This window comes from Streptomyces sp. NPDC028928, from assembly GCF_055564915.1.
The window spans coordinates 11711-69381 of record NZ_JBVHVI010000004.1 but is presented as its reverse complement, the minus strand read 5'-3'; the positions used below and the strand labels follow the sequence as shown (position 1 = coordinate 69381).

The following is a 57671-nucleotide window of genomic DNA, read 5'->3' as shown; positions in this document are numbered from 1 at the left end:
TTCGGTGCCATGACGCCGGCCAGGCGCTGCGGGGTGAGGGAGCCGAGCACGCCGTCGTCCAGGACGCCCGCGGCGTGCACCACCGCGGTCAGCGGGCGGTCGGCCGGTACGGCGGCCAGCAGCGCGGCCAGCGCGTCGCGGTCGGCCGCGTCGCAGGCGGCCACCGTCACGTCGGCGCCCTGCGCGCGCAGCTCGGCGGCGAGTTCGGCCGCGCCCTCGGCGGCCGGGCCGCGGCGGCTGGTCAGCAGGAGGCTGCGCACGCCGTGCGCGGTGACGAGGTGTCGGGCGACGAGCGCGCCCAGATCGCCGGTACCGCCGGTGATCAGGACCGTCCCGTCCGGGTCGAGCACGCCGCCGGGCTCACCGCCCGGCGCGGGTGCGCGGTCCAGCCGGGGCACGAGCAACCGGTCTCCGCGCAGGGCGAGTTGTGGTTCCTCCGCGGCCAGGGCGGCGGGCAGGGCGGCCCAGGCCGCGTCACTGCCGTCCAGGTCGGCCACGACGACCCGGCCCGGGTACTCCGCCTGCGCGGCGCGGGCCAGCCCCCACACGGCCGACTGAACGGGCTCGCCCAGGCCCTCTCCCGGGGTGCAGGCGACGGCTCCCGTGGTGACCAGTACCAGCCGCCCGTGCGCGGACCGCTCACTGTCGTCCAGCCAGGACCGCAGCGCGTCGAGCGCCTGCGCGGCGGCGGCCGCGACGGACTCCGGGGAGCCGTCGTCGCGAGCGGTGATCGGTACGAGGGTGAAGTCGGCGCTCGCGTCGGGGCGACCGTCGGCGGAACCGGTGGGCGGCGGGGCGTCGGCGAGCCGGGCGAGGGCGGTCGGGTCGGCGGCCGCATCGGCCCGGACAGGGCGGTCGTCGGTGAGCCAGGTCGCCGTGTCGGACCGGATCTCGGTGGAGCCGGTGAGCGCGGTGGGCGGCTGGGTGGTGCCGAGCCAGGTGAGGGTCGGTGGTGCGGCGGGTGCGGGGGCGGGGGCCGGGGTCCAGGTGATGCGGTACAGGTCCGGTGTCTCGTGGGTGGGCTCGGTGCCGATGTGGCGGGCGGATACGCGTCGTGCCGTCAGGCGGGCGACACCGGCCACCGGCTCGCCCCGGCCGTCGGCGATCCGCATGGTGACGGTGTCCTCGCCGGCCGGTGCGATCCGCACCCGCAGGCGCGTGGCCCCGGCGGCGTGCAGCCGGACTCCCGCCCAGGAGAACGGCACCGCCGCGCCCGAGCCGGAGCCCAGTCCGTCCATCGCGGCCAGGTGCTGGGCGGCGTCCCACAGGGCGGGGTGCAGCGCGAAGGCTCCGGTGTCGGCGCCGTCCGGGAGGGCGACGTCGGCGTAGAGCACGTCGCCGTCGCGCCAGGCGGACCGCACCCCCCGGAACAGCGGGCCGTAGCGCACGCCCTGCGCGGCGAAGTCCTCGTACAGGCCGTCGACCTGGACGGGGACGGCGCCCTCGGGGGGCCAGACGCGCAGGTCGGGTTCCGGCGTGGGATCGCCGTCGGCCAGCGCGCCGCTCGCGTGCAGGGTCCACCGGCCCGCGTCCGTGCCGTCGTACGGGCGGGCGTACAGGCGCAGGGGCCGGCCCCCGGAGTCGTCCGGCTCGTCGAGCAGCAGCTGGAGTTCGAGGTCGTCGCCGGGGCCGGGCAGCAGCGGGGCGTGCAGGGTCAGTTCCCGCACCACCGGGCTGCCCACGGCCTCCGCGGCCTGTACGGCCAGTTCCAGGGGGAGGGTGCCGGGTGCGACCGTGGCGCCGAACACCTCGTGCTCGGGGAGCCATGGCACGGCGGCCGTGGAGAGCCGGCCCGTGGCCAGGAAGCGGTCGCTGTCCCCCAGCCGGAGCACCGGGCCGAGCACGGGGTGCCCGGCGCCGGGGCCGATGCCGGGTCCGGCGGCGGGCCCGGCGGCGCGGGCGAGACCGCGGCGCGGCCAGTAGCGGCTGCGCTGGAAGGCGTACGTGGGCAGCTGTACCGTCCGCGCACCGCGTCCGGCGAGGACGGCGGCCCAGTCCACCGGGGCGCCGTGGGCGTGCAGGGTGCCGACGGCGTGCAGCAGCGCGGCCTCCTGCGGCCGGTCCCTGCGCTGCGCCGCCACGACGGTGCCCCGGCCGTCGAGGCTGTCGGCGGCCATCGGGCTGAGCGCGCCGAGGCCCAGCTCGACGTAGAGGCTCGCCCCGGCCTCGTCCAGGGAGCGTACGGCGTCGTGGAAGAGCACGGTGTCGCGGACGTGACGGACCCAGTGGGCGGGCGAGCACAGTTCCTCGGCGGTCGCGGGGCGTCCGGTGAGGGAGGAGACGACGGGGATGCGCGGCGGGCTGTAGGTCAGCCGCCGCGCGACCCGCTCGAACTCGGCGAGCATCGGGTCCATGAGCGGGGAGTGGAAGGCGTGGCTGACCCGGAGCCAGGAGACGCGCCGGCCCCGCTCCTTCAGTACGGCGACCGCTTCGGCCACCGCGTCGCGCTCTCCGGAGAGCACGGTCGCCCGGGGCCCGTTGACCGCCGCGATCGCGAGGCGGCCGCCGGCGTCGCCGAGCAGGTCGGTCAGCTCCGCCGGGCCGGCTTCCACGGCGGCCATGGCGCCGCCCTCCGGCAGGGCCTGCATGAGCCGGCCGCGGGCCGCGACCAGCGCGGCGGCGTCGGCGAGGGAGAGCACCCCCGCCACGTGCGCGGCGGCGATCTCGCCGATGGAGTGCCCGGCGAGGAGGTCCGGGCGGATGCCCCAGGACTCCAGCAGCCGGAAGAGCGCCACCTCGAACGCGAACAGCGCCGGCTGCGCGTACTCCGTACGGTCGATCAGCTCGGCGTCGGCGGGGTCCGCCCCGGCGAACACGACCTCGCGCAGCGGCCGCGGCAGGTGCGGGTCGAGCGCGGCGCACGCCGCGTCGAAGGCGTCGGCGTAGCCGGGGTGGGCGGTGTACAGCTCCCGTCCCATGCCGACGGCCTGGCTGCCCTGGCCCGCGAAGAGGAACGCGGTCCTGTGGTCGTCGCGGGCCTGTGCGCGGACGACACCGGCGGCGTCCTGTCCGGCGGCGACGGCGGTGAGCGCGGCGGACGCCTGCTCGGGGTCCTCCACCAGGACGACGGCCCGGTGCCGCAGGGCCGCGCGGGTCGTGGCGAGGGACCAGGCGACGTCCAGCGGACGCGGCGCGGGTGTGGCGGACGCCAGGTGCCCGGCCAGGTTCCGTGCCTGGCCGCGCAGCGCTTCGGGGCTCTTGGCGGACAGCGTCCACACCACCGGGCGGCCGTCCGGCTCGGCGGGGGTGACCGGCCCGTCCTGCGGGGACGGGGTCTCCGGCTCGTACGGAGCGTCCGGCTGGGAGACGGCAGGGGGTTCCTCGATGATGACGTGCGCGTTGGTGCCGCTGATGCCGAAGGAGGACACCCCGGCCCGGCGCGGACGCCCGTCGCGGCGCCAGTCGCGGGGCGCCACCAGCAGCTCCACCGCCCCGGCCGACCAGTCGACGTGCGGGGTCGGCTCGGTCACGTGCAGGGTCCGCGGCAGCCGTTCGTGGCGCATCGCCTCGACCAGCTTGATGATCCCGGCGACGCCGGAGGCGGCCTGGGTGTGGCCGATGTTCGACTTCAGCGAGCCCAGCAGCAGCGGGGCACCGGCGGGGCGCTGCTGCCCGTAGGTGGCGATCAGCGCCTGGGCCTCGACGGGGTCGCCGAGCTTGGTGCCGGTGCCGTGCGCCTCCACCGCGTCCACGTCGGCGGGGGTCAGGCCGGCGTCGGCGAGCGCGCTGCGTACGACCCGTTCCTGGGCGGGGCCGTTGGGCGCGGTCAGGCCGTTGCTGGCGCCGTCGGAGTTGACTGCGGAGCCGCGGACCACGGCCAGCACCCGGTGCCCGTGGCGCAGCGCGTCGGAGAGCCGCTCCACGAGCAGGACGCCGACGCCCTCGCTCCAGCTGGTGCCGTCCGCGTCGGCGGAGAAGGAACGGCACCTGCCGCCCGGGGACAGCACCTTCTGCCGGTTGAACTCGGTGAACAGCAGCGGGCTGGTCATCAGCGTGACGCCGCCCACCAGCGCGAGCGAGCACTCGCCCCGGCGCAGCGCCTGCGCGGCCCAGTGCAGCGCCACCAGGGAGGAGGAGCAGGCGGTGTCGACGGTGACGGCGGGGCCGCCGAAGCCGAACGCGTACGCGAGGCGCCCGGCGAGGACGCTGGCGGCGTTGCCGGTTCCGACGTAGCCCTCCAGGTCGTCCTTGCCGGTGGCCAGCACCCGCGGGTAGTCCTGCCCGTTGGTGCCGACGAAGACGCCGACCTGGCCGGCGGTCACCCCCGTGGGGTCGATGCCGCCGCGTTCGAACGCCTCCCAGGTGGTCTCCAGCAGCAGCCGCTGCTGGGGGTCCATCGCCAGGGCCTCGCGCGGCGAGATCCCGAAGAAGTCCGCGTCGAAGTCGGCGACGGTGTCGAGGAAGCCGCCCTGGCGGGCGTACGTCGTGCCGGGCCGGTCGGGGTCGGGGTGGTGGAGTTCGGCGAGGTTCCAGCCGCGGTCGTCGGGGAAGTCGCCGATGACGTCGGCCCCGCTGTCGAGCACCTGCCAGAGCTGTTCCGGGGAGTGCACGCCGCCCGGGAAGCGGCAGCTCATGGCGACGATCGCGATGGCCTCGGCGTCCGGGTCGGGCCGGTCGCCGGGGTGCGCGGGCGCGCCCTCGGCGGACGTCGCGGAGGTACCGCCGGCCGGCTGTCCCTCGGCACGGGCGAGGACGTGTTCGGCGACCGCCCGCGGGGTGGGGTGGTCGTAGACGAGGGTCGCCGGGAGCCGCAGCCCCGTCGCCGTCCGCAGCCGGTTGCGCAGTTGTACGGCGGTGAGCGAGTCGAGCCCGAGTTCCTGGAAGTTCTGGTCGTACCCGACCGCCTGCGCGTCGTCGTGGCCGAGGACCGCGGCGACCTCCGTACGGACGGCGTCCAGCACGAACGCGCGGCGGGCGGCCGGGTCCATCTCGCCCAGCGCGCCGGCGTCCGCCGGGGCGAGTGGGGCGGCGGGGACGGGGTGTTCGGGCCGCGGCAGGACGAGGACGGCCTGGCCGGCGTGCCGGTCCGCGGCGAGCCGTTCCAGCGCCTCGGAGGCGCGGTCGACGTCCCACACGGGTACGGACGGCGGGTGCAGCGTCCCGTCGGCGAACAGCGCGGCCAGCTCGGTCAGGGCCGCACGGATCCGGTCCGGTCCGGCGTCGGCCAGGTCGGCCGTCAGGTAGGAGACGCCGGGGTGGTCGGCGGCGACCCGGCCGGCGTCGCGGATCTCCGTGCGGCCGGTCTCCACGAACCGCCCGCCGCGCGGCAGCAGCCGCAGCGTGGCGTCGGTGAACTCCCCCGTCAGGCAGTTCACCACGACATCGGCGCCGTGCCCCGCGGTGGCGGCGAGGAGCGGTGCCACGAAGTCGGGGGTGGCCGAGGAGGCGAGCTGGTCCTCGGGCAGCCCGAGCGCGCGCAGCGCCTCCCCGTGGTCGGGGGTGTCGGTGGCGAGCACCCGGGCCCCGTGGTGCAGGGCCAGTTGGACGGCCGCGCGTCCCGTGCCGCCGCTCGCGGCGTGGACCAGCACCGACTCGCCGGGGCGGAGTCCGGCGAGGGAGAACAGGGCGTGGTGGGCGGTCAGGAAGGCCAGCGGGGTCGCCGCGGCCTGGGCGAAGGACCAGCCGTCGGGGACGCGGACGGTGTAGCGGTGGTCGGTGACCGCGAACGGGCCGGCGGCACCCCGCGGGAACAGGCCCATCACCGCGTCGCCCACGGCGAGGTCCGTGACGCCGGCTCCCGTTTCGAGGACGACACCGGCGGCCTCCACGCCGGGTGCCGTGCCGCCCTCGCCGTGCGTGGCGAGGCCGAGGCCGACGAGCACGTCCCCGAAGTGCAGTCCGGTGGCGCGGACACCGACGCGGATCTCGTGCGGCGCGAGCCGGTCCCGTACGTCGGAGGCGGGTACCGGCGCGAGGCTGGTGAGGTCGCCGGGTTCCGTCACCTCCAGCCGCCAGGGCTCCTCGGGTGCGGACGCGGCGGTGGTCCGTGGCGCCGGGGCGGAGTCGGCCGGCAGCCAGAACCGGGTGCGCTGGAAGGCGTAGGTGGGGAGGTCGACGCGGTGCGCGGCGCCGAAGTACCGGTCGGCGTCCAGGTGGGCTCCGCCCGCCACCGCCTTCGCGACCGCGTCGGCGAACCGGCGCAGGGGGGCGTCGCCGCGGTGGAGGGTGCCCACGACGGCGGCGGTGTCCTCCACGGTCTCGTCCAGGGCCTCGGTGAGGACGGACTGCGGAGCGCACTCGATGAACAGGTCGTGGCCGTCCGCGAGCAGGGCGCGCGTGGCCTGCTCGAACTCCACCGGCTGCCGCAGGCTGCGGTACCAGAAGTCGCCGTCCTGGCCGGCCGGTTCCACGAGTCCGCCGGTGGCGGCGGAGTACACGGGCAGCCGTCCGGCGCGCGGCACCACCGGGGCGAGCGCGGCGGCCAGCTCCTCGCGGACCTCCTCGACCTGCGGTGAGTGGGCGGCGTGGGCCACCGGGAGGCGTCGCGCCGGGACGCCCTCGGCCTCGCACCGCGCACGCAGCGCGTCGAGGTCCGCGTCGGGCCCGGCCACGACGACGGACCGGGGCCCGTCGACGGCCGCGAGGGTCAGGGAGCCGGGCCCGGCCGCCAGCCAGGCGCGTACGTCGTCGGGTGCCGCGGAGACGGACAGCAGACCGCCCCCGCTCAGGGAGCCGAGCGCCCGGGCCCGCAGCGCCACCAGGCGGGCGGCGTCCTGGAGCGACAGGGAGCCGCTGACGGTGGCCGCGGCGATCTCGCCGTGCGAGTGCCCCAGTACGGCGGATATCCGCACGCCGCAGGACTCCCAGAGGGCGGCCAGGGAGACCATGACGGCCCACAGCGCGGGCTGGGCGACCTCGGTGCCGTGCGGAGCGGGCGCCCCGGGGGCACCGCGCAGGACGTCGGTCAGCGACCAGTCGGTGTACGGGCGCAGGGCTTCGGCGCACTCCTCGATCCGGCGGGCGAACACCGGTGAGGCGTCCAGCAGTTCACCGGCCGTGCCGGCCCACTGGTCTCCGGTGCCGGGCAGGACGCCGGGGAAGACGAGGACGGCCCGGCCGGTGCCGGCCGGGGGCCGGACGTCGCCGCCGGCAGTCCCGGCCGCCAGCGCGTCGACGGCCGCCAGGAGTTCCTCGCGGTCGGCTCCCACGACGGCGGCGCGGTACGGGAACGCCGTGCGGGTGCGGGCGAGGGACCAGCCGATGTCGGCGGGCCGCAGCTCCGGGTGGGCGCGTACGTGCGCGGCGAGCCGCTCGGCCTGGGCGGTCAGCGCCTCGGGGCTCTTCGCGGACAGCGTCCACAGCGGCGGCAGTTCGCGGGACACGCGGCCGGTCTGCGCGGACGACGCCTCACGGTGGGCCTGCTCGGGGGACGGCTCGCGGTCGGGTCGCTCGGGCTCGGCGGCGGCCGGGGCCTGCTCGAGCAGCACGTGCGCGTTGGTGCCGCTGATCCCGAACGCGGAGACGCCCGCCCGGCGGGGCTCGCCGGTGTCGGGCCAGGGCCGCGCCTCCGTGAGCAGCGCCAGGGGTCCGCCCTGCCAGTCCACGTGCGGGGACGGCTCGTCGGCGTGCAGGGTCCGCGGCAGGACGCCGTGGCGCATCGCCATCACCGTCTTGATCACCCCGGCGACCCCCGCCGCCGCCTGGGTGTGCCCGATGTTGGACTTCAGCGAGCCGAGCCACAGCGGCCGGCCGGCCGCCCGCTCCTTGCCGTACACCGACTGCAGCGCCCGGGCCTCGATGGGGTCGCCGAGCACGGTCCCGGTGCCGTGCGCCTCGACGGCGTCGATCTGGTCCGGCCGCAGCCGGGCGTTCTCCAGGGCCTGCCCGATGACACGTTCCTGCGCGGGCCCGTTGGGCGCGGTGAGCGCGCCGCTGGCGCCGTCCTGGTTGACCGCGCTGCCCCGGACGACGGCCAGGACCGGGTGGTTGTTGGCGCGGGCCACGGAGAGCCGTTCGAGCAGGAGCAGACCGGCGCCCTCGGCCCAGCCGGTGCCGTCCGCGCCCGCCCCGAACGCCTTGCACCGGCCGTCGGGGGCCAGTCCGCGCTGCCGGCTGAACCCGACGAAGGTGGCCGGGGTGGCCATGAGCGACACCCCGCCGGCCAGCGCGAGTTCGCAGTCGCCCTGACGCAGCGCCTGGACGGCGAGGTGGAGGGCGACGAGCGAGGAGGAGCAGGCGGTGTCGACGGTGACGGCCGGGCCCTCCAGGCCGAACGTGTAGGCCACGCGACCGGAGGCGACGCTGCCGGCGCTGCCGGTGCCCAGGTAGCCCTCGATGTCCCCGGCGGGGTGGCGCAACCGGCTGCCGTAGTCGTTGTACATCACTCCGGCGAACACGCCGGTGCTGCTGCCGCGGACCTGTTCGGCGGGCAGGCCGGCCCGCTCGAACGCCTCCCAGGCCAGCTCCAGGAGCAGCCGCTGCTGGGGGTCCGTCGCGAGGGCTTCCTTGGGGCTGATCCCGAAGAATCCGGGGTCGAAGTCGGCACAGCCGTCCACGAATCCGCCGTGGCGGGTGTACGACGTTCCCGCGCGGTCCGGGTCCGGGTCGTACAGGGCGTCCAGGTCCCAGCCCCGGTCGGTGGGGAAGCCGGTGATGGCGTCGGTGCCGGCGGACACCAGGCGCCACAGCTCCTCGGGCGAGCCGACGCCGCCGGGCAGCCGGCAGCTCATCGCCACGATGGCGATGGGCTCCTGTGCGGCCTGTTCGACCTCGTCGAGCCGCCGGCGGGTCGCCTGCAGGTCGGTGGTAACCCACCGGAGGTACTCGACGAGCTTCTCGTCCTCGGCCATCGATCCTCACTCGTGTGTCATGGTCGGTCGCGGTTGTCGGAGGGGTGGGTCAGGACCTTCTGAGGTCAGGGCCTTCTGAGGTCAGGGCCTTCTGAGGTCAGGGCCTTCTGAGGTTCTTGTCGATGAAGGCCAGGAGTTCGTCGGCGGTGGTGGCCTCGGCCAGACCGCCGTCCTCCCCCGCCGGGGCCGGGGAGCCCTTCGGTACCGCCTCGACCGGGTCCGGTCCGGCGGACCGGGGGCCGGTGACGTCCGCCAGGGAGGCCGACAGGTGACCGGCCAGGCGGGCGGGCGTGGGGTGGTCGAAGACCAGCGTGGCGGGCAGGTGCAGGCCGGTCAGTTCACCGAGGCGGTTCCGGAGTTCCACCGCCGTGAGGGAGTCGAAGCCCAGGTCGAGCAGCCGGTCGTGGGCGTCCACGCCCGCGGGGGACGGCCTGCCGAGGACCCTGGCCACTTCACGGCGTACCAGGGTGAGCAGCACGTCCTCGCGCTGCTCGGGGCCGGTGTCCCGCAACCGCTCACGCCACGGCGCGGTCTCCGGAGCCCGCCCGGCCGGGGACGGGGGCCGGCTCTCGGCGGCCGGCGCCTGGCCTTCGGCGGCCGGTGACGGGTCGGGGACCAGTGCGCGCAGGACCGGGGCGAGCGTCGCCTCCCGGGCCCGCTCGCGCAGGACGGCGGTGTCCAGGCGGACCGGGACGAGGACCGCCGCGTCCCGCCCGAGGGCGGTGTCGAACAGGGCGAGGGCCTCCGCGGGTTCGAAGGCGGTGACGCCCGTCCTGGCCAGCCGGGCCCGGTCGGCGGTGCCGAGTCCGCCCGCCATGCCCTCCTCGCCTCCCCACCAGCCCCAGGCCAGCGCCGTGCCGGGCAGGCCCTGGGTGCGGCGGAGCGTGGCGAGGGCGTCGAGGAAGGCGTTGGCGGCCGCGTAGTTGCCCTGTCCGGCGGCGCCCAGGACACCCGCGACGGACGAGAAGAGCACGAACGCGCTCAGCTCCCGGTCCGCGGTCAGCTCGTGCAGGTGCCAGGCCGCGTCGGCCTTCGCCCGCAGAACCCGGTCGACCCGCTCGGGCGTCAGCGACTCCAGCACCCCGTCGTCCAGCACCGCGGCGCAGTGCACCACGCCGGTGAGGGGCCGGTCGGCCGGCACGGAGTCGAGGAGCCGGGCGAGGGCGCCCCGGTCGGACACATCACAGGCGGCGACCCGCACCTGGGCCCCCGACTCGGCCAACTCGCCGACCAGCCGCGACACCCCCGGCGCCGCCTGCCCGCGCCGCCCGACGAGCAGCAGATGCCGTACACCGTGCGCGGAGACGAGATGACGAGCGACCAGGGCACCCAGCCCCCCGGTACCGCCGGTGACCAGGACGGTGCCGGAGGGGTCGAACACCGGGGCGGGCACGACGGAACCGCCCGCCGCGGGGACGGACCTGGGCGAAGCGGGGGCAGGGCCGGCCGGCGCGGGGACGGACCCGGCCGACGCGGGGACAGCCTCAGCCGATGCCGAGTCGGGACCGGTCGACGCGGGAACGGACCCGGCCGACGCCGAAGCAGGATCGGCCGACACAGGCACAGACCCGGCCGACCCCGCGGCAGGCCCAGCCGACGCAGGCGCCGACCCAACCGACGCGGGAACGGACCCAGCCGACGCGGAGGCAGCCTCAGCCGATGCCGAGTCGGGACCGGTCGACGCGGGAACGGACCCGGCCGACGCCGAAGCAGGATCGGCCGACGCAGACACAGACCCGGCCGACCCCGCGGCAGGCCCAGCCGACGCAGGCGCCGACCCAGCCGACGCGGAGGCAGGCTCATCCGACCCCGAGGCAGACCCGGCCGACGCAGGCACAGACCCGGCCGGCCCCGATGCAGGAGCGGCCGGTGCAGCGGGGGGAGCGGTTGGTGCGGGGGTGGGTTCGGTTGGTGTCGGGGTGAGGCGGGGGGTGGTGAGGGTGCCTGTGCGCAGGGTGGGTTCGGTTGGTGTCGGGGTGAGGCGGGGGGTGGTGAGGGTGCCTGTGCGCAGGGCTATCTGGTGTTCGCCGGTTCGGACGGCCCCGGGGAGTACGGCGACCGAGACGGGGTGCCGGTCCGTGTCCGCGAGGACGATGCGGCCGGGGTGTTCGCTCTGTGCCGAGCGGACGAGTCCCCACACCGCCGCGGCCGCCGGGTCGGGTGCCGTGTCGCCGGGCGCGACGGTGACCGCGCCGCGGGTCAGCAGTACCAGGCGGGTGGCGGCGAGGCGTGGCTCGGCCGACCAGCGGCGCAGCAGGCCGACGGTCGCGTTCAGCGCGGTGCGGGTGCGTGTGGTGACGGCGTTGTCCGGGGCGCCGGCAACCATCGGCGCGAGGAGCAGGTCCGGGGCGGCCGTGCCGCGGTCGAGCGCCGCGAGCAGGGTGTCGAGGTCGGCGTACCGTACGGCGCCCGGTACGGCGTCGAGGCCGTCCGTCGGGTCGGTGCCCAGCAGGGCCGTGCTCGTGCCCGCCGGGGGCGGGCCGAGGGGCACGGGCGGCCACCGCAGTTCGTAGAGGGACGGCTCCGGTGCGGGCGGTGCGGCCGGGCGCAGCAGCAGGGAGCCGATGGTGCCGACAGGCTCTCCGGCGGCGTCCGCGAGGTGGAGCGTGAGGGTGTCGCCGCGTGCCGTGAGCCGTACCCGCAACCGGTCCGCGCCGTCGGTGTGCAGCGCCACGTCGCTCCAGGCGAACGGCAGGCGCGGGACGGGGGCGGCGGTGCCGCGCGGCGCGAGCAGGGCCGCGGCGTGCAGGGCCGCGTCCAGCAGGGCGGGGTGGAGGCCGAACAGCGCGGCGTCCTGGGCGGCCTCCTCCGGCAGCGCCACCTCGGCGAGGACGTCGCCGTCGTGGAGCCAGGCCGCGCGCAGTCCGCGGAAGGGGTCGCCGTACTCCACCCCGGTCGCGGACAGTTCGTCGTACAGGCCCTCGACCGGTACCGGTACCGAGCCGGGCGGGGGCCAGGCGCCGGTGGGCGGCCGGTTCCCCGCGGCCGCGGGCCGGGTCAGCAGGCCGGTGGCGTGCAGGGTCCACGGCTCCTGGGGCGCGCCGGCGCGGCGGGCGTGCACCGTGAGCCGGCGCCGGCCGTCGCCGTCGTCCCCGCTCACCCGCACCCTCAGGTGCACGGCTCCGTGGCCGGGCAGCGCCAGGGGGGTGTGCAGGGTCAGGTCGGCCAGGTGGCCGCGGCCGAGCCGGGCTCCGGCGTGGCGGGCCAGTTCCACGAAGGCGGCGCCGGGCAGCAGGATCTCGCCGCGCACCCGGTGACCGGCCAGCCAGGGGTGTGTGTCGGCCGACAGCGCGCCGGTGAGCACCAGTTCGTCGGTGTCCGGGAGTTCCACGCAGGCGCCCAGCAGAGGGTGGTCCGGGGCGTCCAGTCCGGAGTTCGCCAGGCCGGGACCGGACGGCTCCGGCGTCGCGGGCAGCCAGAACCGCTCCGGCCGGAAGGCGTACGTCGGCAGGTCCACGCGTCGGGCGCCGGTCCCGGTGAAGTACGCCTCCCAGTCGACCGCGACCCCGCGGACGTACAGCCGGCCCAGGGCGTCGGCCAGGGTCTCCGTCTCGGGCCGGTCGCGGCGCAGCGCGGCGACGGCCGCCACGGCCGGGTCCCCGGCGCCCGCGGCAAGGCCGGCGAGCGAGCCGTCGGGCCCGACGTCCAGCAGGGTCCGCGCGCCGTCCCGCACCAGTCGCCGTACCGCGTCGTGGAAGCGGACGGGCAGGCGTGCCTGTTCGGTCCAGTACGACGGTGAGGTCAGCTCCTCGGCCGTCGCCGGAAGCCCGGTGACGGTGGAGACGAGGGGGATCCGCGGCGGGTGGAAGGTGAGGCCCTTCGCCACGGCGTGCAGGTCGGCGAGCATCGGCTCCATCTCGGGCGAGTGGAAGGCGTGGCTGACCCGCAGCCGGGTGACCCGGTGCCCGCGGTCGTCCAGCCGCTCCGCGACCGCGAGGACCTCCTCGGTCCGCCCCGACAGCACCACCGCGGCCGGGCCGTTGACGGCCGCGATCGCGACGTGCTCGGTGAGCAGCGGCAGGACCTCCGCCTCGGGGGCGCCCACCGCGACCATCGCCCCGCCCGGCGGCAGGGACTGCATGAGCCGGCCCCGGGCGGCCACCAGAGCGGCCGCGTCGGGCAGGCTCAGCACACCGGCGACGTGGGCGGCGGCCAGTTCGCCGACGGAGTGCCCGGCCAGCACGTCCGGGCGGACGCCCCAGTGGTCGAGCAGCCGGAAGAGGGCCACCTCGACCGCGAACAGGGCCGGCTGGGTGTACTCGGTGGTGTCGAGCAGCGCCGACTCCTCCGTGTCGTCCTCGGCGTCGACGACCTCGCGCAGCGGCCGCGCGAGGTGGCGGTCCAGCTCCGCGCAGACCGCGTCGAACGCCTCGGCGAAGACGGGGTACCGGGTGCGCAGCCGACGGCCCATGCCGAGGCGCTGGCTGCCCTGTCCCGCGAACAGGAAGGCCAGTCCGCCGCCGGTGGTACGGCCCTGTGCCTGTCCGGGTGCGGTGTCCCCGGAGCACAGCTCGTCCAGCCGGTCCAGGAAGTCCTCGCGGCCGGCGCCGACGAGTGCCGCGCGGTACTCGAAGGCGGTACGGCCGGTGGCCAGCGAGTAGCCGACGTCGACCGGGCGCAGGTCCGGGCGCTCGGCCAGGCGCTGCCGCAGCCGCTCGGCCTGGGCGCGCAGCCCCTCGGCGTCGCGGGCCGACAGCAGCCAGGGCACGGCCTCGCTGGCGACCGGCTGCGGGGGCTGCGGGCGGCGGGCGGCGGCCGGTTCCGCCGGGGCCTGTTCGAGGATGACGTGGGCGTTGGTGCCGCTGATGCCGAAGGAGGAGACACCGGCCCGGCGCGGCCTGCCCGTCGCCGGCCAGGGCACGCTCTCGTCCAGCAGCCGCACCGCGCCGGAGGACCAGTCGACGTGCGGTGTCGGCTCGTCGAGGTGCAGGGTCCTGGGCAGTGCGCCGTGCCGCATGGCCATCACCATCTTGATGACGCCGGCGACGCCCGCGGCGGCCTGGGTGTGGCCGAGGTTGGACTTGACCGACCCGAGGAGCAGCGGCTGCTCCGGCGGGCGGCCCTCGCCGTAGACCGCGAGGAGGGCTTCCGCCTCGATCGGGTCGCCCAGCGAGGTGCCGGTGCCGTGCGCCTCGACGGCGTCCACGTCGGCGGCGGTCAGCCCGGCGGCGTCGAGCGCCTGGCGGATCACCCGCTCCTGGGAGGGGCCGTTGGGCGCGGTCAGGCCGTTGCTGGCGCCGTCCTGGTTGACGGCGGTGCCGCGGACCACGGCGAGCACGGGGTGTCCGTGGGCGCGGGCGTCCGACAGCCGTTCCAGGAGGAGGACACCGACGCCCTCGCCCCAGCCGGTGCCGTCGGCCGCCGCGGCGAACGGCTTGCAGCGCCCGTCGGCAGCGAGCCCGCGCTGGCGGGAGAACTCGATGAAGGGCGTGGGGGTCGACATCACCGTCACGCCCCCGGCCAGCGCCAGGTCGCTCTCGCCCGACCGCAGGGACTGCACCGCCAGGTGCAGCGCGACCAGCGAGGAGGAGCAGGCCGTGTCGACCGACACGGCGGGTCCTTCGAGGCCCAGGGTGTACGCCACCCGGCCGGACGCCACGCTGCCCGCCGTACCGGAGCTGAGGTACCCGGCGACCTCCTCGGGCACGCGGCGCGTCCAGGAGCCGTAGTCGTGGTACATCACCCCGGCGAAGACCCCGCTCCGGGTGCCGCGCAGGGTGGCCGGGTCGATGCCGGCCCGTTCCACGGCCTCCCAGCCGGCCTGTAGCAGCAGCCGCTGCTGCGGGTCCATGGCGAGGGCCTCGCGCGGGTTGATGCCGAAGAAGTCGGCGTCGAAGTCGGCGGCACCGCGCAGGAACGCGCCCCGGCGGGTGTAGCTCCGGCCCGGGCGGCCGGGCTCGGGGTCGTACAGCTCCTCCAGGTTCCAGCCGCGGTCGTCCGGCATGTCGCCGACGGTGTCGGCTCCGGCGGCCACCAGCGCCCACAGGGCGTCGGGCGTGGTGATGTCGCCGGTGTCGGGGGTGCCGGGGTAGCGGCAGGCCATGGAGACGATCGCGATCGGCTCGTCGTCGGCGGCCCGGGTGGGCTGCCGTACCGGGCCGGGTTCGGGGGCGTCGGAGCCGAGGAGTTCGGCTGCCAGCCAGCCGGCCAGCTCGCCCGGTGTGGGCTGGTCGAACACCAGCCCGGCGGGGAGGGTGAGCCCGGTCAGCGCGGCCAGCCTGTTGCGCAGTTCGAGCCCGGTGAGGGAGTCCATCCCCAGGTCGGCGAAGGCCCGCGTGTCGTGCGTCTCGTCCATCGGGTCCAGGCCCAGCACGGCGGCGGACTCCTCGCGCACCAGGCCGGCCAGGACGCGCAGGCGCTCGGTCTCGGTCATGGCGCGCACCCGCTCGGCGAGCGCGCCGGCCGGGGCGGCCGTACGCCGGGAGCGCCGCGGGCGCCGGGCCGCGGCGGGGCGCGGCAGGTCGCGCAGCGGTGCCGGCAGCGGGCCGGCCGCGGCTTCCCCGGAGCCGCGGTCCAGGTTCACCGGTACCAGGGCGGGCTCGTCGGCGGCCAGGGCCGCGTCGAGGAGCGCGAGCCCGTCCTCGGTCGTCAGCGGCCGGACCCCGGTCCGTGCGAGGCGCCGCAGATCGGTCGCGTCGAGTCCCGCGGTCAGCCCGCTGCGCTCCGCCCACAGCCCCCAGGCCAGCGAGGTGGCGGGCAGACCCTCGGCCCGGCGGTGTGCGGCGAGGGCGTCGAGGAAGGCGTTGGCCGCCGCGTAGTTGCCCTGGCCGGCCGAGCCGAGCACCCCGGCGGCGGAGGAGAACAGCACGAAGGCGGACAGGTCGAGGCTGCGGGTCAGCTCGTGCAGGCGCCAGGCCGCGTCGGCCTTCGGGCGCAGCACGCGGTGCAGGCGGTCGGGCGTCAGCGAGGCGACCGGGCCGTCGTCCAGCACGCCGGCGGCGTGGACCACGGCCGTCAGCGGATGCCCGGCCGGGAGCGCCGACCAGAGCGCCGCCAGGGCGTCGCCGTCGGCCAGGTCGCAGGCGGCCACGGTCACCCGGGCGCCGTGCCCGGTCAGTTCGGCCCGCAGTTCCTCGGCGCCGGGGGCGTTCTCACCGCTCCGGCTGACCAGCAGCAGGTGGCGTACGCCGTGCTCGGTCACCAGGTGGCGGGCGACGAGACGGCCCAGCAGGCCCGTGCCGCCGGTGACGAGGACGGTGCCGCGCGGGTCGAACACCGGGGCGGCCGGCCGCGCCGGGGCGGTGTGCCGGACCAGGCGGGGCACGTGCAGGGTGCCGTTGCGCAGGGCCAGTTGGGGCTCGTCACCGGCCACCGCGGACGCCAGCACGCGCGCCGAGGCCTCGGTGCCGTCCACGTCGGCGAGGACGAAGCGCCCCGGGTGCTCGGTCTGCGCGGAGCGCAGCAGCCCCCAGGCGGCGGCCCCGGCGGGGTCGGCCGGCTCGGCCGCGGACACCGCCACGGCCGACCGGGTCACCAGCACCAGCCGCGCACCGGCCAGCCGGTCGTCGGCAAGCCAGTCCTGAACGAACGAGAGGGCCCGCACGACCGTCTTGGCCGCAGCGCCGGGGAGCGGCTCGGTGGGGGTGGCGTCCGGGGCGACGGCGGGGAGCGCCTCGCCGGGGACGGCGTCCGGGGCGATACCGGGGGGCGCCTCGGCGGGGACGGCGTCCCGGGCGACGCCGGGGAGCGCCTCGCCGGGGACCGCGTCCGGGGCAACGCCGGGGAGCGTCTCGGCGCGGGAGTCGTCCGGCCCGACGCCGGCAAGCCCCTCGGCACCGGCGCCATCCGGCCGCACGTCGGCGAGCGCCTCGGCGCGGGAGGCGTCCGACGCGACACCGGAAACCGCCTCGGCGCGGGAAGCGTCCGACGCGACACCGGAAACCGCCTCGGCGCGGGAGGCATCCGGCGCGACGCCGGGGAGCCCCTCGGCACCGGCGCCGTCCAGCCCCACGCCGGCGAGCCCCTCGGCACCGGCGCCGTCCAGCCGCACGTCGGCGACGACGAGGTCTGGGATCGGTTCGCCGGCGTCGATCGCGGCGCGGAGGGCGGTGAGGTCGGGGTAGCGGCGTAGCGGCGCGCCGGTGGCCGGGGCGGTGAGGAGCGGGGCGGCGTCCGGGGTGATCAGCACCGGGCGGGGTACGGCGTCCCCGTCGGGCGTGGGGGCGAGGGTGGCGGTCGGCCAGTCCAGGCGGTACAGCGCCGTCGCGCCGGCGGGCCGGCCGGTCGTCAGGTCGGCGGGTACGGGGCGCAGGACGACGGAGCCGATGGCCGCCGCACGGCGCCCCTCCTCGTCGTACGCGGTCAGCGCGGCCCGCGCCGGTCCGGTCATCGCCAGCCGTACCCGCAGGGCGGCGGGTCCGTGGGTCGTGACGGACACGCCCTGCCAGGCGAAGGGCAGTACGGCGGGGGCGTCGTCCGGGTCGCCGGCCGCGAGCCCGATGGTGTGCAGGGCGGCGTCGAGCAGGGCGGGGTGCAGCCCGTAGCGGTCGGCCTCGGCCGCTTCGGTGTCGGCCAGGGCCACCTCGGCGAGGATGTCGTCGCCGTGCCGCCAGGCCCGGACCAGGCCCTGGAACGCGGGGCCGTAGCCGTAGCCGCGGCGGGCCAGCCGCTCGTAGAGGTCCCCGACGTCGACGGGGGACGCGCCGGGCGGCGGCCACGCCCCGAGGTCCGGGGTGTCGTCGTGGGTGTCCGTGGCGGTGCCGAGCAGGCCGTCGGCGTGCTGGATCCAGGGCTGGTCCGGGTCCGCGTCCTCGGGCCGGGAGAAGATCCGCACGGGGCGGCGGCCCGCTTCGTCGGGTGTCCCGACGGACACCTGGAGCGCGATGCCGGCGGTGGGCGGGGCGAGGAGCGGGGCGGTCAGGCTGAGTTCGTCCAGGGCTTCGCAGCCGAGGTGGGCGCCGGCGCGCAGCGCCAGTTCGACGAAGGCGGTGCCGGGCAGCAGCACGGTTCCGGCGACCTGGTGGTCCTCCAGCCACGGCTGTGCCCGGTCCAGGAGGCGGCCGGTGAACACGTGCTCGCCGGTGCCCGCCAGGTGGACGACGGAGGAGAGCAGCGGGTGGTCCAGCGGCCGGCCCGCGCCGGGCGCGGCCGGGGCGACGGGGGCGTCCAGCCAGTACCGCTTGCGCTGGAAGGGGTAGGTGGGCAGCTCCGCCGGCGGTCCGTCGGCGCGGCCGAGGACCGCCGTCCAGTCCACCTCGCCGCCCCGGGTGAAGTCCGCGGCGGCCTCCGCCACCGGTCCGGGTGCGGGCACGCCGCCCTCGGCGGCCGACGCCACCACACCCTGGGCGCCGGCGGCGACGTCGGCCAGACCCGCGAGGAGGTCTTCGTGGCGGCTGCCGAGGACCACGGCCCGGTGCTCGAACGCCGAGCGGGTGGTGGCGAGGGCGCGGGCGACGGCGAGCGGGTCCACGGTGTCCTGGCTCCGCGTCAGGGCGTGCGTCAGCCGGGCGGCCAGGGCGCGCAGCGCGCCCGGGGTTCGTGCGGAGAGCATCCAGGGGACGGTGTCCGGGCCGCCGGGGGGCGCGGGCGCCGGTGCGTCCGCGGGCCCGGGTTCGGGCTCCTCCAGGATGACGTGGGCGTTGGTGCCGCTCATGCCGAAGGAGGACACGGCCGCCCTGCGCGGTCCGTCCGCGTTCTCCCAGGGGGTGTTCTCGGTCAGCAGCGCCACCGCGCCGGCCGACCAGTCCACCTGCGGCGTCGGTTCGTCCACGTGCAGCGTCCTGGGCAGCAGGCCGTGCCGCATCGCCATCACCATCTTGATGACACCCGCGACACCGGCGGCGGCCTGGGAGTGGCCGATGTTCGACTTCAGGGAGCCGAGCCGGACGGGCTGCGCGGGGTTGCGGCCGCGGCCGTAGGTCGCGAGGATCGCCTGCGCCTCGATGGGGTCGCCGAGGCGGGTGCCGGTGCCGTGGGCCTCGACGGCGTCCACGTCGGCGGCGGTCAGCCCGGCTCCGGTGAGGGCCTGGCGGATCACCCGTTCCTGGGAGGGGCCGTTGGGTGCGGTCAGTCCGTTGCTCGCGCCGTCCTGGTTGATCGCGGAGCCGCGGACCACGGCGAGCACCCGGTGCCCGTTGCGCCGGGCGTCCGACAGCCGTTCCAGCACCACCACGCCGACGCCCTCGGCCCACCCGGTGCCGTCGGCGGCGGCCGCGAACGCCTTGCAGCGCCCGTCCGGCGACAGCCCCCGCTGCCGGGAGAACTCCAGGAACACACCCGGGCCGGACATGACCGTGACACCGCCCGCCAGGGCGAGCGAGCACTCCCCCTGGCGCAGCGCCTGCGCGGCCAGGTGGAGCGCGACCAGCGAGGACGAGCACGCCGTGTCGACGGACACCGCGGGGCCTTCGAGGCCCAGCGTGTAGGCGACCCGGCCCGAGATCACGCTGGCGGCGCCGCCGGTGAGGGCGTAGCCGTCCGCGCCGCCGGCCGGGTCGGCCAGGCGCGGGCCGTACTCGCCGGCGGACGCGCCGACGTAGACGCCGGTGTCCGTGCCGCGCAGGGCGGCGGGGTCGATACCGGCCCGCTCGACGGCCTCCCAGCTGGTCTCCAGCAGCAGGCGCTGCTGCGGGTCCGTGGCGAGCGCCTCGCGGGGGCTGATGCCGAAGAACTCGGCGTCGAAGTCGGCGGCGTCGTACAGGAATCCACCGCTGCGGGTGTACGTCGTGCCGGGCCGGCCCGGTTCCGGATGGAAGAGCCGGTCCAGGTCCCAGCCGCGGTCGCGCGGCATCCCGCCGATCGCGTCGCCTCCGGACGCGACCAGCTCCCACAGCTCCTCGGGCGAGGTCACCGCGCCCGGGTACCGGCAGGCCATGCCGACGATGGCGATCGGCTCGGCGGGGTCTGCCGTGCGCGGGGCGTCCGGGCGCGCGGAGCGCTCCGGGGCGGTGCCGTCCTCGCCGGTGAGGAGGCCGAGGACGAACCGGGTGACGGCCTTGGGCGTGGGGTGGTCGAAGACGAGGGTCGTCGGCAGCCTCAGCCCGGTGGCGGCGCCCAGCCGGTTGCGCAGGTCCACCGCCGTGAGGGAGGTCAGGCCGAGTTCGTGGAAGGTGCGCCGGTCCCGGATCCGCTGCGTGGAGTCGAAGCCGAGCACGGCGGCCACGGTCCGGCGGACGACGGCGGCCACCTCCTCCTCGCGCTCCGCCGCACCGAGACCGGTCAGCCGCCGTGCCAGGTCGGCGGCGGAGGGCTGGGGGGCGGCGGCCGCCCGGCGGGCCTCGGGGAGCGTGTCGAACAGGGGGCGCGGACGGGCGGCCGCGGCGGCGGGCAGGAAGGTGTCCCAGTCGACCCGCGCCACGGTGACGCAGACGTCCTGGCCCGCGAGGGCCCGGCCCAGCGCGGCGAGGCCCTCCTCCGGGCGGATCCGCCCCAGACCGATCCGCGCGAACTCCTGTGCCACGGCCCTGCCGTCCGCCATTCCGGCACCGTCCCAGGCACCCCAGGCGAGGGAGGTGGCGGGCAGGCCCTCGGCTCGCCGCTGTTCGGCGAGGGCGTCGAGGAAGGCGTTGCCGGGCGCGTATCCGCCCTGTCCGGGCAGGCCCCAGGTCGCGGCCACGGAGGAGAAGACGACGAACGCGGCCAGGTCCCGGTCCCGGGTCAGCTCGTCCAGGTTGCGGGCCGCCGTCGCCTTGGCGGCGAGCGCCCGCTCCAGCTGGGCCGGCGTCAGGGTGTCGAGCAGGGCGTCGTCGAGCTGCCCGGCCGCGTGCACCACGGTGCTGAGCGGCAGGTCCGCCGGTATCGCCTCGAGTACGGCGCCGAGGGCGTCACGGTCGGCGGCGTCGCACGCGGCGAACGTGACACGCGCGCCGAGCGCTTCGAGGTCGGTGCGCAACTCCCCGGCGCCCGGCGCCCGTTCACCGCTGCGGCTCACCAGCAGCAGGTGCTCCGCGCCGGCCGCGGCCAGCCACCGCGCGACCTGCCCGCCCAGCGCGCCCGTGCCGCCGGTGATCAGGGCCGTGCCGCGGGTCCGCCAGGGTCGGCGGGCGGCGGCCCGGGCCGGCGCGTGCTCCAGGCGGCGGGCCAGCACGCCGTGCGGCCGTATCGCCAGCTGGTCCTCTTCGCCCGCCGCGCCGGCGAGCACGCCGGCCAGGTGCTCGGCCGCGGCGTCGTCGGGGTGCTCGGGCAGGTCGAGGAGACCGCCCCACCGCTCGGGATGCTCCAGCGCGGCGATCCGCCCCATTCCCCACAGCTGGGCCTGCTCGGCGTCGCGCACCGGATCGTCGGGGCCGGTACCGACGGCTCCGGTGGTGGCACACCAGAGAGGGGCGGCCACCTCCAGATCACCGAGCGCCTGGATGAGGGCGAGGAGGGAGCCCAGCCCGGCCGGCACATGCGGGTGCCCGCCGGAACGTCCGGCCGCGAGCCCCGGCAGGAACAGAATCCCGGCCGGCCGTCCCGCCTCCAGGTGGGGCCGCAGCAGCTCCCCGACGACTGTCCGGTCGGCGTCCGGGGCCAGGTGGACCCGTCGTACGTCGGCCCCGTGCGCGGTGAGGACCCGCACCGCCGCCTCGCCCCACGGGCCGGGCGGGGGACCGTCGGGCAGAACCACGAGCCAGCTCCCACTGACCGCGGCAACCGGCCCGGGCCCGACCCGCCGCCACCCGACCCGATACCGCAGCCCGTCCACCCCGGCATCGGCCTCCCGCCGGCCGTACCAACGGGACAGCAGGGGGAGGGCGGCGGTCAGCGCGGCTACGGCGGGGGCGCTGGGATCGGCGGGGGCGCCGGCTTCGGCAGACGTGCCGGAGGCGCCCGGCGTGCCGGTTTCGGCAGACGTGCCGGAGGCGCCCGGCGTGCCGGTTTCGGCAGGCGTGTCGGAGGCGCCCGGCGTGCCGAGGGCGCTGGACGTGGCGGGGGCACCCGGCGTACCGACGCCACCCGACGTACCGACGCCACCCGACGTACCCAAGCCACCGAACCCGCCAAGGTCGTCCGCTGTGCCCGCATCGTGGAGGCCGAGTTCCTCCGCGAGTGTCTGGAGGTCGCCCTGCTGCACGGCTGCCCAGAACCGCTGTTCGCTCTCGTCCGGCGTGGGGCCGGCGGTGCGTGGCCCGGGTGTGTCGAGCCAGTGCCGCTCCTTGCGGAAGGGGTAGACGGGCAGCTCGACACGGCGCGCGCCGCTGCCGGCGAAGAGGACGTCCCAGTCCACGCCGACGCCCTGGACGACGTCCTCGGCGGCGGACGCCACCAGCCCGGCTACGGCACCGGCGCCCTCGTCCGCCCCCGGCGCCACCACGCCCCGGGCGCCGCCGGCCACCGCGGCCAGGCCCGCGAGGAGGTCCTCGCGGCGGCTGCCCAGGACCACGGCCCGGTGCTCGAACAGGGACCGGGCGGTGGCCAGTGTGTACGCGACGTCCATCAGGCGCGGCGGGTGATCGGCCGTCAGGTGCCGGGAGATCCGCAGGGCCAGCTCGCGCAGCGCGTCGGGGTGCTTCGCCGACAGCACCAGCGGCGGCATGCGCAGGGCATCCACCGGCTCCGCGAGCCCGCTGGAGACCGGCTCCGGTTCGCGCTCCGCCTCCTCGAGGATCACGTGCGCGTTGGTGCCGCTGATGCCGAAGGAGGACACAGCCGCCCGCCGCGGGCCGTCCGCCTTCTCCCAGGGGGTGTTCTCGGTCAGCAGCGCCACCGCGCCGGCCGACCAGTCCACCTGCGGCGTCGGTTCGTCCACGTGCAGCGTCCTGGGCAGCAGGCCGTGCCGCATCGCCATCACCATCTTGATGACACCGGCGACGCCCGCGGCGGCCTGCGGATGCCCGATGTTCGACTTCACCGAGCCGAGCAGCACGGGCCGGCCGGCCGGGCGTTCCCGGCCGTACGTCGCGAGGATCGCCTCGGCCTCGATGGGGTCGCCGAGCCGGGTGCCGGTGCCGTGCGCCTCGACGGCGTCCACGTCGGCGGCGGTCAGTCCGGCTCCGGCGAGGGCCTGGCGGATCACCCGTTCCTGGGCGGGGCCGCTCGGCGCGGTCAGTCCGTTGCTCGCGCCGTCCTGGTTGATCGCGGAGCCGCGGACCACGGCGAGCACCCGGTGCCCGTTGCGCCGCGCGTCCGACAGCCGCTCCACGAGCAGGACGCCGACGCCCTCGCCCCAGCCGGTGCCGTCGGCGGCGGCCGCGAACGCCTTGCAGCGCCCGTCCGGCGACAGCCCCCGCTGGCGGCTGAACTCCACGAAGGTGCCGGGGTTGGGCATCACGGTCACGCCGCCCGCCACGGCGAGCGAGCACTCCCCCTGGCGCAGCGCCTGCACGGCCAGGTGGAGCGCGACCAGCGAGGACGAGCACGCCGTGTCGACGGACACCGCGGGGCCCTCGAGACCGAAGACGTAGGCCAGCCGTCCGGAGGCCACGCTCCCGGCGGTGCCGGTGAGCAGGTGGCCGTCGGTGCCGTCCCCGGCTTCGTGCAGGCGGGGTCCGTAGTCGGACGCCATGAGGCCCGTGAAGACACCGGTGCGGCTGCCGCGCAGGGCGGCGGGGTCGATCCCGGCCCGCTCGAACGCCTCCCACGCCGTTTCGAGGAGGAGCCGCTGCTGGGGGTCGGTCGCCCGTGCCTCGCGCGGGGACATCCCGAAGAACTCGGCGTCGAACCGGTCGGCGTCGTGCAGGAAGCCGCCGTGCCGGGTGTACGAGGTGCCCGGGTGCGCGGGATCGGGGTCGTAGAGGGCGTCGAGGTCCCAGCCCCGGTTGTCCGGGAACGGGGTGATCGCGTCCCGGCCCTCGGCGACCAGCCGCCACAGGTCGTCGGGGCCCTCGACACCGCCCGGGAACCGGCAGGCCATCCCCACGATGGCCACGGGGTCGTCGGCGGGGACGGGGACCGGCTCGGCGACGGGTGCCACGGCCGGGGCGGTACCGAGCAGTTCGGCGCGGAGGTGGGCGGCCAGGGCGTGCGGGGTGGGGTGGGCGAAGACGGCGGTGGCGGGCAGGCGCAGGCCGGTGGCGGCGCTCAGGCGGTTGCGCAGGTCGACCGCGGCGACGGAGTCGAAGCCGAGCGCCTTGAAGTCCTGCCGGGTGTCGACCGATGCGGCGGCGTCGTGGCCCAGCACGGCGGCGGTCTCTTCCTGGACCAGCCCCAGCAGCAGGGCCTCCCGCTCCGGCTCGGCCGCCGCGGCCAGCCGCTGCGCCAGCGACGGCCGGGAGCCGGCGAACGGCGCCTCGGTCGCCGTGTCGGTCGCCGTGTCGGTCGCCGTGTGGGTCGCCGGGTCCGCGGCCGCCTCGCCGGGCAGCCAGTACACCCGCCGCTGGAACCCGTACGTCGGCAGGTCCACCGTCCGGGCTCCGCCGAACACCGGCGTCCAGTCCACGGTCGCCCCGGCCACGTGGGCCTGGGCGAACGAGGTCAGCAGCCGAGCGAGGTCGCCCTGGTCGCGGCGGAGGGTGCCGACGGCCACCGCCGGGTCGTCCGGGGTGGTGGTCAGGTCGATGGTCTCCTGGACGCCCACGGCGAGCACGGGGTGCGGGCTGGACTCCACGAACAGCCGGTGCCCGTCCGCGAGGAGTGCGCGGACGGTCTCCTCGAACCGGACGGTCCGGCGCAGGTTGCGGTACCAGTACTCGGCCCCGAGCTGCGTGGTGTCCGCCACGCGGGCCGCGGTCACGGTGGAGTAGAACGCGGTGTCGGCGGCGGGCCGCGGGGTGATGTCGGCGAGGGCGTCGAGGAGTTCCTCCCGTACGGCCTCGACGCCCGGGGAGTGGGAGGCGTAGTCGACGTCGATGCGCCGTGCCCGTACGCCCTCCGCCTGGTAGGCGGCCAGCAGCTGGTCGAGTACGGCGCTCTCGCCCGCCAGTACGGTGGAGGACGGTCCGTTGACGGCGGCGACGGCGAGCCGGTCGCTCCAGGGGGCGATGCGGTCGGCGACCTCGGCGACGGGCAACGGCACGGAGACCATCCCGCCGGTGCCCGCGAGCCGGGCGAGGGCGCGGGAGCGCAGCGCGACGATCTTCGCGGCGTCGCGCAGCGTCAGCACGCCGGCCACCTGGGCGGCGGCGATCTCGCCCTGGGAGTGGCCCACCACCGCGTCGGGCGTCACGCCGTGGGCCCGCCACACCTCCGCGAGGGACACCATGACGGCCCACAGCACGGGCTGCACGACGTCGACCCGCTCCAGCGACGGCGCGCCGGGTTCCTCCCGCAGCACCTCGGTCAGGGACCAGTCGACGAACGGGGACAGGGCCTGTTCGCACTCCGCGATCCGCCGGGCGAAGGGCTCGCTGTCGGTCAGCAGCCGGCGTCCCATCGCCGCCCACTGGGAGCCCTGGCCGGGGAAGACCAGGACGGTCCGGCCGTGGGCGGCGGGACCGGTGGAGACGACGGTGTTCCTGGCCGACCGGCCTTCGCGTACGGCGGTGAGTCCCGCGAGGAGTTCCTCGGCGCCGGTGCCCACGACCACCGCGCGGTGCTCGAACGACGACCGGGTGGTGACCAGGGAGTGGCCCACGTCGGCCGGGTCGAGGCCGGGCCGGTCCGTCACGAAGCGGGCGAGACGCGCGGCCTGTTCGCGCAGCGCCTCGCTGGTGCGCGCCGACAGGACCCAGGGCACGGGGACCGCCGCGCGCGGGCCGGGCGTGGGCTCCGGTTCGGGGCGGGCGGCGGACGGGGCCTCGGCGAGCACCACATGGCAGTTGCTGCCGCCGACGCCGAAGGAGCTGACGCCCGCCACGAGGTCGCGTCGCTCGTCCGGCCACGGTGTCAGCTCGGTCTGGACGCGCAGGTTCAGCTCGTCCAGCGGGATGCGGGGGTTCGGGGTCTCGTGGTGGAGGGTCGGCGGCAGCTGCCGGTGTTTCAGGCTGAGGGCCACCTTGACCAGCCCGGCGATGCCCGCGGCGCCTTCCAGGTGGCCGATGTTGGTCTTGACGGACCCGACCCGCAGCGCGGGTGTGTCCGCGGTGCGGGCCCGGCCCAGGGCCGCTCCGAGCGCGGCGGCCTCGACCGGGTCGCCGACGGGTGTGCCCGTGCCGTGCAGTTCGACGTACTGGATGTCGTCGGGGTGGGTGCCGGCGCGTGCGTGGGCCTGCCGGATGACCTCTTCCTGGGCGCGGGGGTCGGGGGCGGTCAGGCTGTCGCCGCCGCCGTCGTTGTTGGTCGCGCTGCCGCGGATCACGCACACGACCGGGTCGCCGTCGGCGAGGGCCCGGTCGAGAAGTTTGAGGACGACGAGGGCGCCGCCCTCGCCGCGTACGTAGCCGTTGGCGCGGGCGTCGAAGGTGCGGACCCGTCCGTCCGGGGACAGGGCGCCCATCGCCTGCGAGGTGGCGGCGCTCTCCGCGGCCAGGGCCAGGTTCACCCCGCCGGCCAGGGCGAGTTCGCTCTCGCCGCGGCGCAGGCTCTCGCAGGCCAGGTGCACGGCGACCAGCGAGGAGGACTGCGCCGAGTCGACCGTCAGGCTCGGCCCGCGCAGGCCCAGGCCGTAGGAGAGGCGGTTGGCGATGATGCCGCGCTGGAGTCCCGTCAGCCAGTGCCGGCCGACGGCGTCGGTGCCCTGCCGGCGTAACAGGGTCGCGTAGTCGTCCCAGATGGCGCCGACGAACACACCGGTGCGGCTGCCCGCGAGGCGCCCGGGGACGATGCGGGCGTCCTCCAGGGCCTCCCAGCCCAGTTCGAGCATCAGCCGCTGCTGGGGGTCCATCGCCAGGGCCTCGCGCGGGCCGATCCCGAAGAAGGCCGCGTCGAACCCGGTGACGGCGGACCAGTCGAGGAAACCCCCGTGCCCGGTACCCCACCGCTCGGGGGGTGTGGGCACGACGGCGTCCACTCCTCCTGTCAGCAGACGCCAGTACGCGTCCGGTGAGGAGGCCCCGGGCAGCCGGCAGGAGACGCCGACGACCGCGATGGGGGTGTCCTCGGCACGGAACGGCCTGGCGTCTGCCGCGGTGTGTCCGCTGTCCATGGGAACGCGACCTTTCGTGTTCTCGGCGGTCAGCCGGTGAGGGACAGGGCGGCCGGCCGGAGGGCCGGTGTGTGGTGCGGGAGGAGGTGCTCGTGGATGCCGGGCGCGGCGGACGACCGGTTGCGCGGAAGGGAGTGCGGCCCCCGTGCGCCTTCCGTGAGCAGCCGCCGGCTCGGCGCGGTGGCGTGTTGCGCGCCGGTGCGGTGGGCGGTGGCGGGCGTGAGCGCCGGGATGACCGGGATGACCGGGATGTCGCAGTCCGCGCCGGCCACGTGGTCGCGCGGCCGCGGGCAGTCCCCCGTGGGGGAGAACATCCGGGTGAGGGGGTGGTCGGCGCCCGTGCGGCACCTGGCGACGCGGTGCCGGATCTCGTGGTCGCACTCCGGCGACCTCGGATGGGGCTCGGGGAAGGCCGCCACACCGGCGCTGGAATTCCCCGGCGTCCTGATCAGGCGGACGAGTTCACGCGCGTGGGTGAAGCTCTCGGGGTGGGGCACCCCGATGACCTGCCGGAGTTCGGTCACCGAGTGCCCGGCTCCGTGGGTCACGGACACGGAGGTCGGGGCGTACGCCTCGATGCGTCGTGTCGTATTTCGTAACGGCCTTGCCGCCGGGGCCGATCCGGACGGTAAGAACGCGAACGGGCAGGACGGTGACACCGAGCGGTCGAAGCCAGATAACTCCCGCTCGAACGTTCCCCGCGCACCGGAACCATGGCCCGACCGCCGTTGCGCCGGGTGGTCCGCCACCGTCTCCGTGGTGACCGGCACGCCGGCGGGAAGACCCTCCGGCGTCGCGACCAGTGCCCGGCCGTGCGACTTCCTCGCGGTCAGCGAGCGGAACCTGTTCAAGGCCGCTCCTCACCGCGGCGTGCGCGTATGCCCACTCCGCTGCCCCCGTTCATCTCGATGATCATAAAAGCGAGTTGGAGCGACTGGCTCTGATTGAGGCATGGATCACACACGGTCTCGGAGCCCTGCCGGAGGGTGTGCGGCTGCAGTCCGCCCACCGCACCCGCCGCCCCGGCCTCGTCCTCGCCCCGGCGGGTGTCAGGATGGGCGGCGGGTAGGCGGCAGAGGGCGAAGGAGCGGCAGTGGGCCACGAGCTCATCGACGGCAGGTTCCGCATCGGGCGTGCCATCGGCAGGGGCACCTTGGGGGAGGTCCACCAGGCCGAGGATCTGCGGGCTCCCGAGGGGGCTGCCGGGCGTACGGTCGCCGTCAGGACGATCCTGCGCCGCCGCACCGGGACACGCGTGGCCGCCGGAAGCGACACCAAGGCCGTGGAGCGCTTCGCCCGCGAGGTCACCCTCATGCGCCGGCTCGACCACCCCAACCTCACCAGGCTCGTCGCGGGCGGCATCGCCGAGGACTGCGACGGCCTGCCCTACCTGGCCATGGAACTGCTGGACGGCCGCTCGCTGCGCGACCTGGTCGAGGAGGAGTCCCGGCTGCCGGTCGCCTGGGCCGCCGCCGTCGGCGCCCAGATCGCCGCGGGTCTCGCCGCCGCGCACGCGCAGGGCGTGGTCCACCGGAACCTGAAGCCCGCCGACGTCATGCTCACCCGCGGCGGCACGGTCAAGGTGCTCGACTTCGGCATGGGCAGCATCGTGGACGACCCGGACCGGACGCGGCCGACCAGCACCGGCGTCGGCGTGGGCACGACCCGCTACATGGCGCCGGAGCAGTGCCGGGCCAAGCAGGTGACACAGGCCGCCGACCTGTACGCGCTGGGCTGCGTGCTGTACGAGATGCTGGCCGGGGCCCCGCCGTTCACCGGCGAGTCCGCGTACGAGCCGGCCGAACGGCACGTCCACCAGGAGCCGGCCCCCCTTCGCCGGATCCGCGCCGACCTTCCCGCGGAACTGGCCCGCCTCGTGGACCGGCTGCTCGCCGAGAACCCCGCGGACCGCCCGGCCGACGCCGTGACCGTGCGGGACGCGCTGCTCCCGCTCGCCGTACCCGCCGGCGAGCAGAGCCCCGTACCCGCCTGGGAGGAGCTGGACCCGACGCGGCCGCTGCGGCGGGCGGCACCGGCACCGGTCCGGGCCCCCTCGCCGGATCAGCCGGCTCCCGTGACCGCGTCCGGTGCGGGCATGGACGTCTTCCGCGTCCACGAGGCCCTCATCCGCGACTACCGCTCCTTCACGGAGGGCGGCACCGTCATCCGCGACGACCGCGTCAAGGCGTACGTCGCGAAGGACCTGGACGGCAAGTCCCAGTGGCCGAATCCCTGGCTGTCGCTCAACCCCTTCTTCCAGGGCGGCGGCTCCGTGGCCGAGCTGGCCCGGCAGAAAGTGCTGCACCCGGAGTGCGCCCGCGTCTTCCAGGCGGGGAAGACCAAGGGCGGCACCGTGTGCGACGGCCGCCCCCTCACCCTGCACCGGCACCAGCGCGACGCCATCGACGCCGCCGCGTCCGGCGCCTCGTACGTCCTGACGACCGGCACCGGATCCGGCAAGTCGCTCTCCTACATCGTCCCGATCGTCAACCGGGTGCTCCACCAGCGCGACGAGGAAGGCCCGAACGCTCCCGAGCGGGTCCGGGCGATCATCGTGTACCCGATGAACGCGCTCGCCAACAGCCAGCTGGAGGAGCTGAGGAAGTTCCTCCAGGACGGCTACGGCGAGGGCCGGGAGCCCGTCACCTTCGCCCGCTACACCGGCCAGGAGGACGACCGCAAGCGCAGGGAGATCCGCGACAACCCGCCGGACATCCTGCTCACCAACTACGTGATGCTGGAGCTGATGCTGACCCGCCCGGCCGACCGGGCGAGCCTCATCCGCATGGCCCGCGGCCTGGAGTTCCTGGTCTTCGACGAACTGCACACCTACCGCGGCCGCCAGGGCGCCGACGTCGCCCTGCTGATCCGCCGTGTCCGTGAGGCCTGCGGGGCCGAGCACCTCCAGTGCATCGGCACCTCGGCGACCATGTCGACGGAGGGCACGCCGGAGGACCGGCGCCAGGTGGTCGCCCGCGTGGCGAGCACGCTGTTCGGTACGACGGTCCGCCCCGAGCACGTCATCGGCGAGACCCTGGTCCGGGCCACCGGCGAGGCCCCCGCCACCGTACCCGCCGAACGGCTCACCTCCCCCGCCCCGCGCGGCTACGACGACCTCGTGCGCGATCCGCTGGCCCGCTGGATCGAGGACCGCTTCGGGCTGGCCGAGGAGGCGGCCACGGGCCGCCTGGTGCGCCGGCCCCCGACGCAGGTCGAGGTCGCCGCACGGGAGTTGCACGAACTGTCCGGGGTGCACGAGGAGAGGTGCGCGCAGGCGATCCGGGACACCCTGGAGGCCGGGTCGCAGGCGCGCGACCCACGCACCGAGCGCCCCCTGTTCGCGTTCCGCCTGCACCAGTTCCTGTCCAAGGGCGACACGGTGTACGTCACCCTGGAGGACAAGGCCTCCCGTCACCTCACCCGCTCGTACCAGCTCGAACAGCCCGACGGTGTGGCGCACGGAGAAGGACGGCGAGGTGCGCTACGAGGCCCGCCGCGACACCTCGGCGACGGGCGGCCGGCAGGGCGACGGCTACCTCTACGTCGACCACGAGCGGGAGTGGCCGTCCGACGTGCAGTACGCCGTGCACGACCGGCGGCTGCCCGAGTCCTGGCTGGAGCTGGACGACAGGGGCCAGGAGGTGGTCAAGCGCGCCTACCGCGACCGCGTGCCGAGGGCCGTCACCGTGGACCCGTTCGGGCAGGAGGGCCGGGGTGACCTGAAGGCCGCGTTCATCCCGTCGCCGTTCCTGTTCTGCCTGCACTGCGGGGTGGCCTACGAGCAGACGCGCGGCCGGGACTTCGCCAAGCTGGCCACGCTGGACCAGGAGGGCCGCTCCTCCGCGACCTCGCTGGTCTCGGCGTCGATCGTCCGCTCGCTGAAGGCGGTGCCGGAGGAGGCCCTCGACAAGAGGGCCCGCAAGCTCCTCACCTTCGTCGACAACCGGCAGGACGCCTCCCTGCAGGCCGGTCACTTCAACGACTTCGTGCAGATCACGCAGTTGCGCGGGGCGCTGTACCGGGCGGCCCTGGACGCCGGCGAGGAGGGCCTGCACCACGAGGAACTGGCCTCGGCGGTGACGGGCACGCTGGCCGTCTCCCCCGCCGACTGCACGGGCGAGGCCGACCTGCCGCCGTCGCTGGCCCGCAACGCGGCCCGCACCCTGCGCGACGTGGTCGCCTTCCGGCTCTACCTCGACCTGGAGCGCGGCTGGCGGATCACCATGCCCAACCTGGAGCAGACGGGCCTGCTGGAGATCGACTACGAGGACCTGCACTGGGTCGCCGCCAAGCAGGACCGCTGGGACGGCACGCACCGGGCGCTGCGGGACGCCGACCCGGCGCTGCGGGCCGAGATCACGAAGACGCTGCTGGACGAGATGCGCCGCTCGCTGGCCATCGACGTGTCGTACTTCCGCGACGACACCTTCGACTCGCTGCAGCGCGCCAGCGAGGAGCGGCTGGTTGACCCGTGGGTGCTGTCCTTTGCGGACAAGCCCCGGGTGGGCACCGCCTATCCGCACCCGTCACGGCCGGGCATGGACCGGTCGGGCCTGTTCCTGTCGGCGCGCGGCAAGTTCGGCAAGTACCTGCGGCGCGCGGACCGCGCCTTCCGGGACCTCGACCAGGACGACCTGCAGCTGATCATCACCGAGCTGCTGACGGTGCTGGCCGGGGCGAGCCTGGTCAAGGAGGTGGAGGCGGCGCCGCGGCGGGCCGGCCGCCACCGCGGGGGCTCGTCCGCGACCACGACCGGGTACCGGGTGGCCGCCCAGTCGCTGGTGTGGCGGGCCGGCAAGGGCGAGTCGGGCGCCCACGACCCGCTGACCCGCACGTACCAGAGCGGCGACGGACCCCGCATCAACACGTTCTTCCGCGCGCTGTACCGGGAGACGGCCGACGCCCTGTCCGGCCTGTACGCCCGCGAGCACACGGCGCAGGTGTCGCCGGAGGAGCGCGAGGCGCGCGAGAAGGCGTTCCGTGAGGCCGAGCTGAAGCTCCTGTACTGCTCCCCCACGATGGAGCTGGGCGTCGACATCTCCGAGCTGAACGCGGTGATGATGCGCAACGTGCCGCCCACGCCCGCCAACTACGCCCAGCGTTCGGGGCGCGCCGGCCGCAGCGGTCAGCCCGCGCTGGTGACGACGTACTGCGCGACGGGCAACAGCCACGACCAGTACTACTTCCGCCGCTCGGAGCGGATGGTGGCGGGCTCGGTGGCCCCGCCGCGCCTGGACCTGGCCAACGAGGACCTGGTCCTGTCCCACCTGCAGGGCCTCTGGATCGCCGAGGCGGGCCTGCGCCTGGGCCGTTCCGTCCCGGACGTCCTGGACGTGTCGTACCCGGACAGCGGCGACCGCCCGGACCCGGCCCTGCGCCTGCTGCCCGACGTCCAGGCGGCGGCGCACGACGAGGGCGCCCAGCGGCGCACGGTGGACGCGGCCCTGCGCGTTCTCGGCCCGCTGTTCAGGGACTTCGCCGACACCACGTGGTGGCACGACGACTGGATCGAGGACAGGGTGCGGACGGTCGCGGAGCGCTTCGACCGCGCCTTCGACCGCTGGCGCGACCTGTTCCGGGCCGCTCTGCACGACCAGTACGTCCAGAACAAGCGGCGCCTGGACTACAGCCTCACCGAGGGCGACCGCAACCGCGCCAACGCCCGCCGTCGCGAGGCCGAGACGCAGCTGAACCTGCTGATGAACGAGAGCGTCGACAGCAGGTCGGTGCTGTCCGACTTCAACCCGTACCGCTATCTGGCCTCCGAGGGGTTCCTGCCCGGCTACAGCTTCCCGCGCCTGCCGCTGGCCGCGTACATCCCGACGGCCGGCCGCCGCCGCGGCGACGGCGACTACCTCCAGCGTCCCCGCTTCCTGGCGATCCGCGAGTTCGGTCCCGGTGCGCTCGTCTACCACGAGGGCGCCCGCTACCAGGTGACCCGCGTCCAGCTGCCCCCGGACTCCTCGGGCGAGCTGACCACCGGCGAGGCCCGCCGCTGCGCGCACTGCGGCTACCACCACGATCCCCAGGACCGCGAGGACCGCTGCAGGTTCTGCGACGAGCCGCTCGGCGCGGCGACCTACGGCCTGCTGCAGCTGCACACGGTGTACACCAGCCGGCGGGAGCGGATCTCCTCGGACGAGGAGGAGCGGCGCCGCGCGGGCTTCCGGCTTCAGACGTCGTACCGCTTCCACGACCACGGCGCCCGCAAGGGCCGCCTGAACGCCACGGTCGCCGACGGCAGTGGGCAGCTCGCCCGGATCGCCTACGGCGACTCCGCGACCGTCCGCATCACCAACACGGGCCGGGTCCGCGCGCGTACGGACGAGCCGCCGGGCTACTGGCTGGACCTCGCCGACGGCCGCTGGATGAACGACAAGGACGCGGCGCAGGCGTCGGGCGACTCCGGTGAGCTGCCGCTGGTGGACGCCGACGGCAACGAGCGGCGCCGCAGGAAGCGGGTCATCCCGTACGTGGAGGACCGGCGCAACATCCTCGTCGTCACCCTCGACGAGGCGCTGCCCGAGCCGGTCGCGCTGACGTTCATGTACGCGCTGGAACGGGGCATCGAGGCCGCGTTCGAGCTGGAGGACGCCGAACTGGCCGGCGAGCTGCTGCCGCCGGACGACGGCCCGCGGCGCCGCATCCTCTTCATGGAGGCAGCCGAGGGCGGCGCGGGTGTCCTGCGCCGTCTCCAGGCGGAGGACGACGCCCTCGCCGAGGCGGCCCGCCGCGCGCTGGAGATCTGTCACTTCTCCCCCGAGGGCGAGGACCGGGGCGGCGAGACGCACCGCCCCGGACGCCCCTGTGCCCGCGGCTGCTACGAGTGCCTGCTCACCTACGGCAACCAGCTCGACCACGCGCAGATCGACCGGCGCACGGTGGCGGCCCTGCTGGTCCGGTTCGCGTCGGCCACGGCCCGGCGCGAGGAGCGGGGCGAGTCCCGCTCCGAGCAGTACCGGCGGCTGCTCACCGGCTCCGCCGCGACGGGCGAGCCCACGCCGGTGGAGCGGTCCGCCGCCGAACCGGCCGCGCGCGGCGACTTCCTGGGCTGGGTGAAGGCGCGGGGGCTGCGGCTGCCGGACGAGAAGGACGTCTTCCTGACGGAGGCGAACGCCGCACCGGACTTCGTCTACCGGCTCCCGGGCGTGAACGTCGCGGTGTTCGTCGACGGCCCGTCGACCGAGGAGGGCGCCCTGCGCGACGCCGACGCCGAGGAGCGACTGTACGACGCCAGCTGGGACGTCGTCCGCTTCCCGCACGGGGCCGACTGGGACGCCGTCGCGCGGGCCAACGCGCGGTACTTCGGCTCCCCGGCCGCGAACTGACCCCTTCAGCTGAGGATTTGACGATCACTATGGCATTCACGTTCTCCGCCGGATCCCTGGTGAAGGCCCGTGGCCGCGAGTGGGTGGTGCTCCCCGAGAGCGAGCCCGACCTGCTCGTGCTGCGCCCGCTGGGCGGCTCGGACGACGACATCGCGGCGGTGTTCCCGTTCGAACCCGTCGAGGAGGCCCGCTTCGCCCCGCCCGAGCCGTCCGACCTCGGCGACCAGCGGGCGGCCGGTCTGCTGCGCACGGCGCTGCGGGTGGGTTTCCGCTCGGGCGCGGGCCCGTTCCGCTCCCTGGCGGGCATCTCGGTGGAGCCGCGCGCCTACCAGCTCGTACCGCTGCTGATGGCCCTGCGGCAGAAGACCGTCCGCATGCTGATCTCGGACGACGTCGGCATCGGCAAGACGGTCGAGGCGGGCCTGATCGCGAGCGAGCTGCTGGCCCAGGGCGAGGCGACGGGTCTGGCCGTGCTGTGCTCCCCCGCGCTGGCCGAGCAGTGGCAGCGGGAGCTGCGGATCAAGTTCGCCATCGACGCCGAGCTGGTGCTGGCCTCGACGGTGTCCCGTCTGGAGCGGGGCCTGGACCTGGGTCAGTCCCTGTTCGACCGGTACCCGAACGTGATCGTCTCCACGGACTTCATCAAGTCCCCGCGCCACCGCGACGACTTCGTGCGCCACTGCCCCGACCTGGTGATCGTGGACGAGGCGCACACCTGTGTGGCCGCGGACGACACCGCCGCGAGCGCCCAGAGCCAGCTGCGCCACCAGCTGCTGCGCCGCGTCGCCGAGGACGCCGACCGGCACCTGCTGCTGGTGACGGCGACCCCGCACAGCGGCAAGGAGTCGGCGTTCCGCAACCTGCTCGGCCTGGTCGCACCGGAGCTGGCGCACGTGGATCTGGAGTCGGAGGCGGGCCGGAAACTGCTGGCCCGGCACTTCGTGGCGCGCAAGCGGGCGGACGTGCGGCAGTACCTCACGAAGGAGGACGGCCTGGCCGACGACTCGCTCGCCGAGCGCACGGCGTTCCCCTCGGACCGCTACTTCAGGGACGAGACGTACAAGCTGTCCCCGGAGTACCGGGCCCTGCTGGACGACGCGATCGCGTACGCCGGCGAGCGGGTCGAGGAGGCGGGCGGACGGGGCAAGCGGGAGGCCAGGATCGCCTGGTGGTCGGCGATCGCGCTGCTGCGGTCCCTGGTGTCGTCGCCACGGGCCGCCGCGCAGACCCTGACGACCCGCTCGGCTGCGGCGATCGCGGCATCGGCGGAGGAGGCCGACAAGCTGGGTGCCCCGCTGAACAGCGACGCGGCCGACAGCGACGCCATGGAGGGCATGGACGTCGCGCCGGGCGCGGAGACGGACGAGGGGGCGCCGAAGTCGCGCCTGGCGGAACTCGCCGAGCGAGCCCGGCAGTTGGAGGGGCCGGAGCAGGACCTCAAACTGAAGGCGCTCATCGGGCAGCTCAAGGCGCTGCTGGCCGACGGCTACCACCCGATCGTCTTCTGCCGCTACATCCCCACGGCCAAGTACCTGGCCGAGCGGCTGGGGAACGACCCGGAGAAGAAGAAGCGCGGCCCGCTCGGCGCCAGGACCGTCGTCAAGGCGGTCACCGGTGAGCTGTCGCCGCAGCAGCGCATCGAGCGGATCGAGGCGCTGGCGGCGGAGGCCGGCGAGGACGCGGCGGCCCGCAGGGTCCTGATCGCCACGGACTGCCTCTCCGAGGGCGTCAACCTCCAGCACCACTTCGACGCGGTCGTCCACTACGACCTGGCCTGGAACCCCACCCGCCACGACCAGCGCGAGGGCCGCGTCGACCGCTACGGCCAGCGCCGCGACGAGGTCCGGGTCGTCACCCTGTACGGCGACGACAACGGCATCGACGGGAAGGTCCTGGAGGTGCTCATCAAGAAGCACCGCCAGATCAAGAAGGACCTCGGTATCTCCGTGTCGGTCCCGGACGAGCTGTCCACGGGCGTGACCGACGCGATCGTGGAGTGGCTGCTGATGCGCGGCCGCGAGGACCAGGACGCGCTGTTCAGCGCGGACGGGTTCAAGGTGAGCAAGGAGAGGCTGGAGAACGACTGGAACTCGGCGGCGGAGCGCGAGCGGACCTCCCGCTCCCGTTTCGCGCAGCGCTCGATCCACCCGGAGGAGGTGGCCCGCGAGGTCGCCTCGATCCGTGCCGCACTCGGCGGCGCGGGCGAGATCCGGACGTTCGTACGGGAGTCCCTGGACGCGCTGGGCGCGGTGCTGCGCGACCACGGTGACGACTTCACGGCCCAGGTCGGCGGCACCCCGCTGGGCCTTCGGGACGCACTCGCGTCCACCGTGGGCGCGGAGGTGATCGAGCAGGACCGCGCGATCCCGTTCCGCGGCGACCCCGCGGTGGCGCGCGGGGAGGCGGCCCTGGTCCGCACGGACCCGGTGGTGGGCGCCCTCGCGTCCCACGTCCTGAACGCCGCCCTGGACACCCGGGCGGAGGGCGCCCGCCCGGCACGCCGCTGCGGTGTGGTCACCACGGACGCGGTGACCACGCGCACCACCCTGCTGCTGGTCCGCTACCGCTTCCACCTGACGCTCCCGTCCCGGAACGGCGAACGGCAGCTGGTGGCGGAGGACGTGAAGCTGCTGGCGTTCGAGGGCGCGCCGAGGAACGCGGTCTGGCTGCCGCGGGAGCGCGCGGCGGCCCTGCTCGACGCCACGGCGTCGGAGAACACCGACGCGCACTTCGGGGAGCGGACGATGACCCGCATCCTCGGCCGGCTCCCCGAGGTCCACGCACACCTGGAGGCACACGGCGACGACCTGGCCGCCGAACTGGACGCCGCCCACCGCAGGGTCCGGTCGGCCTCCGGCGAGATCGTCCGCGGCCTGTCGGTCACGGCCCAGAAACCGGCCGACATCCTCGGCGCGTACGTCTACCTGCCCGCCACGCCCCGCGACCAGGTGCGCGTCGGACCATGATCAGGTGTCAGACGTGGAGTGCCACGCACGCGCGCAGGAGTGGTTCCAGGCGTAGCTGGGTGGTCTCACGGTCGAAGACCTGGAGGGCGTCGAGGCAGGTGATGATCCAGCGGGCCTCGTCCTCGTCGTCGATGTGGACCGCCACGGCGGTCACCGCGCTCTCCAGGTCGAACGCGCTGTCCCCGAACTCGTCGGCGAGGGCGCGGTAGCCGGAGGCGAGGAGCGGGTCCGTGTACACGCCGGTCGCCTCGGCGAAGGCACGGGCCTCGGTGCGGTCCGTGCGCAGGCCGGCCAGGCGGCGCAGCACCTCGTCGGGGTCGCCGAGTTCGGTGTGCAGACGGTGGGCCCGGCCGACCAGGAGCGGCCAGCCGCTGGTCAGCTCGTGGAGGCGGTCCAGTCGGTCCTCGGTGTGGAACATCTCGACGCGCTGGGCCCAGCCGCGCAGGCTGCGGCGGTCGTGGCGGCGCAGCACCACGGGGGCGGCCGACGTGGGTTCGCCGCCCGTCAGCAGGGTGCGCCACAGGGCCAGCTGGGTGGGGTCGGTGACGAGGACGACCGCGCGGGTCACGCCCGGGGTGGCGGGCAGCAGTGTCTCGGCCAGGTCGACGGCCTCCCGGCAGGTCTCCGGCCGTACCGGGTAGCGGGCGAAGTCGCTGATGACGACGCGGCGTTCCCGCGGTCGTCCGCCGGTGAGTTCCTGCTTGTAGACGCTGGGCTTGCCGACGGGCGGCAGCTTCCAGTCGGCGATGCGTCCGGCGACCGTACGCAGGGTGTCGCCGACGTCGGCGGCGCCGGTGGCGGAGCTGCCGAGGACGACCCTCGTCTGGTTGGACCGCTCGCCGAGGAGGTCGTCCAGCTGGGTGATGGTGAGCGGAGCCGGCCGGCCGTCGGGCAGCTCGGGGCGGCCCTCCTGGACGATGCTCTCCTGGAGTTCGCAGTCCTGTTCGGCCCTGAGCAGGCGGGCGTCCACCTCGTGGGAGGTGCCGATCATGCGCAGGGCGTTGGGGCCGCGCAGATGCCAGCCCTGGCCGTCGTGGTTGGGGGCGAGGATGCCGAGGCCCACCATCTCGGAGAGGTAGGCGCGGAAGCCCTCGGTGTCCAGCTGCTCGAAGCCCTTGCGCCAGAACGTCTCGCACTCCTCGCGCAGTTCGGCGTCGCTCAGCCGTACCTCCAGGCCGTGGTGGCGGGCGTGGTACGCCAGCACGTTGGCGATCACGTCGTAGCGGTGGTCGAGGCTCAGCGTGTCCTTGAAGGCCGCCGAGATGCTGTCCCTGAGTCCCGCGTCCGACTCCACGACCTCGATGTCGGCCAGCTCCACCGGGTACGGGGGCCCTTCGGCTCCGCGCCGCGACCGCTTGCGGTGCAGCAGCTCGACCAGCCGGTGGCCGAACATCTGGAGCAGGAACGGCTGGTAGGAGCAGTAGCCGAGCACCCGGTTGACGAGGTCCATGTCCTGGAACTCGAAGCCGAGCGCCCGCATCGGCTCGACCAGCAGCTCGGCGGCGAACTGCGGAGCGAGCGGGCCGATCACCTTCGGGGTCTGCGCGAGATGGCCGAACGGTCCGTTGCTCGCGAGCTTGGAGAACCGCTGCACGGAGTGCAGCCCGGCGAAGACGACCTTGGCGCGGTCCTTGGTGTCGGACCCGAGACCCTTGAGCTTCTTGGTCTGGTCGAAACGGGGGGCGTCCGCCTCGAAGAACTGGTCGCACTCGTCGAGCAGGATCAGCAGCCGGCGGCGCGAGTCCCCGTCGAGCCAGGCCCGGACGGCGGCCCGCACCCGGTCGGAGATGTCCTGCCGCGACCTGCGGCCCTGCGGCCGGCCGAGTACTCCGGCCGCGGTCAGCTCCCGGTTCAGGACGCTCCACAGCGCCTCGGGCCCCAGCGAGCTGCCCTTGCCGATGTTCTCCTGGTCGAGGTTGACGTACACCGCCTGGTGGTAGCCGGGGCGCTGCTCCGTGAACCGTTCCCCGGCATCGGCGAGCAGGGCCGACTTGCCGAGGCCCCGGCCGCCGAAGATGACCTGGGTGCCGCGCGGGTCGAGGATGCTCTTGCGCTCGGCGTCACGGCCGTAGAACATCTCGCCGCCGATCCGGCCGCGCTTCTCCCTGATGTACGGGTTGACGCCGGAGAACGGCAGCAGTGTCTGCGTGGCGGTGCTGACCTGGCGGTTGCCCCGGGCCGCGAGATAGGCGAGGGCGGAGTCGTCCACGACCAGCAGCGGCTGCAGCCGGTGGGAACCGGCGGCGAGTTCGACGCGGGCCTCCCGGCCCAGCGTGCCGAAGTAGGCGACCAGGAGACTCGCACCGCTGGTGTCACGCGACGCCAGGCTCATGACGACCTCGGCGGGCGGACGGCCCCAGACCATCAGCACGCGGAGGCTGCCGCCCTGCTCGCTGAGCTGCGAGCCGAAGGCGGGTGCCTTCGCCCTGCCGTTGATCTCCACCTCGGTCACCTCGAAGAAGCGGTACTCGCGCCGGTGCGGCGACCGCTCGTCCAGGGGCTTCGCGCTCTTGGCGTCGTAACCGAGGAGCTTGAGGGCCGGGAGCAGCTGCCGCCGTGCGGACACGTCGAGCCGGTCCTTCCGCTCGGTCGCACCGAGCTGCCGCCACTCGTCCAGCGCGTCGGCCGCCAGTGCCGCCTCGTCGGCGGAGAGGGCGCCGTAGTCCAGGACGGGGACCGTGGGGTGCTTGCCGCCGGAGCGGACGAGGTCGACGAGGTCGCGGTCGATGCCCCTGGGCAGGCTGTCGGGTACGGCGGGGAAGAACTCGGTCAGGTGGGACTCGCCGGCCTCGATCTCCGGGACGGGCTCGCCGATCTCCAGGAAGTAGACGAGGTCGGCGGCGGTGGCCAGACCGCCGGTGTCCAGGTGCCGCAGGACCTGGGCGCGTTCCTCCGCGGTGAGGTCCAGGGCGTCGAGCCGGGCCCGGATCCGGCCGGCCGCCTGCTGCCGGAAGGCGGGCAGGTCGTCGCGTACGGTGCCGAGCGCCCGCCGTACGTCCAGCAGGTCGTGGGTGTCGGTGCCGTCGAGGCGGTCGCGGGCGTCGGCCAGCAGTTCCTGCAGGCGCAGGTCCTGGTCGTCGGTCACGGCGCCGTCGGCCTGCGCGCGGTGCAGCTCGGCGACGAGTTCGTCGTGCTCCCGCCGCAGCCGCGTACGCCGGGCGGCCTCCCGTTCCTCGATCTCGGCGGCCGGGGGCGGGGTGAACTCCCCGGCCCGGGCGCCGGGCAGGACACCGCGTGCGGCCAGCTCCACGATGGTGCGCGCCGCGGTGAAGGCGTCCCGGGACAGCCGCTCGGCGAGGGCGTCCTGCCAGCTCCGGTCGGCCGCGGTGAGGAGCCGGTCGAGCGACGGCCGCTCGTCCAGGGTGTCGCACACCTTCAGCAGTTCCGCGTCCAGGAGCAGTTCGGGGGAGACGGAACCGCCGGGACGGGTGGTCGCGCGGTCACCGGCCAGCAGGGCGAACAGCTCCTCCATCGAGGCGCGCGCCGCCCACGCCGTCGCGGCCGCGAGGGCGCCGGAGCGCCGCGCCAGCTGCTCCAGTTCGGCCAGTACGGCCTCCTTGCCGTCCAGCAGGGACTGGCGCAGCGAGGAGATCTCCTTGACCGCCCGGTTGCCGTCGGAGCGGTCGCCGCGGCGGATGCCGTCGACCGCCAGACACCACTCCTTGGCCAGGCCGGCGGCTCGCTCCACGAGGTGCACCAGGTCCTGCCGCCCGGAACCCTGGAGCGGTTTGCCGCTGGACGAGCGGTGCCTGCGGTCCATGCGGTCGATCTCGTTGTTGATCTCGGTCAGTTTCGACAGGCGTTCCGCCTGCTCGCGCGCCTGCGGTACGGCGTCGCGGCGGTCGTGCACCACGGTCGTGAGCAGCGAACCGAGCATGCCGTCCTCGGGGGCCAGCCAGCGCTTGGCGATCTCCGTCGCCCGTGCGAACCGCAGCCTCGGCGGGGCGAGCAGGGCACGGCACTGTTCGCGCAGCTCCCGCAGCCGGGCCTCCGTCTCGGATACGTCCGCGATGACGAGCAGCGGGGAGGCGGTCATCAGGACTCCGCTGAGGGCACGGTCGGCGACGGCGGTCGCCGCCTCCGCGAGCCGGTCCGGCAGCCGGGGCACCAGGGCCTTGAGCTGGGCGCCCGCCAGATGGTCGCCGGTGATCAGCGCCGTGCGCAGCAGGGCGGGCAGGAGGAGGAGTTCGCTGCCCTCCGCGTCCCGGCCCGCGTGTCCGCCGTACTGCTGGAGCAGGTCGGCGGTCAGCCGGGCGCCCTGGCTGTCACCGGAGGTGAGCAGCGCGGCGGCACCGGCCAGGCGGAGCGCCGTCACCTGCGGCCCGGGGTGCCCGGCGGCGCCCGCGACGTGGTGGGCGAGCCCGAAGCGGCGTTCCACGACCAGCTGCACCAGGGTCCGCTCGGCCGCGTCCTCGTCGGAGTCGTCGTCCGTGGCCGGGGCCGGGGTCGTCGGGGCGGCGGCCGTTTCCGGGGTGGGTTCGTCCTCCTCGCGCGATGCGGTGGGAGTGAGCGCGGGCGCGGGCACCGGCTCCGATGCGGCCGGGGGCTCGGTGTCCGTGTCCGTGGGCGGCGTCGGGTCGCTGTCGGCGGGCGTGGCGGCCTGCGCGTCGTCGGCCGCGTGGTCCGGGCCGGAGTCCGGCGTCCGGGCCGGTGCGGCGGCTTCCGGTTCCGGTGCGGCGGCTTCCGGTTCCGGTGCGGGGTGGGGCTCGGCCGCCTCGTCCGGGTGACCGGCGGTCTCCTCGGTCGCGCTCGCCTCCGTCCGCACGGCCGGCTCACCGTGCCCGGTGTCCGGCCGTGCCAGCGCCAGTTCAGGGGCCATGACCGCCGCCATGGCACACGCGGGCAGCACCCGCACGACCTGCTGCTGCAGAGCGAGGATCTCCGCCGCGGCGTCCGCCTGCCGGCCGAGCCGGACGAGCCGCGCCAAGGCGGCGAGCGCGGCGCTCTCCTCGCGTTGCGGCTCCTCCCACACCGGTGCGTCCAGCAGGCGGCGGGCCGCGCCGCGCGCGGCCTCGGCGGCAGCGGCGGCAGCGGCGGAGCTGTCCGGGCGGGGAGCGAGGTCCAGCAGTTCCCGCAGCGGCTCCCGGGCCCGCACATCACGTTCGTACGCCGCCCGGTGCGCGTGCACGGCGCGCGTCATGTCCTCCAGTCGGCGGGGTACGCCCTCGATCCCCACCGCTCGGAACACCGCGTCGGCGCTGTCGAAGGCGGCGCCCAGCCCGGCAAGCGGAGCCAGGTCCTCGTCCTGCGGAGGGCGGCCGTCCGTGACCGCGCCGGTCACGTTCTCCGCGGCTCGCCGGGCTTCGGCGAGGGCCGACTCCAGCCGGCGGCAAGCCGCCTCCGGATCCGTCACCGTCTCGGTACGGTCGTCGTCGGGTGCCGTCGCGGGTACGTCGTCGGAGGCGACAGGGTCAGGTGCGAAGGCCCGCTCGTCCGCGGGGCCGGGGGCGAAGTCCGGGTACGCCGCCATGACGGACCGCGCCGCGTCGGCCACGGCGGCGAGCCGTGCGGTCTCCTCCTCGTCGGCCGTCGCCCCGAACCAGTCCTGGTCCGCCGCCCAGGCGAGGACGGACGCGTCGGCCACGGACGCGTTGCACCAGGCGAACACCGCGGCCCGGACCAGCGTCGTCCCCCACCGGGACACGGGGTCGGAGACCGTCTCGTCGTCCTGCGCGAAGACGAACCTGCCCACCTGGCTCATCACGGTGAGCGTGAGTTCCCTGACCCCGCAGACGCAGTGGTGCTGCCGTGACTCGCGCCGCAGTCTGGCGAGTACGTCCCGGCACAGGGCGCTGCCCGCCCGTCGAGGGGCCGCCATGCGGATTCCCAGGCTGCCGAGCAACCCCTGCCGGTCCTTGGGCGGCAGGGAGTTGAAGGCGAGTTCCACCATGCCGACCGTGAGGTCGTTCAGGGCGGCGGCGGCCGGGTTCTCCAAGGCGTTGAGCGCGTCGGCCAGGCCTTCGAGGCTCTCGGCCGAGACGTTCGGCGGGGACAACGGCGGCCCCGTGACGACGCGGTAGCGGTCGTGCATGAACACATGCTCCGTTTCTGTGGCTGGTTTCGCGGGATGGGCTCACTCGACGCCGAGGAGCCCGAGGAGACAGCAGAGGTGGGGATCAGCGGCCGCGCACGTGCTCGGTGACGAACGTGTATCCGTAGGGCAGTTCCCAGCCGTCCGCCTTGCCGAGCCTGCGGCAGTGCTCTCGGAAGGCCGCCCGCTGCGCCTGGCTCGGCGAGCAGCCCGGCCGCAGGCGGCGCAGATGGCCGGGGACGAACTGGGCGACGCGCAGGCTGCCCCCGCCCGGTTCCGTGCCGCCCCAGGGGCGTATCACCCGTGGCCGGACGGGGCGGTAGCCGATGAGAGGGACGGCCGGTTCTCCCGGACGTGCCGGGAAGTGCGGTTGCCCCCAGGGGTCGCGGCTGCCGAGGGCCGGCTCCAGAAGCCGTTCCGCGAGCAGTTCCGCGACCGCCGCTTCCAGGGCGGCCGCCTGGGATGGGGCCGGGCGACGCCCGTAGGCCGCGCTCGGCAGGACCGAACGGTCCAGCAGGGCATGGCCGTCCAGGGTGAGCAGCCCGCAGCGGCGCGCGGTGCGCATGACCAGCTGGCGGGGGCCGAGACCGGCCGCCGTGTCACCCTCGCGGTCACTGCCCGGAGCGTCCTCCCGGGTGAGCACACGGGGGTCGAAGCAGTGCCCGACCACCCGGTCGCCGGTCTGCACCGGTTCTTGGAGCCGTGTCGTGGCCAGGCGGATCACCGTGCCCCCGCGGGGCCAGCTCAGCTCGAACACCAGGCCGGGGAAGAAGTCGCGGGGCCAGTCCACCCCGGTCAGCCGGCCGGTGCCGTCACCGTCGTCACCGAGTTCGGCGGCGACAACCTGAACGGCCTCGCCTCCGGCCTCAGGAACCAAGTCCAGCGCGGTGTGGCGGAGTTCGAGGCGTATCGAAGGGCGTCGGCCGTGTGACCGGCGCAGTTCCCGCGCGACGTACGGGTGCAGGGGGAACCAGCCGTGGATGAGATGGGCCAGCCGCAGGGGCGCCCGCCAGACGACGTCCTTCGCGTCGCTGCGCAGGAGTTCGCCGGGCCCGAGGGAGGCGTCGTCGGCGAGGGGCAGATCGACCGGCTCCACCTCCGGTTCCGGCTCCGCCTCCGGTTCCGGATCCGCCTCCGCTTCCGGCTCCGGTTGCGAGGGCGTACGTGCCGTGGACGCCCACCCGCGTCCGGCCGGCGCCAGTGGGTCTCCGGGCGGTTCCGCGTCACCGGGGTGGTGGGACCGCCATACGCCTCCGCCCTCGAAGGCGTCGTCCAGCGTGATCCGGGACCCGTTCTCGAACAGGCCTTGGTCACTGTCCCGTTGAACGACATCGGCGAGCGCCACGTTGGCCCGGCACACCGCTGCGGCGTACCCCACTCCCCCCAGCGGTTCCGCCGCCCCGGGGAACCCGCGAAGCCGCGGTCCGACCGCCGTGTACACGGTGACCGGGGAGGTGAGGCCGTGTCGCCGCCTCGTCGGGGTGGCCGCGTGTTCCACCGCTGCCGCGAGGGACCTGAGGTCGTCGCCGCCCAGCGGTCCGGTGTCGCGCCAGCACTCCGCGAGAGAGGTCCGGGTCATGGCGTAGTGACCCCACGTGCGCAGCTTCCCGCTGGACTCGAGGACGCCCCGCACCGTGTCGAGGAGACCCAGCAGACCGGACCTGAGGTCGTCGTCGTGAGTGCCGCCCACCAGTTCGGCGAGGGAAACGGGCACGAAGGGGCTGAGCAGCTGTTTCCGCGCCGTTGTCAGGAGGTGGTCGGCGTACGCCGTCAGGTCGTCGCACCGGGCCGCCTCCCGGGACGGGTAGCGGACGTCCACGACGACATGACCGTCCCCGTCGATCCAGCGCCGGCGCGTGCGTAAGCGGTGGAGCTGGGCCGGTGACAGGCTCAGGGCCGGGCCGAAGGCGTCGAGGTCCGGGACCAGCAGCTCCCTCCGCCGGGGAGCCGCGCCGCTGCCGGGACTGCCCGGCCCCTCGGCGCCCGCGGGAGCGCCGGACACCCAGGCCGGCACATCACCGAGCGGGCTCACCTCCGGGTGGGCGCCCTCCCGGTAGACGATCTCGGCGTACAGCGGGTCCGACCCGGTGGTGACGCACACCATGGCACCGACCGGGAGCACCGGAGCGCTCTCGCCGAAGGTGATCACGGGGAAGTCGTCCAGGGACAGCGGGCTGCCGCCGTAACCGTCGCCGCCGAGGTCGTACCCGAAGTACACGGCGTTGAACGCGACGGTGGTGTGCACGGGCGCCGAGCGGGCCGCGACCACCGCTTCGAGATAGCGCAGCAGCCGATCCCGCTCCTGGCCGGGTACGGCGTCGTAGCCCCTTGTCATCGCCGGGGTCAGCAGGGCCCGGTCGCCGTACGGATCCGGCACCTCCGCCCCGTCGTGACACACCACCGACGGCCCGGTCCGCCCACGTTCGCCGACCGTTGCTGATACGTACGGGTCCCCACCCATGACACCTCCGCCGCACGACGAGCCTCCCCAGCCCGGCCTGCGGTGATTCCGCAGACTAGGCCCACGCGTGGCATTCCGGTGGCACTTTCGTCACTTTGCGATGGTGCACAGCTGTTCAGGCGGATGCTTCCACGCAGCCACGAGCGGCTGCCCGGAAGCACCGGATGTTGTGGACGTTCAGCCGGTCAGCTGCGGGTCGGCCTCCCCGTCGGTGAACGCCGGGCCGCCGATGTCGGCGAGGCGGCCGTCGGCGATGCCCTGCCAGTAGCCGGAGCCCTTGAACTTCGTGGGGCGGGCCTGCCCGAGCTTCGGGTAGCGCTGGTTGAGCTGGGCCTCGACCTCGGCCGACCGGTGGGCGAGGACGAGTTCGACGCTGCGTCCGGACGGGCTCGTCCCGCCGGCCGCGGCCCCTTGGCCCGCGGCCTCGCTCGCCGCGCGCTGGGCGGCGCCGACGCGTGCGGTGACCTCCCTGATGAAACCGAGCATCCAGGAGCGCTTGTAGGCGCGGGCGTCCTCGCCCGCGGGGCGGTGCCGCCGGCCGGCGTCGTCCGCGCCGGTGAGCATCTGCAAACGCAGGCTGGCGAACAGTACTTCGCTCGCCTGGATGTCGGACTCGTAGCCGAAGAGGTGCAGCCGGCGCCGGTTGTCGCGGGTGTCGATGAGCACGCTCTGGCAGCGCATCTCCTGCGCGATGCGGCTGAGCAGCCGGCGCACCTCCTTGGCGTACGGAGGGTGCACGTCGATCATCCTGTCCGTGGGCCGGGCGGGCTCGCCGACGTCGTCGAGCATGGCCCGTTCGATCCCGTACTTGGCCATGAGTTCCATGGCCTTGTCCAGGAAGGCACGGCTCTCCTCCTGGGTCGCTCCCCGGTCCTCCGCCTTGCGCAGCAACGCCTTGACCTTGGTGAGCAGTTCGGGGGACATCGCCCTGCGGGTGGGACCGGTGGCGTCCGGACCGGGGGCGGCGTCCGGCGCGGGCTCCTCCCGCTCCTCCCGCCCCTCCCGCTCCTTGGCTCCGTCCTGCCCCGACCCGGTGATCAGGTCGGCCAGGTCCTCCGGGTCGGGCGCCAGTCCGGCCAGTGCGGCGAGGGCCCAGCGCCGCCAGGCGTCCGCGTCGTCCTGGCGGACCCGGGCACGGACCGTGCGGAGGCGGCCGATGCTGCCGTCGGCCCGGGCGACCAGGAACTCCAGGCGCGCGTGGCCGAGTTGGGCCGTGGCGAGCAGGGCGCACAGTCCGGAGGCGTCGTACGGCTCGTAGCGGACGGTGATGCCGGGCTCCGGGTACCAGTCGGCCGTCTCCTCGTCCTGGTCCCCCGGCTCCTCGTCCCACAGCTCCTCGTCCCACAGGTCGAAGCCCGTGCTCGCCTCCGCGTCGCCGGTGCGTACGCGGACGACCGACGTCGACGGCCGCCCGGAGTAGGCCAGCGCGGCCGCTCTCTCCTGCGGCGACCGGACGATGTGGTACCAGACGGGGATCGTGCCGAGCATGCCCTGCCACGTGGTCTCGTGGCGCTCGTGACGCTCGCGCGCCTCCCAGGCGATGTCGTACCCCAGGCCGTCGTCCTCCCAGGCGTCCACGTCCGGCTGCTCGTACCAGTCGAGGAACGTCTCCAGGTAGTCGGCCGCCGTGCGCCGGGCCCCGGGCCTGCTGTCGTGCAACAGGGCCCGCTCGCAGGGCGAAAGGGCGTCGATCACGGGCTGGAGGACCAGCGACATGTAGCGCTTGACCGCCTCGGACAGCTCGGCGAGGAACGCCCGCGTGGCCTCGGAGCCGGTCTTCTGCTGTACGCGCCGCCAGGCCTCCACCTGCTCCACACCGGCCTGCTGCTCGGCCAGCCACCTGAGATGCCCGGCGCCCTGGAGGTGCTCCTCGCGCAGGAGTACGGCGTCCTCCACCGCGGCGACCGTGCCGGGCGCGCTGATGACCGCCCGGGCCAGCAGGCGGAGCGGCTCCGGTTCGCGGGCGAGGAACTCCGCGGGGGTGACGAGGGCGCGGCCGTGCCGGCGGGGCGCCCACTCCGGCCGGTCGATGTCGCCGTTCCACGGAACCTCCGCGGACCAGCGCGCCCGCCACTCCGCGAAGTCCCGCTCGGGGTCACCGGTGCGCGGCTGGTGGCGGCGCCACCACCACAGCAGCATCTCCTCCCAGCCCTCGGCGTTCCAGGCCCACAGGGCGGGCTCGCCGCTGTCGGCGATCAGCGACCGCACCTCGCGGACGTCTGCCGCCAGGTCGTGCCGGTAGCCGCCGGGTATCAGCCGCTCCAGCCAGCCGACGGACTCGGCCACCGGCTGTGCCCGCGCCTCGTCGGCCGCGATCCTCGCCAGGGTGACGGCGGCTGCCGTGCGCCGGTCACCGAGGTCGGCGGGGAGCAGCCCGTACAGGCCGGGCGCGGTGGTCTCCAGGACGGCGGCGAGATCCCGGATCCTGCCCTCCAGCCACCGGGAGCGCGCTCGCCGGAAGGCTTCGGCCGCCGGGCCGTCGCGTCCGTCGTCCGCCATGTGTCCCCCTCCGCATGCCGTCCCGTCGTGATCATCCTAGGAGCGGTGCCGGGTCGGCCGGCACGGGGTTGTCCGTGCCGGCCAGTACGCTGCGGGGCAGAGGGGAACGGCATCTACAGGGGGGCGATTTCCATGGCCGACGCGTACCCGGAGTTCCGGCTGCGGCTGCCCGGTGGCGGTCCCGAGGCCCGGGGGCGGCTGCTGACGGAGAAGGGGACGAACGGCAGCCAGAAGTTCGTCGTCCTGGCCGGGTCTCCGGGCCGGCCGGAGGTGGTGCCGTCGTTTCCGGCCCGTATGCCGTCCTCGTACCGGCTGAGACAGCGGCTGATCGACGAGGGGGTCCTCACCCGGTCGGCCACCTGGCCTGGCTGGCTGGAGACGACGCGGGACGTCGAGTGCAACTCGCCGTCGGCCGCCGCCGAGATCCTGGTCGGCCGCAGTGCCAACGGCTGGCTGGAGTGGAAGTCGGCGGACGGCCATCCGCTCTCCGACTATCTCGACCAGGTGTGGTGGGGCCGCAGCCGCGCCTGGCTGGTCCGCGGATCCAACGTCTCCGGTCTCGACCTCGTGCGGCGGCTGTGGCTGCCGGAGGGACTGGTGACCCTGCAGGCCCGGCATCTGCGGCAGGGTGTCGAGCAGGGCGTCAGCAAGGAACGTCTGCGGGCGGCCGTGGAGGAGGACTACGCCTCCACGGCGACGTACAACCAGAAGGTGCAGCTGGTCGAGGAACTGCACATGTTCCTCTCCCGGATGAGACCGGGCGACACCGTGTGCACCATCTCGGGCGGCCGTCTCCACGTCGGCGAGATCACCGGGGACGCGGAGCAGCTCGCCTCCGAGGACAGCCGGTCCGACCTGCGCCGTCCGGTGGACTGGGCGGAGCGGGGGCACCCGTACGAGGAGCTGCCCGAGGCACTGCAGCAGAAGCTGTCCGCCCAGCACGACGTGATCGACCTGACGGCGGTGAAGGACCTCGTCGACGGCCTGGGGATGAGCGACGAGGACCTGGTCGAGGAGGCCGAGGCGGCCGACCGGGACCCGAGTGCGGAGATCCCCGCCCTCACCGCCCGGCGGGAACCGGAGCTGCCCGTCCCCACGGAGGAGCTGGCCGCTGAACTCCTCGTCCACGACGTCGGCTGGCTCCGCGAGGTCCGCGACCTGCTGTGCGACGAGCGCCAGCTGGTGCTCTACGGTCCGCCGGGCACGGGCAAGACGTATCTCGCCCTGAAACTGGCCGAGTTCCTCGGCGGCGGTCCCGAGCAGGTCAAGCTCGTGCAGTTCCATCCGTCGTACGCGTACGAGGACTTCTTCGAGGGTTTCCGGCCGCAGGAGGACCCGCGGACCCGGCAGGTCGCCTTCCGGCTGACCGCCGGCCCGCTGCGTGAACTGGCCGATCTCGCCTCCCGCGAGGGCAACCACCACATCCCGCACTTCCTGATCATCGACGAGATCAACCGCGCCAACCTGGCCAAGGTCTTCGGCGAGCTGTACTTCCTGCTGGAGTACCGGAACAAGTCGGTGCGGCTCACCTACTCCGGCGACGACTTCGCACTGCCGCCCAACCTGTTCGTCATCGGCACCATGAACACCGCCGACCGTTCGATCGCCCTGGTCGACGCGGCCATGCGGCGGCGCTTCGCCTTCGTGGAGCTCTCTCCGCGCACCGAGCCGACGAGCGGACTGCTGCGCCGCTGGCTGCTGCGCGAGGGCCGCGACGCCGAGCCGGCCGACCTGCTGGACGCGCTGAACTCCCGTATCGAGGACCCGGACTTCCGCATCGGGCCCTCGTACCTGATGAAGAAGGGCGTCTACCGGGAGGGCGGTCTGGAGCGCACCTGGCGGACCAGGATCCTCCCCCTGCTGGAGGAGCACCACTACGGCGAGGGCGTGGACATCGAGAAGCGCTACGGTCTCGCCGCTCTCCGGGAGTCGCTCGGGTGACGAGAGCGGTCGACCTGGTCGAGCACGCGCCCGCCGTCGGTGTCGCTCTGCCGGACCCCGTCGGGCGTGCGCTGGCGTCCGGGGGCGTCGTGGAGGCGGCTCCGGATCCGTACACCCCCGGACGCTGGTCCCTGCGGGCCGGCAGCAAGGTCGGTGCGGTGGCCGTCACGGCGCCGGGTGGGGCCGGCTCGTTCACGGTGCGGATCGCGCCGAAGGTTCCGATCGCGCGCCTGTTCTTCCTCCTCGGCTACACCCTGAACCCGAAGGGCATGTGGCGGGACGGGGACGTCGAGGTCGCCGGGCACCGCGATCTCCTGCCGGCCCTCGCCCACGCCGTGGAGCGGCAGGTGGACCGGGCCCTGCGCCAGGGACTTCTCCAGGGGTACCGGACGACGGAGGAGTCCTCCCTCGTGGTGCGCGGCCGGATCCGGGAGACCGAGCAGATACGGCGGCGGTTCGGGTCCGTGCTGCCGGTCGAGGTGGCCTACGACGAGTTCACCACCGACATCGCGGAGAACCGCATCCTGCGCACGGCCGTGGAACGCCTGCTGCGGCTGCCCGGTGTGCCGGGCGAGGTGCGCCGCAGGCTCCTCCACCAGCGTGCCCGGCTGGCCGGCGTCGACGTGATCGCACGCGGGCGGCCGCTTCCGGCGTGGCGGCCGACACGTCTGAACTCCCGGTACCACCAGGCACTGCGCCTGGCCCACGCCGTGCTGGACGACACCTCGTTCGAGCACGCCCCCGGCGGACTCCGTGTCGACGGTTTCCTGTTCGACATGAACAAGCTCTTCGAGGACTTCGTGACAACGGCCCTGCGGGAGGCCTGCCGTGCGCACGGACATCTGGCGCGGCTCCAGGACCCGCACCACCTCGACGTGGCCGCCGCGATCCGTATGAAGCCCGACTTCGTGCTGTACGGACCGGACGGCGCGGTACGGGCCGTCGTGGACGCCAAGTACAAGGCGCAGAAACGGGACGGCTTCCCGGACGCCGACCTCTACCAGATGCTCGCGTACTGCACCGCCCTCGGCCTGCCCGAGGGCCACCTGGTGTACGCCAAGGGGAACGCCGCGCACGCCGCCCACACCGTGCGGCACACCGGCGTCGTCATCCATCAGCACGCCCTGGACCTGGACCAGGAACCCTCCGGCCTGCTCGCGGACCTCGGTGAGGTGGCCGTCCGGCTGGTGAACACCGCTCCGGCGTAGGACGGCGGTCCGCTCACGACGACTCCTCACCCAGGGGAGGGCGGACAGTGGTGGGTGAGCGTGGTCGTCGTCGTGCCGTCGGGGGTGCGGACGGCGACCGACGGCGGCCCGGTTGCCGCGCGGCCGCGCCCAGCACCGCCGACAGGCCGCCGGTCGCCACCGACTCCGGCGGTGACAAGGACGCGAACGGCGGAACGTCAGTTCCTGCCGCTCGCCCAGCCTCCGGTCCGGTGTTCCGTGACGCCCACGGGTCCGGGATCATCGACCACGGCGGTGTGGGCGAGGCGCACCAGATCGGTCCGAGAGCGGATCGACAGGGCCTGGAAGATCTTGCGCAGGTGGTAATTCACCGTGTGCGGGGACACGTACAGGCGCCCGGCGATCTCCTTGTTGGTGAGCCCCTGCACGGTGAGCCGTGCGATGGCCACCTGCTTTTCCGTAAGGCGGTCCCACCCGGCGACGCGCGGCGCGGTGCCGGGACCGGCCGCCGCGGGCGCGCGTCCGGCGGGGTCGGCGTCGGCCGCGCCGGGGCGCTCGGGAGCCTGCGGGGCGGGCGCGGTGAAGAACCCCCCGGTCCCGTCGAGGGCCGCGCCGAACTGACGGGCCCGGTACTCGTCCACCTGCTGCCGTATGGCCAGCTGTGCCGAGACGGCCATGGAGTCGCGGATGACACGGCGGAACAGGGGGTTGGCGAACCGCACGTCCTTGCCGTCTTGGCTCAACAACCCGGCGGTGACGGCTTCTTGGATGTCCCGCAACAGCTGTGACGCCTTCTGCCCGAGCACCTCGGTGAGCTCTCCGAAGATCAGATGCGTGCCCAGGACGGAAGCGACGAGGAGCAGATGGGTGGTCGAGGGGGAGCAGTCCTGCAGATAGAGCCGCACCAACCCCTTGAACTCCTCCGGCAGGCAGTCGGTCTTCAGCCCGGCCCTCACATCGACGGTCACCCCGCCCTCGTCCATGAGCCCTTCGAGGAGGATCTGCAGTGCCTGGGGGTGTCCGGACAGCGAGGACACCAACCGGGCCAGCTCCTGGTCCGGTTCCGCGCCCAGGATGTCGTAGGCCATCCGCTGGGCCGCGTCGTCGTCCAGCGGCCGCAGCCGGAACAGCCGGCGGGGCACGGCCAGGGAGGCGAGGGCGAGGTCCAGTGGGCTGTTGGGTCGGCCCCAGCGCCGGCTGGTGCACCAGATGACCGGTTGCCCTGCGGCCTTCCGGCACACCCGTTCCAGTGCCCTGACATCGGTTCCGTCCGAGCAGTGGGTGTCGTCCAGCAGGACGACGACGGCGCGGTCGTAGGATCCGGCTTCCTCCCGCAGGCCTCGCAGCACCGTCGCGCCGGCCGCCTCGGCCACGGAGGCGGCCTCGGCGAGCAGACGGGACTTGCCCATACCCGGCAGCCCCTCGAAGGAGATACGGAGGCTTCCGGACCGATGCGCGGAACGAATCGCTTGTCTGAGCGTGGAGACTTCCGAGACTCGACCGTGCAGGGGATGAGTTCCAGCCTCCAGCACTGTGTTCACGTCCTGTCACCTTCTGTCAGCGTGGGGATGAAAAGCAGAGGGGACAACTGGGTGGCAGGGCTCCACCTCTGATCCGCAAGAGGCGGAGAGGTCAGTGGCTGCGTACGAGAGACGACCTCGCCACCTGGGAGCCGCACGCCGGCGCCGTTGCCATGGGAACCGCCACCTGGCATAAACGGTCACCCGCGGCTCCGGTTGACACAAGGATGGTCGTTCAACTCTCGCCTACTTGGTCAAGTTGCTCGCCGACCTCCTTCCCCCCTGGGCGCCTCGCCGCCGACCGACCGGTTCCCCTGCCAAAACAAAGAGAACGTCTGCTATGTTTTTGGGGTCGAGGTTATCACCGACACACCAAGGGGGGACGCACACACCATGGTCACCACCTGCCCTGCCGGTTCGCCGTTCGCGCGCACCGCGTGGCCGCTGACCGACTTCGTCCGCACCGTCTTCAGGGCCCTGCCCCGCGCCGACCAACGGCGCTGGGCCGATGTGTACCTGCGCGGACTGCTGAGCACGCCAGGCCGCAAGACGATGAAGCGCCTGGCCGTGCAGATGTGCGCCGAACCGAGTGCCGGCCAGGCACTCCAGCAGTTCATCACCTCCAGCCCCTGGGACTGGCAAGCACCCCGTTCCGTCCTCGCCCGCCTGGCGGCGGGCCACCTCCCGGATCACGCGTGGGTCGCCGGCACGTTCGTGTCCGAGAAGAAGGGGGGCCACTCGGTCGGCGTCCACCGCCGTTTCGTGCCCGGCACCGGAGGCACGGTCAACTGCCAGGTGGGAGTAGGCCTGTTCCTCGCCTCGCGCACCGAGGCGATCCCCGTGGACTGGCGTCTGGTACTGGACGGCAGGTGGTGCGAGGACGCGGCACTGCGACGACGGGCGCGGATTCCCGACACCGTCGAGGGGGGATCAGCCTGGACGGGTGCCCTGGAGATGGCGGCCACCTCCGGCGCGGTACGGGGGATGGAGCGCGCGCCGCTCGTCGCCGACCTGACGACGACCGGGGATCTGGCCCGTGACCCCGGCGTGCCCGCCCTCGGCAGCAGGGAGTTCCTCGTCCGGGTGCGCCCCGACCACCCCGTGATCGAGCCCACCCGCGGTACGGGCTCCCCCCTGTCCCCCGTCGTGTCGACCGCGGAGCACGCGACCAGAGAAGGGGGAGTGCATTCCCGGGCGGCGCTGTCCCTGTACGACGACGGGTCCGGACCGGTAGAGGTCCGCTCGGCGCTGGTGCGGCTGCCCGGGCAACGCGACCCCGGCGCCTCCCCCCGCCGTTACCGGCTCCTCTCCCTCTCCTTCCCCGGCGAGGCCGAGGAGCCTCAGTTCTGGCTCAGCACGCTGCGCCGAAGGGACATAGGGTACACATTCTCCCTGATGCACCGTCAGCGACTGGTGCGGGAAACCCTGCACACGCTGGGAGAGGACTACGGCCTCACGGACTTCGAGGGACGGTCCTACCCCGGCTGGCACCACCACATGACGATGGTGTCCGCCGCGTACGCCTACCGGCGCCTGCGGTCGGGTACGAGCGAGCGCCTGAGCGCCTGACGGTCCCGGCTGCGGGCGCGCGCCCATGGGGCCCACCGGCGAGCCGGTGGATCAGGCCGCGGTCCAGCCCCCGTCCACCGGCATGGCGGTGCCCGTGACGAACGACGCCCGGTCGCCGAGGAGCCAGGCCGCGGCCTCAGCGACCTCGCGAGGCGCCGCCATGCGCTTCTGGGACGAACGTTGCACGAACGGACCCTCCAACTCCGGCTGCTTGCCGAGTACTTCGTCCATCAACTCGGTTCTGACACTACCGACCACCAGGGCGTTCACCCGGATGCCCTGCTCGCCGTAATCGGCCGCCGCCGCGCGCGTCAGGCCCAGCACCGCGTGCTTCGCGGCCACGTACGGCGCGCCCGACCCGGGGGCCAGTACCCCGGCCACACTGGACGTGTTCACGATCGAACCGCCCTGCCCGTCGGCCAGCATCGCCGGTACCTGCCGGCGCAGACAGTTCCATACGCCCCGCACGTTCACGTCCATGACACGGTCGTAGTCCGCCTGGTCGGTCTCGTGCAGCAGCTTTCCGACCGATGCCCAGCCGGCGTTGTTGAAGGCCCCGTCCAGCCGGCCGAACCGTTGCACCGCGATCTCGACGGCCCGGGCGACATCCCGCTCGTCCGTGACGTCGCCCGGTGCCGACACCGCCGAGCCGCCCGCGCGGGCGATCTCGTTCTCCAGCTCCCGCAGCAGCCGCTCACGCCGGGCCATCAGCACGACGTTGGCGCCCTCCGCGGCGAACAACCGGGCCGCCGCCGCTCCGATGCCGCTGGAGCATCCGGTGATCATGATGGTCTTGCTCTGCAAAAGCATGGAGGTGCAGCTCCCAGGGGTGTGTGTCAGGGTCCGACCGGGTGGCTCGCCCGGCGGAACTCGGCGAGGTTCCTGCGGGCCCATGCCTCGAACGTGCCCGGAGGGCGGCCGGTCACCCGCAGCACGTCCTGTGTGACGGCGGCCTTGGCCCCGGCGACCTGGCGCCCGGCCATCTCCAGCACCGCCCGGGCCATGGGCTCCGGATACCGCGTGCGCGAGCGCTCCAGCGCTTCCCGCTCGGTCAGGTCCCGGTAGGGGACGGGCCGCCCCAGGAGCGTGGCCAGCTGTGCCACCTGCTCTCGCGCCGAGATGGCGTGGGGCCCCGTCAGAGCGTAGGCGCGGCCGCGGTGCTCGGGGCCGGTGAGGGCGCGGGCAGCGACCTCGGCCACGTCCGCCGGGTCGACACACGCGTTGGGGGTGTCTCCGTGCAGCGCGCGCACCGGCTCGCCGGCACGTATGGCTCCCGCCCAGCTCAGGCAGTTGGACATGAAGGCGCGCGGCCGCAGGAGCGTCCAGGTCAGACCTGAGGTCTGCCAGAGGTGTTCGCACTCGCGCTGCCATCGCGTGATGAGGTCCTGCGCGTCCGCGTCGGTGACGGCGAGGGCGGACAGCTTGACCACGTGACGCACTCCTGCTGCCCTGGCCGCGGCGGCCAGGTGCGCGTCGTGACAGGGGTCGACGGGATCGATGGTGGCGACGAACAGGGCGTCGGCGCCTTCCAGGGCGCGTTCCAGGCCGGCGCGGCGCCCGAAGTCCGCGTGGACGAGGCGGCCTCGGACACCGCGGCGGGCGGCCTGCTCGGGAGACCTGGTCAGCGATCGCACGGCATGGTCGTCATGCAGCAGCTCGGTCAGGCGGCGCCCGACGGTGCCGGAGGCGCCCGCGACCGCGATGCACGCGCTCATCCGGCCCTGCCCCTCGTGGCGTCCAGGTCGAGCCGCGCGACGGTCTCGGGCCGGGCGAGACCGGGCAGGAGCACCCGCCACATCATGACCGTGCGTCGGGGCAGGTCCGCGCGGTTGCTCACCATCTGGGAGTAGAGCTGGAGGCCGGTGCACGCGGCCACCAGGAATTCCGCCGTGTCCTCCGGCCTGGCTCCGGGCAGCAGTTCGCCCTCGTCGACGGCCGAGCGCAGGCAATCGGCCATTATCTCCTTCCAGCCCAGGTAGGAGGAGGGGTCCCGCAGGCCGAAGCCGCCCTGTTCCACCGAGAGCCGCACACCCGCGCGCAGCAGCGCGTTGGTCTGAAGCTCCCAGGCCCACACCAAGGTGATGTCCACCAGCCTCTGCAGGCCGTGGGAGTTCAGCTTCGGCTCGATCACCTGGGCCTGGGCGTTCATCACGGCGCGCGCCAGCCCTTCCTTGGACTTGAAGTGGAAGTAGAGAGCGCCGGCGGTGACCTTCGCCCGTTCAAGGATGCGGGAGATGCCCGCACCCGCGTATCCGAACTCGTCGAACACCTCCGCCCCTGCCCACAGCAGTGCTTCGCGGGTGCGCAGGGCTCTCTCCTGGGTCGGTGGAGCCATCGCTCTGCCTCAACCCTCCTCGACAAGAAAAAGAACATCTTTTATGTTCACAGACGACTGACGCTTAGTCCAGGGAGTGATGTTGTCCAAGCCATCGGCTCTTGACCCCACCGTCCCGAACCCGCCCCGAGTGGCACGGCAGTCGGTTCACAAACACCATGCCACCGAGGTACTCCTGACCGGCTGGCGGAGCGTCGGGCAGGACCACTTCGTGGTCACCGCTCGCTGGCCCGGGAACCACGCGTTCTACACCGCGCCCGGCTCCCGGCACCGCCCGCTTCTCCTCAGCGAGACCATCCGGCAGAGCTTCCCGTTACTGTCGCACGAGGCATACGGCGTCCCCTTCGGCCACCACCTGGTCTGGGACACCTACACGTGGTGCCTCGACCCCGCGCTCCTGCGCGCGGACGGTCCGGACGCCGACGTCGAACTGCGTGTGCGGGCCCGGGAAGTGGTGCGCCGCCGGGACGCCGTGGCGCTGCTGTCACTCACCTACGACGTCCTGCGGGACGGCATACCCCTGGCCGCCGCGAGCAGCCGCTTCACGATCCAGGCCCCGGCCGTCTACCGGCGGTTGCGCGGCACCCCTGCCGACCCGGCCGCGATACGTCCGATACCGGTGCCACCGGCGGTGCCCGCCGGCTCCGTGGGCCGCGACGACGCGTACGACGTCGTCCTGGCGCCCACCGACACGGCCCGGCGGTGGCAGTTGAGGGTCGACACCGAGCACACGGTGCTCTTCGACCACCCCGTCGATCACGTTCCCGGCATGCTGCTCCTGGAAGCCGCCCAGCAGGCGGCCCACGCGGCCTGCGGCCGGCCGGCGGGCTGCGTGACGGCGATGGACACCCGGTTCCACCGCTACGCGGAACTGGACGCCCCCGCCTGGATCGAGGCCCGGCGCGGCGCCGGTGACACGGTGGGCCGTACGCGGCTGTCCGTGACCGGCCGCCAGAACGGCCAGGAGGTGTTCTCCTGCACGGTCACGCTGGACGAGGCGGAGCCGGGGCGCGGGTAGCGTTCCCCTCCCCCCCGGCAGGGGGGACGGCGGGACACCTGACGATCACCCGGTCGGGGGGGGGGGGGGGGGGGGGGGGGGGGGGGGGGGGCGGCGGGGGGGGGGGGGGGGGGGGTGGGGGTGGGGGGGGGGGGGGGGGGGGGGGA

Annotated in this window: 15 protein-coding genes and 1 pseudogene (1 of these 16 cut by a window edge); 6 read left to right on the top strand and 10 right to left on the bottom strand. The window is 74.7% G+C overall.

Annotation, left to right across the window (positions count from 1 at the left end; genetic code table 11):
• From ACZ4U1_RS11680 to ACZ4U1_RS11670, 3 genes are all read right to left on the bottom strand, one after another.
• Positions 1 to 8789: the 5' portion of a type I polyketide synthase gene (locus tag ACZ4U1_RS11680; protein WP_467902329.1), read on the bottom strand. Its footprint begins 1018 nt before the window's first position; the window shows 8789 of its 9807 coding nt (coding positions 1-8789); it begins with the start codon at positions 8787 to 8789; its stop codon lies beyond the left edge, outside the window.
• A 97-nt stretch (positions 8790 to 8886) separates the two neighbouring features.
• Entirely contained in the window at positions 8887 to 26670 is a 17784-nt protein-coding gene (locus tag ACZ4U1_RS11675; protein WP_467902328.1) for an SDR family NAD(P)-dependent oxidoreductase, read from the bottom strand.
• A 29-nt stretch (positions 26671 to 26699) separates the two neighbouring features.
• Positions 26700 to 27194 (bottom strand): methylenetetrahydrofolate reductase, encoded by a 495-nt coding sequence (locus ACZ4U1_RS11670; RefSeq protein ID WP_467902326.1) that lies wholly within the window; start codon positions 27192 to 27194, stop codon positions 26700 to 26702.
• A 569-nt stretch (positions 27195 to 27763) separates the two neighbouring features.
• On the opposite strand from ACZ4U1_RS11670, the pseudogene ACZ4U1_RS11665 reads away from it, so the two are divergent.
• Both ACZ4U1_RS11665 and ACZ4U1_RS11660 read left to right on the top strand, forming a co-directional pair.
• A pseudogene (locus ACZ4U1_RS11665) lies at positions 27764 to 33998 on the top strand (protein kinase domain-containing protein).
• Positions 33999 to 34027: 29 nt separating this feature from the next.
• A complete protein-coding gene (locus ACZ4U1_RS11660) occupies positions 34028 to 36964 on the top strand; it encodes a helicase-related protein (RefSeq protein ID WP_467902324.1) in 2937 nt (978 codons plus the stop codon).
• A gap of 7 nt (positions 36965 to 36971) precedes the next feature.
• Here the strand turns inward: ACZ4U1_RS11660 and ACZ4U1_RS11655 are convergent, their stop codons facing one another.
• From ACZ4U1_RS11655 to ACZ4U1_RS11645, 3 genes are all read right to left on the bottom strand, one after another.
• A complete protein-coding gene (locus ACZ4U1_RS11655; protein WP_467902323.1) occupies positions 36972 to 42995 on the bottom strand; it encodes a hypothetical protein in 6024 nt (2007 codons plus the stop codon).
• Between the two features lie 85 nt (positions 42996 to 43080).
• The gene (locus ACZ4U1_RS11650) at positions 43081 to 45372 is read right to left on the bottom strand and encodes a hypothetical protein (RefSeq protein ID WP_467902321.1); all 2292 of its coding nucleotides are present in this window, start codon (positions 45370 to 45372) and stop codon (positions 43081 to 43083) included.
• 261 nt (positions 45373 to 45633) lie between these two features.
• Positions 45634 to 47955, bottom strand: a complete 2322-nt coding sequence (locus tag ACZ4U1_RS11645) for a DUF7168 domain-containing protein (RefSeq protein WP_467902320.1) — start codon at positions 47953 to 47955, stop codon at positions 45634 to 45636.
• Positions 47956 to 48087: 132 nt separating this feature from the next.
• On the opposite strand from ACZ4U1_RS11645, the gene ACZ4U1_RS11640 reads away from it, so the two are divergent.
• The gene (locus ACZ4U1_RS11640) at positions 48088 to 49896 is read left to right on the top strand and encodes a DUF4357 domain-containing protein (RefSeq protein WP_467902318.1); all 1809 of its coding nucleotides are present in this window, start codon (positions 48088 to 48090) and stop codon (positions 49894 to 49896) included.
• On the top strand, positions 49893 to 51104 hold the full coding sequence (locus tag ACZ4U1_RS11635; protein WP_467902316.1) for an McrC family protein: 1212 nt from the start codon (positions 49893 to 49895) through the stop codon (positions 51102 to 51104). The genes ACZ4U1_RS11640 and ACZ4U1_RS11635 overlap by 4 nt, the downstream gene beginning before the upstream one ends.
• A 197-nt stretch (positions 51105 to 51301) precedes the next feature.
• Here ACZ4U1_RS11635 and ACZ4U1_RS11630 read toward each other — a convergent pair whose 3' ends face one another.
• Positions 51302 to 52492 carry a helix-turn-helix transcriptional regulator gene (locus ACZ4U1_RS11630; RefSeq protein WP_467902314.1) on the bottom strand — a complete coding sequence of 397 codons (1191 nt, stop codon included), beginning with the start codon at positions 52490 to 52492 and terminating at the stop codon, positions 51302 to 51304.
• 504 nt (positions 52493 to 52996) lie between these two features.
• Between ACZ4U1_RS11630 and ACZ4U1_RS11625 the strand changes: the two genes are divergently transcribed.
• Positions 52997 to 54172 carry an IS701 family transposase gene (locus ACZ4U1_RS11625; protein WP_467902313.1) on the top strand — a complete coding sequence of 392 codons (1176 nt, stop codon included), beginning with the start codon at positions 52997 to 52999 and terminating at the stop codon, positions 54170 to 54172.
• Between the two features lie 51 nt (positions 54173 to 54223).
• On the opposite strand, the gene ACZ4U1_RS11620 is transcribed toward ACZ4U1_RS11625, so the two are convergent.
• From ACZ4U1_RS11620 to ACZ4U1_RS11610, 3 genes are read right to left on the bottom strand one after another with little or no spacing between them, the layout of a single operon-like run.
• The gene (locus ACZ4U1_RS11620; RefSeq protein ID WP_467902312.1) at positions 54224 to 54982 is read right to left on the bottom strand and encodes an SDR family NAD(P)-dependent oxidoreductase; all 759 of its coding nucleotides are present in this window, start codon (positions 54980 to 54982) and stop codon (positions 54224 to 54226) included.
• 26 nt (positions 54983 to 55008) lie between these two features.
• Positions 55009 to 55887, bottom strand: a complete 879-nt coding sequence (locus tag ACZ4U1_RS11615) for an NAD(P)H-binding protein (protein WP_467902311.1) — start codon at positions 55885 to 55887, stop codon at positions 55009 to 55011.
• Positions 55884 to 56507, bottom strand: coding sequence for a ScbR family autoregulator-binding transcription factor (locus ACZ4U1_RS11610; protein WP_467902309.1), 624 nt, complete (start codon positions 56505 to 56507; stop codon positions 55884 to 55886). The genes ACZ4U1_RS11615 and ACZ4U1_RS11610 overlap by 4 nt, the downstream gene beginning before the upstream one ends.
• Positions 56508 to 56586: 79 nt before the next feature.
• On the opposite strand from ACZ4U1_RS11610, the gene ACZ4U1_RS11605 reads away from it, so the two are divergent.
• Positions 56587 to 57525, top strand: a complete 939-nt coding sequence (locus ACZ4U1_RS11605) for a ScbA/BarX family gamma-butyrolactone biosynthesis protein (protein WP_467902308.1) — start codon at positions 56587 to 56589, stop codon at positions 57523 to 57525.
• The last annotated feature ends 146 nt before the right edge of the window (positions 57526 to 57671 follow it).

Excerpts from the sequence above, each read along its gene's own strand:
- ACZ4U1_RS11675 (WP_467902328.1), bottom strand. The coding sequence starts at position 26,670 with ATGGACAGCGGACACACCGCGGCAGACGCCAGGCCGTTCCGTGCCGAG.
- ACZ4U1_RS11640 (WP_467902318.1), top strand. The coding sequence starts at position 48,088 with ATGGCCGACGCGTACCCGGAGTTCCGGCTGCGGCTGCCCGGTGGCGGT.
- ACZ4U1_RS11615 (WP_467902311.1), bottom strand. The coding sequence starts at position 55,887 with ATGAGCGCGTGCATCGCGGTCGCGGGCGCCTCCGGCACCGTCGGGCGC.
- ACZ4U1_RS11625 (WP_467902313.1), top strand. The coding sequence starts at position 52,997 with ATGGTCACCACCTGCCCTGCCGGTTCGCCGTTCGCGCGCACCGCGTGG.
- ACZ4U1_RS11605 (WP_467902308.1), top strand. The coding sequence starts at position 56,587 with ATGTTGTCCAAGCCATCGGCTCTTGACCCCACCGTCCCGAACCCGCCC.
- ACZ4U1_RS11630 (WP_467902314.1), bottom strand. The coding sequence starts at position 52,492 with ATGGGCAAGTCCCGTCTGCTCGCCGAGGCCGCCTCCGTGGCCGAGGCG.
- ACZ4U1_RS11645 (WP_467902320.1), bottom strand. The coding sequence starts at position 47,955 with ATGGCGGACGACGGACGCGACGGCCCGGCGGCCGAAGCCTTCCGGCGA.
- ACZ4U1_RS11610 (WP_467902309.1), bottom strand. The coding sequence starts at position 56,507 with ATGGCTCCACCGACCCAGGAGAGAGCCCTGCGCACCCGCGAAGCACTG.
- ACZ4U1_RS11660 (WP_467902324.1), top strand. The coding sequence starts at position 34,028 with ATGGCATTCACGTTCTCCGCCGGATCCCTGGTGAAGGCCCGTGGCCGC.
- ACZ4U1_RS11655 (WP_467902323.1), bottom strand. The coding sequence starts at position 42,995 with ATGCACGACCGCTACCGCGTCGTCACGGGGCCGCCGTTGTCCCCGCCG.
- ACZ4U1_RS11620 (WP_467902312.1), bottom strand. The coding sequence starts at position 54,982 with ATGCTTTTGCAGAGCAAGACCATCATGATCACCGGATGCTCCAGCGGC.